At 58.4% G+C, this 57,558-nt stretch carries 34 protein-coding genes; 10 read left to right on the forward strand and 24 right to left on the reverse strand.

Annotated elements, in window-relative coordinates; translation table 11 throughout:
* Positions 1 to 1,662: FHA domain-containing protein (locus NZK35_RS21935; protein ID WP_259634665.1), on the forward strand; the 1,662-nt coding region annotated here is incomplete at its 5' end.
* Here the strand turns inward: NZK35_RS21935 and NZK35_RS21940 are convergent.
* From NZK35_RS21940 to NZK35_RS21960, 5 genes are all read right to left on the reverse strand, one after another.
* Positions 1,652 to 2,941, reverse strand: coding sequence for an ABC transporter permease (locus NZK35_RS21940; protein WP_259634666.1), 1,290 nt, complete (start codon positions 2,939 to 2,941; stop codon positions 1,652 to 1,654). The two genes, NZK35_RS21935 and NZK35_RS21940, sit on opposite strands and share 11 nt — an antisense overlap.
* 44 nt (positions 2,942 to 2,985) lie before the next feature.
* Positions 2,986 to 3,855, reverse strand: a complete 870-nt coding sequence (locus tag NZK35_RS21945; RefSeq protein WP_259634667.1) for a hypothetical protein — start codon at positions 3,853 to 3,855, stop codon at positions 2,986 to 2,988.
* A gap of 182 nt (positions 3,856 to 4,037) precedes the next feature.
* Positions 4,038 to 6,053, reverse strand: coding sequence for an arylsulfatase (locus NZK35_RS21950; protein WP_259634668.1), 2,016 nt, complete (start codon positions 6,051 to 6,053; stop codon positions 4,038 to 4,040).
* A gap of 358 nt (positions 6,054 to 6,411) precedes the next feature.
* The gene (locus tag NZK35_RS21955) at positions 6,412 to 7,884 is read right to left on the reverse strand and encodes a DUF1501 domain-containing protein (protein WP_259634669.1); all 1,473 of its coding nucleotides are present in this window, start codon (positions 7,882 to 7,884) and stop codon (positions 6,412 to 6,414) included.
* 2 nt (positions 7,885 to 7,886) lie between these two features.
* On the reverse strand, positions 7,887 to 10,331 hold the full coding sequence (locus NZK35_RS21960; RefSeq protein WP_323379652.1) for a DUF1553 domain-containing protein: 2,445 nt from the start codon (positions 10,329 to 10,331) through the stop codon (positions 7,887 to 7,889).
* A gap of 142 nt (positions 10,332 to 10,473) precedes the next feature.
* Here NZK35_RS21960 and NZK35_RS21965 point away from each other — a divergent pair, with 142 nt between their 5' ends.
* Positions 10,474 to 11,922 carry a sulfatase gene (locus NZK35_RS21965; protein ID WP_259634670.1) on the forward strand — a complete coding sequence of 483 codons (1,449 nt, stop codon included), beginning with the start codon at positions 10,474 to 10,476 and terminating at the stop codon, positions 11,920 to 11,922.
* A 15-nt stretch (positions 11,923 to 11,937) separates the two neighbouring features.
* Here NZK35_RS21965 and NZK35_RS21970 read toward each other — a convergent pair whose 3' ends face one another.
* The 5 genes from NZK35_RS21970 to NZK35_RS21990 form a co-directional block, all read right to left on the reverse strand.
* The gene (locus NZK35_RS21970) at positions 11,938 to 13,764 is read right to left on the reverse strand and encodes a hypothetical protein (protein WP_259634671.1); all 1,827 of its coding nucleotides are present in this window, start codon (positions 13,762 to 13,764) and stop codon (positions 11,938 to 11,940) included.
* 3 nt (positions 13,765 to 13,767) lie between these two features.
* Positions 13,768 to 14,427 (reverse strand): hypothetical protein, encoded by a 660-nt coding sequence (locus NZK35_RS21975; RefSeq protein WP_259634672.1) that lies wholly within the window; start codon positions 14,425 to 14,427, stop codon positions 13,768 to 13,770.
* 199 nt (positions 14,428 to 14,626) lie between these two features.
* The gene (locus NZK35_RS21980; protein ID WP_259634673.1) at positions 14,627 to 15,919 is read right to left on the reverse strand and encodes a PQQ-binding-like beta-propeller repeat protein; all 1,293 of its coding nucleotides are present in this window, start codon (positions 15,917 to 15,919) and stop codon (positions 14,627 to 14,629) included.
* 158 nt (positions 15,920 to 16,077) lie between these two features.
* Complete coding sequence (locus NZK35_RS21985) at positions 16,078 to 16,956, reverse strand: glycosyltransferase family 2 protein (protein WP_259634674.1); 879 nt, start codon at positions 16,954 to 16,956, stop codon at positions 16,078 to 16,080.
* 1,463 nt (positions 16,957 to 18,419) lie between these two features.
* Complete coding sequence (locus NZK35_RS21990; protein WP_259634675.1) at positions 18,420 to 21,230, reverse strand: M16 family metallopeptidase; 2,811 nt, start codon at positions 21,228 to 21,230, stop codon at positions 18,420 to 18,422.
* Positions 21,231 to 21,621: 391 nt separating this feature from the next.
* Between NZK35_RS21990 and NZK35_RS21995 the strand changes: the two genes are divergently transcribed.
* Positions 21,622 to 21,957, forward strand: coding sequence for a Rieske (2Fe-2S) protein (locus NZK35_RS21995; RefSeq protein WP_259634676.1), 336 nt, complete (start codon positions 21,622 to 21,624; stop codon positions 21,955 to 21,957).
* Between the two features lie 292 nt (positions 21,958 to 22,249).
* Complete coding sequence (locus NZK35_RS22000) at positions 22,250 to 24,643, forward strand: sulfatase-like hydrolase/transferase (protein ID WP_259634677.1); 2,394 nt, start codon at positions 22,250 to 22,252, stop codon at positions 24,641 to 24,643.
* A gap of 161 nt (positions 24,644 to 24,804) precedes the next feature.
* Here NZK35_RS22000 and NZK35_RS22005 read toward each other — a convergent pair whose 3' ends face one another.
* Positions 24,805 to 25,998: a GNAT family N-acetyltransferase gene (locus tag NZK35_RS22005; protein WP_259634678.1), complete on the reverse strand. Its 1,194-nt coding sequence runs from the start codon at positions 25,996 to 25,998 to the stop codon at positions 24,805 to 24,807.
* 379 nt (positions 25,999 to 26,377) lie between these two features.
* Between NZK35_RS22005 and NZK35_RS22010 the strand changes: the two genes are divergently transcribed.
* The 3 genes from NZK35_RS22010 to NZK35_RS22020 all read left to right on the forward strand — a co-directional run bounded on the left by NZK35_RS22010 (position 26,378) and on the right by NZK35_RS22020 (position 42,206).
* On the forward strand, positions 26,378 to 39,877 hold the full coding sequence (locus NZK35_RS22010) for a putative Ig domain-containing protein (protein ID WP_259634679.1): 13,500 nt from the start codon (positions 26,378 to 26,380) through the stop codon (positions 39,875 to 39,877).
* A gap of 18 nt (positions 39,878 to 39,895) precedes the next feature.
* Complete coding sequence (locus tag NZK35_RS22015; protein ID WP_259634680.1) at positions 39,896 to 40,168, forward strand: hypothetical protein; 273 nt, start codon at positions 39,896 to 39,898, stop codon at positions 40,166 to 40,168.
* A 397-nt stretch (positions 40,169 to 40,565) separates the two neighbouring features.
* Positions 40,566 to 42,206 (forward strand): hypothetical protein, encoded by a 1,641-nt coding sequence (locus NZK35_RS22020; protein ID WP_259634681.1) that lies wholly within the window; start codon positions 40,566 to 40,568, stop codon positions 42,204 to 42,206.
* Positions 42,207 to 42,346: 140 nt separating this feature from the next.
* Here NZK35_RS22020 and NZK35_RS22025 read toward each other — a convergent pair whose 3' ends face one another.
* The 4 genes from NZK35_RS22025 to NZK35_RS22040 form a co-directional block, all read right to left on the reverse strand.
* Positions 42,347 to 43,669 carry a Gfo/Idh/MocA family protein gene (locus NZK35_RS22025; protein WP_259634682.1) on the reverse strand — a complete coding sequence of 441 codons (1,323 nt, stop codon included), beginning with the start codon at positions 43,667 to 43,669 and terminating at the stop codon, positions 42,347 to 42,349.
* 75 nt (positions 43,670 to 43,744) lie between these two features.
* Positions 43,745 to 45,070 carry a PQQ-binding-like beta-propeller repeat protein gene (locus NZK35_RS22030; protein ID WP_259634683.1) on the reverse strand — a complete coding sequence of 442 codons (1,326 nt, stop codon included), beginning with the start codon at positions 45,068 to 45,070 and terminating at the stop codon, positions 43,745 to 43,747.
* A 230-nt stretch (positions 45,071 to 45,300) separates the two neighbouring features.
* On the reverse strand, positions 45,301 to 46,011 hold the full coding sequence (locus NZK35_RS22035; protein ID WP_259634684.1) for a ZIP family metal transporter: 711 nt from the start codon (positions 46,009 to 46,011) through the stop codon (positions 45,301 to 45,303).
* A 93-nt stretch (positions 46,012 to 46,104) separates the two neighbouring features.
* Entirely contained in the window at positions 46,105 to 47,112 is a 1,008-nt protein-coding gene (locus tag NZK35_RS22040) for a DUF3500 domain-containing protein (RefSeq protein WP_259634685.1), read from the reverse strand.
* A gap of 166 nt (positions 47,113 to 47,278) precedes the next feature.
* Between NZK35_RS22040 and NZK35_RS22045 the strand changes: the two genes are divergently transcribed.
* Positions 47,279 to 48,376 carry a DNA glycosylase AlkZ-like family protein gene (locus tag NZK35_RS22045; RefSeq protein WP_259634686.1) on the forward strand — a complete coding sequence of 366 codons (1,098 nt, stop codon included), beginning with the start codon at positions 47,279 to 47,281 and terminating at the stop codon, positions 48,374 to 48,376.
* An 18-nt stretch (positions 48,377 to 48,394) separates the two neighbouring features.
* Here the strand turns inward: NZK35_RS22045 and NZK35_RS22050 are convergent, their stop codons facing one another.
* From NZK35_RS22050 to NZK35_RS22075, 6 genes are all read right to left on the reverse strand, one after another.
* Positions 48,395 to 49,159 carry a class I SAM-dependent methyltransferase gene (locus NZK35_RS22050; RefSeq protein WP_259634687.1) on the reverse strand — a complete coding sequence of 255 codons (765 nt, stop codon included), beginning with the start codon at positions 49,157 to 49,159 and terminating at the stop codon, positions 48,395 to 48,397.
* Positions 49,156 to 49,632 (reverse strand): GNAT family N-acetyltransferase, encoded by a 477-nt coding sequence (locus NZK35_RS22055; protein ID WP_259634688.1) that lies wholly within the window; start codon positions 49,630 to 49,632, stop codon positions 49,156 to 49,158. Before NZK35_RS22055 ends, NZK35_RS22050 begins: the two co-directional genes overlap by 4 nt.
* A gap of 3 nt (positions 49,633 to 49,635) precedes the next feature.
* Positions 49,636 to 50,616, reverse strand: coding sequence for a glycoside hydrolase family protein (locus tag NZK35_RS22060; RefSeq protein ID WP_259634689.1), 981 nt, complete (start codon positions 50,614 to 50,616; stop codon positions 49,636 to 49,638).
* On the reverse strand, positions 50,613 to 51,587 hold the full coding sequence (locus NZK35_RS22065) for a glycoside hydrolase family protein (protein WP_259634690.1): 975 nt from the start codon (positions 51,585 to 51,587) through the stop codon (positions 50,613 to 50,615). Before NZK35_RS22065 ends, NZK35_RS22060 begins: the two co-directional genes overlap by 4 nt.
* Positions 51,584 to 52,387 (reverse strand): WbqC family protein, encoded by an 804-nt coding sequence (locus NZK35_RS22070; protein WP_259634691.1) that lies wholly within the window; start codon positions 52,385 to 52,387, stop codon positions 51,584 to 51,586. The genes NZK35_RS22065 and NZK35_RS22070 overlap by 4 nt, the downstream gene beginning before the upstream one ends.
* 140 nt (positions 52,388 to 52,527) lie before the next feature.
* Positions 52,528 to 52,731 (reverse strand): hypothetical protein, encoded by a 204-nt coding sequence (locus NZK35_RS22075; protein ID WP_259634692.1) that lies wholly within the window; start codon positions 52,729 to 52,731, stop codon positions 52,528 to 52,530.
* Between the two features lie 159 nt (positions 52,732 to 52,890).
* Here NZK35_RS22075 and NZK35_RS22080 point away from each other — a divergent pair, with 159 nt between their 5' ends.
* Positions 52,891 to 53,262, forward strand: a complete 372-nt coding sequence (locus NZK35_RS22080) for a DUF952 domain-containing protein (protein ID WP_259634693.1) — start codon at positions 52,891 to 52,893, stop codon at positions 53,260 to 53,262.
* Between the two features lie 129 nt (positions 53,263 to 53,391).
* Here NZK35_RS22080 and NZK35_RS22085 read toward each other — a convergent pair whose 3' ends face one another.
* The 3 genes from NZK35_RS22085 to ruvB form a co-directional block, all read right to left on the reverse strand.
* Positions 53,392 to 54,765, reverse strand: a complete 1,374-nt coding sequence (locus tag NZK35_RS22085) for a UTP--glucose-1-phosphate uridylyltransferase (protein WP_259634694.1) — start codon at positions 54,763 to 54,765, stop codon at positions 53,392 to 53,394.
* A gap of 104 nt (positions 54,766 to 54,869) precedes the next feature.
* The gene (gene nth / locus NZK35_RS22090) at positions 54,870 to 55,523 is read right to left on the reverse strand and encodes an endonuclease III (protein WP_259634695.1); all 654 of its coding nucleotides are present in this window, start codon (positions 55,521 to 55,523) and stop codon (positions 54,870 to 54,872) included.
* Positions 55,524 to 55,557: 34 nt separating this feature from the next.
* Positions 55,558 to 56,619, reverse strand: coding sequence for a Holliday junction branch migration DNA helicase RuvB (gene ruvB, locus NZK35_RS22095; protein ID WP_259634696.1), 1,062 nt, complete (start codon positions 56,617 to 56,619; stop codon positions 55,558 to 55,560).
* Between the two features lie 198 nt (positions 56,620 to 56,817).
* Between ruvB and NZK35_RS22100 the strand changes: the two genes are divergently transcribed.
* Positions 56,818 to 57,399 carry a sigma-70 family RNA polymerase sigma factor gene (locus tag NZK35_RS22100; protein ID WP_259634697.1) on the forward strand — a complete coding sequence of 194 codons (582 nt, stop codon included), beginning with the start codon at positions 56,818 to 56,820 and terminating at the stop codon, positions 57,397 to 57,399.
* Positions 57,400 to 57,558: the final 159 nt, after the last annotated feature.

The raw sequence follows: 57,558 nt of genomic DNA on the forward strand, positions 1-57,558 counted from the left end.
AACCTCAAGAAACACATGGAAAAAATGCTTCACAGCGTTGCCGCAATGGGTTTGGCGATGAAGATCGTGCTGGAAATCATCGCAGGTGCCTACGCCGGCCGCAAGAAAGCGTTACGCGCCCCGCTGGTTTTGGTGGTCGGCCGCGGCGAGTCGGCAGACTGGATTCTGCCCGATGACACCACGATGTCGTCACGGCACTTTGAAGTTTCCGTGAACCAGGATGGTTGTTTCGTCACCGATCTGAATAGCACCAATGGGACGACGGTCGACGGCGAACGGATTTTACAGCGACCGCTGGATGACGGGAATGAGATCCGCGCCGGATCGACCGTCTTTCGGGTTTCGATGACACGCCGCGCCTCACTGTCACCGCCGATCACCGGTCAACCATCGTCAGTCAACCGGCACCCACCCGAATCCACCACCGACTCTCCCGGGCAACCGCTACCACCGGCATCTGCACCAGTGCCAGCCGCACCACTGTCTCCACAACAGCCACTGCCTCCACCGCAACCACCGGCACCGCCCGTGTCGATGAGCGAAGTGCTGCGTCAAACCGAACGGATCGGCCGGACGGAGACGGACGGTGCTGCGATGCCCGCGAATTCGGGCGGTGTCGCCGAACGCACACCGGAGTTTCATGTCAGCAATCCTCCCCCGCGTCGCTTCACAGGGGCGGTCATCGAAGTCGTTTCCGATCACGCCCACGGTCGCAAATCGATGCTTCGATCCGGACACTCCATCACGGTCGGTCGATCGGAGCAATCGGATTTCGTGATTCCGGACCCCCAACTCTCTGCGATTCACTTTCAGCTTGCCGATGACCGATCCGGATGGCAACTGACCGATCTCGATAGCACCTCGGGCACGACGGTCAACGGCGTCAGGGTATCCACCACGTTGCTCCAAACCGGCGATCGGGTCATTGCCGGGCAAACCCACTTCGTAGTCACCATCGGCGAATCGGCTCCGCTTGCTGGAGGGCGCGAACAGACCAACATCCCCTTCCAAGTCGGCGTGCGAGATGAAGATCCGCAGGTCCGCCGAACTGCGATCCATGCGGCGGCCTGGTCCAGAGAGCCATGGCTATTGGACTTTTGCCGCGGATGTGCGAAGGCAGCGAGTCCTGAGCAGAGGGACACGCTGGAAATGTTGTCCGTGCTGGGGCTGCCGAGTGACCTGGAGTTGATACGCGGTTTAGGTCGCCGTGCTGAATTGGGCCCGAATCGTTTTGAATTGCTCGCTTCGTTCGCGCACCCTGCCGTCGTGCCGGACCTGATTCAAGTCATCAACGGCGATCAGCTTGAGGACGCCGTTGCAGCCTCGCTGGCGTTCTCGCGAATCCTGGGTGTCGACATCGCATCCGGTCAGCGGGCCACAGTGATGACGAACGAGAGCGGCGACGGCGACGATGAAGAGTTTGACGAGCAGGAGGTGATGGTCCCCGATGCGGCGAAAGCGGAGCGGCACTGGGCTGACCTGGCCGAGTCGTTTGCATCGGGCAACCGCTTTCATCAGGGGATCGAAACCAGCGGACCGCCGACGCCGGACTTGCTGCAACAACTTGACATGCGTTCGCGGTGGGAGATGTGCGTGCGGGGCAAGTACGAGGGCAAATGGAACGGTGACCCGTTTGATCTGGAGCGATTGATCAATCCATGAACTTTTTCAGGTCCAAGGTCGATCGCCCGATCGATTGGTAGAACGTCTTGAGCCCTTCGCGGTTGAACGACATCGCCTGGCCGTCTGGGAAGAAGCCGACGACCAGTTCATCGGCCGCCAGATTGTCCAGGCTGTCGAAGGCTTCTTGCGATCCGTGCAACACCCGATCCTGGTCGAGTTGTTTGTTGACGTCCGCGGCGACCTTTTTGATGTCGGTGTTGGTGAAGTCGTCGGTCAGAGTCCCGGCAGGTTTGCCCGCGCGGGCGTTGGCCGTGTTGTCGACGGCCAAGGCAATGTTTCGCCCTTTCGCGTTGGGATCGATCACGCCCATCAAGTCGTAATCGCCGACCAGCGGTTTCTGTGACAGCGGGTCGACGACCTGGCCCGGCTCGACCGGCCAATCCGCATTGCTGACGTCGATCGTTTCCCCTTTGCCGTTGGTCGCGGTGCGGCGGTTTCGGTCGACGACGAAATACTGCTTGTTGCTACCCGAGCGAACCGTTTTCTGAGCCTTGGCGACCTCCGAGATATCTTTGCAGGTCACGATGCCGGTTTGTTTGCTGGTCTTAAACTTGATCTCTTTCGGTTTCGCCGGGAACCCTTTTTGGATCCAGCGAACCGATTTCGGATTGGTCTGACGCACCAGAATGATCCGTGGCCGGCTCGGGTTGGCGGCCGCGCGCAGGAACGCGCGAAAATGATTCGGCGGCATCCCTGCGTCGGAGGCGGTCGCCGCTTTGATGATCCCTCGCATGTTCTTGATCTTCGGGCCATAGCGTTTGGCGCCCTTGGCGATCAGAGCCATAAAGGCCGCGACGCCGACCACCGCCAAAAAGTTCGCCAAATGCTTGGACGCCTTTTCCAGGTCCGCCTCGGTTCGCGCCGAATACGTCAGTTCCACGAAGGCCACGAAATCGTTGCCGACCGACCAAACCTGCCACCCCAAAAATCCTAGCCCGACGATCAACAACAATGCATCGGCGATGAATCCGATGCCGAAGTAATGCGACCCCGCCCAGACCACCAACACGCCGACGATGATTCCGATGCTCGCCGGCGACAGCATCGCCGCAAACTCTTCCTGAATTTCGGCGGGCAATTTGGGGACCGTCAAATGCAACACTTTCACGAAGCGATCGTCCAGCGACATCACTTCCACGCCTCCGTCACGCCCGACGGTTCCCGGCGTCGGCATCAGCCGGCACTGGTTGGTCCCCGAATCGTTCGGCAGCGTCGTATCACTCGTCCCCACAGGACCGGGAAGGCGCAAATCAGCCATCGTGAAAACGCTCGTTCGAGGAAGCAGGATTGAAACAGATTCGGTTACTTCGCATCGCTGCGGAGACGCTGGGCCAGTGAAGTCCTTTCAATATTGTATTTCACGTCATGCGGGGCGATCGCGTTCCCGCCACGGATGTCTTTCGGATTGTCGCCGAAATAAATTCGCCAAAATCCAGCCGATCTCGCGCCGATCCAATTCTTCGGGTCGCACCACGTGACCAAGTCGTCTTTCTGGCCATACACCTTGATGCGATGATTGATCCCCCGCGGCCAGGCCGGCGAGGGTGAACTGATCGATCGCACCTGCAAGTTGCTCATCCCTTTGGTGCCGTAGAGCGATTGAACGGCCCACAACGCGAAACTGGTCACCAGGTTGCCTTGCGAATGCGCGACAATAATTTTGGGACGATTCAGGTTGCGCGTGACTTCATCAAACAGCGACAATGCGGCAGCGTTGCGACGTAGTCCCTTGCGAACTTCGTCGACCGTTTTCTTGGCCGGTTTGACTTCACTGGGCGCAATCCAGGCCTCCCGCAAGGCATGCAGGTACGGCGCCGAAACGCGGCCCGCCACGCTCGTGCTGGCAATCTTGTTGATCGCCGATTCGCTCAAGCGATCGCTAAAAAAACCTTCCTCTCCGATTTGACTGCCGAAAATACGAACCCAGTCCCCGACGCATTGCTTCAGATCCCCCAACATCCCGTCGGTCGCGTTGTAGACGCCAGTGACCGGCGTGTTGGTGATCGATGAAATCAGGATCGCGATGTTTTGGTGGACGTCCGGCGGCGTGTTGATCCCGTTGACGTACAGAAATTGGGTGCGAATCCGCCTGACTTGCTTGCTGAAACGGTATTCTTGCACGCTCCCATCACCCTTGGGCAACGGGTTGTGAGGGATGGAGTGTTCGGACATAGATCCACTGGCAATAAGGGCACGACGAAACGCTTCGACCGGTATGTCTCCATCATCGCGGCCAGGAGACAGAAGTTGCCAAGTTTCTGGAAAAAGTTGTCGAGACTTCTGCCGGTTCACCTCCATTTTCGTGTCGTGGACCTAGTCACGCGTCCTTCAGCACGACGCATTCCAGGGAGGTGTTACAGCGTCTCGGCCGGCCAACGCAACAGGACTTGGCCGTCGTCATTTAGCAATCGCAACTCCTTGATGGTCGCCGTGCCGGATCCTTCCCCCACGTCCAGCCGCAGTTTGTGGATCCGCAGCTCGGTTTCAAGTCGGATCGTGTGGTCGTGCCATTGCCCCTCGCTACCCAACTCAAACGCAACGTGCATTCCGTTGGGCAAACCCGTCTTGGCGTCGGTGGTGTAAAAAACTTCACCACCGCCATCGGCACGACGTTGCAGCCGGAACGTCAATTTGTAAGGGCCTGCGGGCAGTGTCTCGGGCAACCGGTCAAAAGCCAATCCCGAATCTTCGCCGCTAAATTCCAGCCGAAGCTCGTCGCCAGCGATTTCCAGCTTGGTGTTCTTCCTCGCCCGGATCGTGTTTCCGGCGTTCGGCGACCGCGTGTTGGTTTTCGCTTGATTGCCGCGTCCAGATTCGCTCGGATCGGCATCGAAGTTGGTCCATTCGGGATGGCGATGGGGAAGTTTTGCAGGCCCCACGGGTGCGTAGGCTCTGTCGGGGGCGTGAAGCAGCTCGCGGGCCATTCGGGTCCACTGTTGGACCATCGACTCCACACGCTCCGGTTCCCGCTCGGCCAGGTCGATTCGTTCGGTCCGATCATCCGCAAGGTTGTACAGTTCCCACGCTTCACTTCGAAAACTGACGAGTTTCCAGTCGCCCAGGCGAAGCCCACGATCGGAGGCAAACAGGAAATGCAACGGTTGCTCGCGTCGGATTGTTTCGCCCTTCAGCAGCGGCCGCAATGATTGCCCCGACACCGGTCGTAAGGAGCGTCCCGGGTATTCGGCCGGAATCGTTGAATCGGTCACGTCGGCAAACGTTGGCATGATGTCGATCAAGTGGGCCGGCTGACGAACGATCGAACCGGCACTACGCTCGATGCCCGCCGGCCAATGCACGATCGCCGGCGTGCAAATCCCGCCTTCAAACTGGTTCTGCTTGTAATAGCGGAACGGACTGTTTCGTGCCCATGCCCAACCGGTCGAATCACTCCACGTGACGGTCCCATCGGTCGGCAACGCGTCGAGTTTGTTGCTGCGGCGATCATACGGACAAGCACCGTTGTCGGAAACAAACCAGATCAAGGTGTTGTTCAACTCGCCCGCGTCCTTCAGATCCGCGACCAGTCGACCAATCTCTTGATCCACGCGATCGATCATCGCCGCCAGGGTGGTCATCCGCTTCGCTTCGAAACGTTTCCGGGCTTCGGACAGGCTGCTCCAGGCGGGGATGTGCTCGGGACGAGGACTCGGTTGGCAGTCGGCCGGTAACAATCCCAATCCAACTTGTTTGGCGACTCTGGATTGGCGAATGCGATCCCAGCCGGCTTCATAACGCCCCTGGTACTTCGCATAATCCTGCGGCAATGCCTGCAGCGGGGCGTGGGGCGCGTTGAACGCGACGTAGAGATGCCAGGGTTTGCCGCTTTCCCGCGCGTCGTCCAAGAACTTTAAGGCAAAGTCGACGTTTGCGACCGTGGTGTAAAAATCTTGCGGAGGAACCTCCCATTTGTCGCCGTTGAAGCGAAACGTGTTGTCTCCGCGGAAATAATTGCAGGCTCCGCTGAGATGGCCGAAGTAGCGGTCAAACCCGAAATCGGTGGGTTGTTGTTTCAGATGCCATTTTCCGGTCATCGCGGTGAAGTAGCCGGAATCGCGAAGCACCTCCGCGCTCGTGACGGCATGGCTGAGCGCCGTGTCACCGGCCGCGATGCAGTACTGCCCGCTTAACAGAGACACCCGCGACGAGTGGCATTTTGCGGTGTTGTAGAACTGGGAGAATCGAAGTCCGCCGTCAGCAAGTGCATCCAAATTTGGCGTCTCGATTTCGCTGCCATAGCAACCGACGTCAGAAAACCCGAGATCATCGACCATGATCATCAGCACGTTGGGACGGTCTGCGGCGGAGCTGATCGCCAGCGGGAACAACAGCAGCGTCAATGAAGTGAGAAGCGTGGTTCCGATGCGCATTGAGCAGTCAGTGGTTTAGGGTGAGAGAACGGGGCAAGACGATGGGGTGGCAGAATGATGGGGTGGCAAAACGATGGGGGCAAAACGATGGGGGCAAGACGATGGGGGCAAGACGATGGGGGCAAGACGATGGGGGCAAGACGATGGGGGCAAGACGATGGGGGCAAGACGATGGGGGCAAGACGATGGGGGGCAGCGGGGGCTCGGTGCTCTAGTTCCGATCGCGCTCCATGTCTCCTTGTCTCCATCATTCTGCCCCGAATCATTCTGCCTTCACCCCTTCTCCATCATTCTGCCCCCATCGTCTTGCCACTCTCCTTCCCCGCTGCCAAATCCCGCTGCTGATTCCACAAACGCCCTACATCAAGATATCCTTGACCACGTGTGCTTCCTCGACGCCTGTCAGCCGTTGGTCCAGTCCACGAAATGGGAATGTCAGCCGTCTGTGGTCGATGCCCAATTGGTGCAGAATCGTGGCATTCAAATCACGGATGTGGACGGGATCTTCGACGATGTTGTAACTGAACTCATCGGTCTGTCCGTACGCCATTCCGCCCTTGATGCCTCCGCCGGCCATCCAAGCACTGAAGCAGCGTGGATGGTGGTCGCGGCCGTAATCGGTCGGCGTCAGTTTACCCTGGCAAAAGGTGGTGCGTCCGAATTCGCCGCCGAAGACGATCAAGGTATCGTCCAGCAAGCCGCGTTGTTTGAGATCCGCAATCAGTCCTGCGGACGCCTGGTCCACGTCGTATGCTTGGCCACGCAATTTCTTCGGCAATCCGACGTGGTGGTCCCAGCCGCGGTGAAACAATTGCACGAACCGCACCCCGCGTTCGACCATCCGTCGCGCCAGCAAACAGTTTCGCGCGAACGACCCGCTTTTGTGCACTTCGGGACCGTACTGGGCAAGCACATGTTCGGGTTCGTCACTCAAATCGGTCAATTCGGGGACCGACGTTTGCATCCGAAACGCCATCTCTTGTTGTGCGATCGTGGTCTTGATCTCCGGATCACCGACTTCGTCTAGGTGTTGTCGGTTCAACTCCGAGACCAGATCCAGCATGTGCTGTCGGCTCGGCGGGATCACACCGGGTGGGTTGGACAAGAACAACACAGGGTCGCCGGACGGTTGGAACGAAACGCCTTGATGTTTCGATGGCAGAAACCCGGATCCCCAGAGTCGGCTGTAAAGCGCTTGCACGTTGCCGGTGCCGCCGGTCCAGAATGCAGAATTCATCACCACAAAATCGGGCAGGTTTTCATTCATGCGTCCCAGCCCATAGCTGAGCCAGGATCCCAAACTCGCTTTGCCGGGAATCTGCGACCCGGTGCAGAAAAGCGTCTTGGCAGGGTCGTGATTGATCGCGTCAGTGTTCAACGACTTCACAATGCACAATTCGTCGGCGACCTTGGACAGGTGCGGCAAGAGCTCGCTCATCACAAGCCCGCTTTGTCCCTGCGGGGCGAACGAGAACATGGACGGCGCGACGAGTTGCTCTTTCCCCTTGGTCATCGCCGTCACACGCTGGCCATTGCTGACGCTGGGCGGCAACGGTTTGCCGAACTGATGGTGGAGTTCCGGCTTGTGGTCGAACAAATCAATCTGGCTGGGCGCACCGGCCATGAACAAAAAGATCACGCGTTTGGCGCGGGCGGGAAAATGGAGTCCGCCGGAGAGCTCTCCGGCGTCACTTGCGGCCGGATTGGCATTGGAGTGATTCTGTGAAAGCAACGACGCCAGCGCGGTCGCACCCAGTCCCATGCCGCAGTGATGCAACAGGCAATCCTTGAGAAACCCACGCCGATGATCGGTTGGTTGATTCGTGTCCATGCTTACTCTCTCGTCTTTGTGGCATCAAGGTTCAACAGCGAGTGGACCAGCATCGTCATCGCCGCCAAGTCGATGCTTGACGGTTCGGGACCGTCGGCTGGCAGAATGGCGGGACCATCTTGCGAGATCATCTTTTGCGCGGCATCCGGATTGTCGCGGTAGACCGCACGGAATTGCTGCAGTGCGTCGATCATTCGATTCAACGCGTCGTCACTCGGGATCTTCGACGTGATCGTTTCATAGGCAAATTCGATCCGCTGTCGGTCGCTCGTTTCGGTCTGCAGCAACCGCGAGGCGAGCGTCCTGGCCGCGACGAAGTATTGTTGTTCGTTCATCAAGACCAGCGCTTGCAGGGGTGTGTTGGTTCGTTCCCGCCGGGCCGAGCAACTCTCCCGCGTCGGCGCGTCAAAGATCGTCATTTGCGGCGGCGGCAGGCCGCGTTTCCAAAACGAATACACACTTCGCCGATAGATCTTTCCGCCTTCATCGGGTTCGAAGACGCGCGGATACGAGTACGGCATGGCCACGATCTTCCACAGCCCTTCGGGTTGCGGCGGCTTGACGCTTTTTCCATACAGCGTCGGGTTGAGCAAACCGCTGACCGCCAACACCTGATCGCGAATCACTTCGGCGTCATAGCGGTAACGCGAGCCACGCGCCAGCAGACGGTTTTGCGGATCGGCGATGAATCGTTCTTGCGGGGCGGCCGAACTCTGGCGATAGGTTTGTGAGAGGACAATCTTTCGCATCAACGCTTTGACGTCCCAGCCCGAATCGACGAATCGGTTTGTCAAGTAGTCCAGCAATTCCGGGTGGCTGGGTGGCTCACCCTGGGCACCGAAGTCTTCCGATGTTTTGACGATTCCAACGCCAAACAATTGTTGCCAGAATCGATTGACGGCCACCCGCGCCGTCAACGGGTTGTCCGGATCGACCAGCCATTTGGCCAAATCCATCCGCGTCTTGGTCGGCTGGTCTGATTCCAGCGGTGGCAGAAAACCGGGCGTGTCTCGGCTGACCACTTCACCGGGTTGGTCGTAATTGCCACGAACCAGAATGTGTGCCGGGCGGACCTCCTCACGCTCCTTCATGATCAGCGTCGCAGGAATCGACTCGATCAACTGCTCCCGGGACGCCTGCAGTTGCGCCAGTTGATCGCTCAGTTGCTTTCGTGTTTCTTCCGCCACGCGATCCTGCGCTCCGGACTCGGCAGCCTGCTCCGTCTGTTCATTTGACTTCTGCTTGCGTTCAAGCTTCTTGAGACTCGCTTGGACAGCGGCGATCTGCTGATTCAATCGCGTCAGTTCCTCGCGTTGACTTTCGCTGGGCAACTCCAAATACGGCGGTTGTAGACCCCGTTTAAAGTCCAGACCGCGACGTCCACCGGTTTCCGGTTCGCCGTCAAAGTTATTGAAGAACGCATAGAACTGATAGAAGTCACGTTGCGTGATCGGGTCATACTTGTGGTCATGACAGACAGCACATTCCAGCGTCAGCCCCAAGAACGCGGTCCCGACGGCGGACACGCGGTCCACCACATTCCGCATGAAACTTTCTTCGGGTAGGGCGGTACCGCGATCGATGATCAAGTGCAGTCGATTGAATCCGGACGCGATCAACTGGTCCGTCGTCGGTTGCTCGTAGAGGTCGCCCGCGATTTGTGCGATGGTGAATTTGTCGAAGGAAAGGTTTTGGTTGAAGGCGCGAATCACCCAGTCGCGATAGGGGGTCATTTCGCGATAGTGATCGTGATGCAACCCATTGGTGTCGGCAAAACGAACCAGGTCCAACCAGTAGCGCGCCATGTGTTCGCCATAGTGTGGTGATTCCAGCAATCGGTCCACCAGGGTCTCATAGGCTTGCGGAGACGGGTCATTGAGAAACGCGTGAATCTCCGAACGTGTGGGAGGCAATCCGGTCAAATCCATCGTGACCCGACGAATCAGCGTCCGTTTGTCCGCCGGATCGTTGAGCGTGAATCCGCGTTCCCGGAGTTTCGCGATCACAAACTGATCGATCTCGTCTTTGGAATCGTCCGCATCGGCAATCGTCGGCGGAGTGACGTCGGCGGGAGGAGCAAACGACCAGTGTTTCTCATAGCGGGCCCCAGACTTCACCCAGCGGGTCAGCAACGCGATTTGCTCTGGCGAAAGCGATTTATTTGAATCCGGCGGCGGCATCACCGTCTCCGGATCATCCGAGGTGATGCGCGAGACCAGTTCTGTCAAATCAACTTGCCCCGCGATATCCAAGCGAACATCCGCCTGCCGGTCCTCTTCGTCCGGTCCGTGACAGAAAAAACAGGTGTCCGACAGAATCGGTCGAATCTGGTGGTTGAACGAAACGGTCTGTTCCTCTGAACCAGCGGATTCGGCCACGTTGCACCACGCGAGCCCGGTCAGCATGGAGAGGAGAACACAACAACAAACTCGCATTAAAAAATCCATCGGATCAATATGGGTGGGGCCAGTTTCCCGCTCACGGATAGTATAGTGCCTAAGTGGCGTCAGCTTCCAGCTTGCGTTCCCCTGGTTTTCCACGCAAGCCGAAAGCTGACGACACCCACCACACCGTATTGGATCCGCCGTGATGTTCAACCGATTCTGCGTCACCAGTTTGCTGTGTCTTGTTGCACTCGGGGCGCCGCCCCGAGTGGAGTCCAAGTCCCCCAATATACTTCTGATTTGCGTCGACGATCTTAAACCGACGATCGGTTGCTATGGAGATCCGGTCGCCGTCACCCCGAATATCGACGCCCTGGCAGCCCGGGGTGTGCGTTTCGATCTGGCGTACTGTAATCAAGCCGTCTGCTCGCCGAGCCGTAATTCGCTGATGACCGGTTTGCGGCCGCAAACCATCGGCGTTTACGATTTGCCCACGCATTTTCGCGATGCCGCACCCAATGCCGTCACGGTCAGCCAACATTTTCAACGCAACGGCTATCTCGCCGAGGGACTCGGCAAGATTTATCACACCGGCCACGGCAATCGCGATGATGCCGAATCGTGGAGTGTCACGTCGTGGCGTCCCAAGGCACCCGCATACGTCCTGGAAAAGAATCTGGCGATGAGAAAGCGGGATGCAAAAGGACGCCTGCGCGGCCCGGCAACCGAATCCGCCGATGTCTCCGACGAGACCTACGCCGATGGCATGATCGCTGAAGAGGCAGTCCACCGGTTGGAAGTCTACAAACATCGAATCGATCAGCCGTTCTTTTTGGCGGTCGGATTCCTCAAGCCACACCTACCCTTCATCGCACCACAGCGTTACTGGGATCTGTACGACAAACGCAAATTGCCAATGCCGAAGGTCGAGACACCGCCGCGGGGCGCCCCCAGTTACGCATCGACAACGTTTGGTGAACTTCGCAACTACAGCGACATGCCGGCCCGGGGCGAGATCGACGATGCCACCACGCGACATTTGATTCATGGCTACTACGCCGCGACCAGCTACACCGATGCGCAAATCGGCAAGTTGCTCGAAGCCCTCGATCGGTTGAACCTCACCGATGAAACCATTGTCGCACTGTGGGGGGATCACGGTTGGCACCTGGGCGATCACGGCATGTGGTGCAAGCACACCAATTATGAGCAAGCCGCACGCATTCCGATCATCGTTGCGGCGCCGGGCGGTGTCCGCGGCGCGGCGACCCAGGCCATGATTGAAACCGTTGACCTGTATCCGACACTGACCGAGTTGGCGGGATTACCGACGCCGGCCGGGTTGGATGGACAGAGTTTTGCGGATGTCATCCGCAACGCCGACGCGACCGCACGGGACTTTGTGACGCACGTCTATCCGCGCGGCGGTCGACTCGGACGTGCGATTCGAAACAGCCGTTATCGAATGGTGGAGTGGAAGGTGGTCGCAGGGCCACGCGAAGAAGCCGAGATCGAACTGTATGACTACCAGGTCGATCCCTTGGAAACAGAGAACATCGCCGCGACATCGGCTGCGATCGTCGCGCAGCTGCGCGACAAATTGGACCAGCAGCCCGAAGCCAAGCCGCAATGGAAGCAGCGAAAGAAAAACTGAACTTTGGGCCCACGATCACTCTGCCGCCGGGTTCGGCGCGACGAACATTCGATGCGCGACCCAGTCCGGTTCTAAATCGACACGCCAGATCAGCTTGTCGATCGGCGTGCCCCGAGCGTCGATGCTGGGCAATCGGTTCAGCGGCACCAGCGCGGATGCCTGGTCCGGCATCGTCGCAAAACGCGAAACAAATGGCTCCAGCGTCAGCCGAGAGATCCGCCCACCGACGTTTCGAAACTCTTGAAGCTCCGCGGACGACTGGGCGTCTGCGGCGGACAAGTCCAACGGCCCATGAGAATCATCGAGTAGCAAACAATCATGCAGTTCCGCCACGTACGCGTCGATCGGAAATGAAGCCGGCACACTCGTGTAATGCCGAGGGTCCTGCGGAACGATCGTCACTTTGGCTGTCGGCGAAAGCCGCACGGTCGACTCGTCTTTCATCTTCATGCCCAACATCGACTTTGCATCGCCGACGATCCAGCTGGCAGGGGAAGAGAGGACTCCGGGGGTGAGCACCCGCGCGCGTGTCGATTGCGGCCCGTAGATCGCCGGTGCCACCGTCGTCTCCGGCGTCTCGTCGCGATTCAGGCGGTTCGACGCCAAGGGATAACCGCTTGAGGCGTGTTCGATCTGCTGTGACGCATAGCGTTGCATCCAACGCGTCGGTTCCGCCGTTGCGATGGAATACCGTTTGACGTGTTCGGCCAGCGGGGCATGCTTGGCGGCCAACTGCTCGACGGCCGACACGACGCTCGGGTCCAGCGAACCGAGCAGCCGTCGGTCAAGCTTGGACAAGGCGCGAAGCACGTTCGGATACAGCGCGGTGAGCTGATCCGCGGGACTCGACTGGGCGGCGGAGTTCAAGACGTTGACGATCGCCGCGTTGCCCGTCGCTTCGACTTGGTCCATGATTTGTTGAAACGGCTGGGCCGTCGTTTGGACATCCCCGTCGCTGAACGCCCACGCCGTTGCGACGCTGCGAGTGACGGCGGCCGACGCATTGCCCCACAGCCTCGTGATGTGCTCGATCGCCTCGGCCGCATCGCCGCGTTTGCCATCGGCCAGCGCGACCGTGGGCGATTGTTTCAGCTCCGATGCCAGACGAGCCGATTCGGACTTCAACAGGTCAACCGCGTCGACGTACGTTTGGATCGTTTCCGTCGCTCTCGCTTGATAGTCTTTGCGACGCTCGCGATTGAGCCGATTCAGAATGTCTTGGTAGGGAATGTTGACTTCATTCTGAAACGGTCTGCCCACGGAACCGTTGAGATAAAAAACACTCGAAAGCTGTTTCAAGAGCAACGGTTGGATTTGCCGCTCGGCTTCGGCGAGTTTTCCCTGGCCGGCCAGTTCAGCGGCTCGCGCCATCGTCTGCTGTCGGTTCGAGGTCTGGTTCTTCAGCACCGCGAGTTCTTTCGCCTGGAACTCGATCAGCCGTTGGGCGAAAACTTGCATCGCCTTGCGGAGCATTGCAAATTTCTGCTTCAGGTCCGCGCCGGCGGGTTCGCCCATCGCCATGAGGTGTTCGGCGTACCAAATGCCGCGATAGACTTCGGGGTAAATCCTGGAAAGCTGTTGATGCGGAAAGCGTCTTCCCGCGTTGGCCGCTTCGGTGCTGCGGATCACCAATTCCTCCCACTCGGCGAACTTGGCGTACATCGCCTGGATTTGTTTTTCAGCACCTTGAATCGTGTTGTGCGCCTTGAGGGGCTTTTCGGGGTCCTGGGTGCTCGGGTTGGCGTGAGCGGCCGCGTTGAACCCGCCTGCCAGGCAAACCGCGAGGATCAATGTTCCAACGCTTCGCTGCCAATGCGGGATGGGGGAGTGTTTCTGTTTCATCGCTCAGTTCCCCTCCACGACGGCCAGGATTTCACCACCGGCAATCTGCAACGGCTGATCGTCTGAACCGATCAACGTGCACGGCTCGATCGTCGCCGCCATCGTTTTTTCCTGCATGTTCATCGATCCAAAAGTGACCGAGACCGGGCGACCGATTTCATTCCGCGCGATCGCCGCCCCCGGCTCGGGTTCGATGAACAGATTACACGGCAACGACTTTCCCGCGAGCAAAGCCACCGTTTCAACGGTTGTGGTGCAGTGCAGAAAGACGGCCGGGGCAGAGGTGCGTTCGGCGCCGGGCGGATAGCTTGTGATTTGCAGCGAGTTTTTGCGACCGTCGCCGACCACATGCATGGTGACGACGGCTTGATCGATTTCGATCGGCTCGGCAGTTTGGATCACCATCCTGCCTGTTTCCGGCAATTCCTCCTTGGCCGTTTCAACCAACGCATCGGTCATTTTCTTGCTCTCCTTGACCAGGTTCTTGCCTTCCTTTTGAACCGAGTCGGCAAGATCCTTGAGCTTCTCTTTCGAGCACGCCGACAGAGCCGGTACGCAGAGCATCAGCAGCAGTAACGGGACGCGTCGAGCCGGTCCGCATGAAACGATGGGATTGGCAACCCGCGTCGATCCGCGACGGCGGTGGGCGGACTTGGCGTTCATAAAATGCACCGGGGAAATCAAGCAGCGTCTGAGCACAAGCCGGATGTCCTGTTTGCAATGCGGCAAAAGGAATTGACTCGAGAAAAACGCGCCAAAGACAAGTGTTCCTAACAGATTAGCAGAAACGGAGGCTGCTTGGATTCTTGAACGCATCTGTTGATGCCGCCGTCGCGTGGACGTGATTGCGCCGCGCTATTTTCTACAAGCAGCGGAGTTCGGTACCGACACGCAGCAACAAGCGTCCGTTGGCGTACGCAGGCGTCGCCCCGACCGGTCCGCCCAGATTGATTTCGCTCAGTTTTTCAAATTGTCGTGCCGCACGAAACACCGTCGCCTCGCCGTTTAAATTGATGACCAGGACCTTGTCCCCCAAGAGAATCGGCGACGCGCTGAAGGTCCCGCCGATACGACTGGTCCACTGGACGTCGCCGGTGGCCACATCAAAACAGGACGCGATGCCCTTGTCGTCGATGGAGAACAGCATGCCGTCGTGCACGATCGAGGTCGGGACGTAAGGGGCGGCCTTTTCAATCCGGTAAACCTCTTGTGGCGTGTCCGAATCGTTTGCGGGCATCCGCACGGCGACCAGATGGTTGCCGCCGCCGCCGCTGCCACTGGATCCGATCGCCAAGTCACCCGCGACGATCGGCGAACTGACGCAGCGCATCTTGAAGACCGGCAGTCGCCAAAGCATCTTGCCCGTTTCAAGCGACAGCGCATAAATGCCGTCTCCGGTGTTGGCACAGATCACTTTGCCGTCGCGGATCACCGGCGTGCCGTAACAAACACGCGTCGAGGTCACGGGCGTTTGCCAAATCGTTTCACCCGTCGAACGATTCACTGCAATGATGCGACTGGTGCCGGGCTGGCCGCTTTCGACCCGTTCGGCCTGTTGTGAAAAATTCAGCACCACGACGTCGCCATGAACGGTGGGTGAGACGCCGAACCCGTGCTGGCTTTGCGCCACGCCGAAGTCACGCTGCCAGATCTCGTTGCCTTGATGGTCCAAACATCTCAGCCACGTGTGCCGGCGGTCGCTGTGCGCGATGTAGACGTATTGGCTATCGGTCGCCGGCGTGCTCGAGGCCAGTGTGTTTCGGTTGTGCAGATGATTCTTCGCTTGCGGGAACTCACGCGACCAAATGGCTTTGCCGGATTGCAGATTAAACGACATCAATCGAATCGTCTGCTTGGCCGGAGACATCGAGAGCAGATAAACGCGTCCGTTTTGAATCGCCATCGAACCGACGTCGCGCGTCTGCAAATCGACGGTCCACCGATATGCTTGTTTCTCCCAGCCCTCGGGAAGCTTCGCCTCAGGAAGCACTCCGGCAATCCCCAGGCCGTGAAAGCCGGGCCAGTCGTCGGCGTGTACGGGCGCGACGCTGCAAACGAGGGTCAATCCGAAGAGGCAGGCGAGGACGTGTTTGGCGAGACGGCGGATCGGCTGATCGCCGTCAGATGCGACCAGGGAAAGCGGAAAGGCTGGCATGGAGGGACCGTTCGGTGGGACAGGGTGGCAGGGAGGCCGAGTGGATGGAACCTGATTTTAACCAGATTTTCAGCCCAGCGGGCAACCCTGGGACACATCTTCCGCGAAATCCTTGGCCGACGACCGCGGTCGCCCGTCGTCTTGTCAGTGCAACGGCGTTAACGCCGAAACAAGCCGTATTTGACGATGCACCACAACGCCCCGACCCCGTCACGCCAACCAATCTTCTTGCCCTCGTCGTACCAACGGTGCTGATAGCGGATCGGCCGCTCGGTGAAACGCAGTCCCAGTCGTGCCAGCCTTGCGGTCACTTCAATCTCGATCCCGAATCGACACTCCTGCAGATCGGGCATGATCTTCTGCAGGTGCTTCCGCGGGACCATCTTGTAACAGGTCTCCACGTCACTCAGACGAATGCCGATCGCGATGCTTGCCAACAGCGTGATCAACCCGTTGACCGTCTGGTGCCACCAGGGGGAAAGCTGGCGATCGTAGTGACCGTAACGGGTCCCGTACGCCACGTCGGCCTCCCCGGCAATCAACGGTTGCAACAGGTAGCGAAAATCAGACGGATCGTATTCACGGTCCGCGTCTTGAATCACCACGATGTCTCCGGTGGCTTGTGCAAAGCCGCTGCGAATCGCCGCGCCCTTGCCACGGTTCTTTTCGTGTGCGATCACGATGACGTCAGGGTCGTGCTCGAGTGTCGACATCGCTTCGAGCGTTCCGTCCTTGCTGCCGTCATCGATCAAAATGATTTGCATCGGCAAGCCGGTCGCGCGAAGACGGTCCACCACCGAAGTGACCGTCCCGCTTTCATTGAACACCGGAACGACGACCGACAACAAGAATCCTTCGGGTAGCTCAAAGATGGCGAGTTTACGACAGGCGTCCTTCCCAAGTTCGGCGTGCATCCGGCGAACATAGTCGGTCCCCCAGAACGAGCCGGCATCGGTTTGGCGATCGGTATCATCCGAAGCAACCATGCCGAACCGGTTGGGTGGATGGATCGGCGATTCATCGGCGGGATCGTGCATGAAGTTGACTGAGAAACGCGAAGCAAACCGGACACCTTGAGCAATGTTAGTCGATCCAACGTAGCTTCGCACTGACTTCTTGAGCAAGCCATTGAACTGGAAGTGGTCGCTAGGATTTCAATCGGTGTCGCGCACAACACGAATCAACACGAACGCAATTCGGTTGCATCCGCTTCGAAAAAAAAATCGATGTGTTTCGTCTCGTAATTCGCGAGACTTTCAACGACTCTGCTTCACTACACTGCACAGACGTCAAACTTTGTTGTTGACATTCCAATCGAAGGTCGCCACATTTCTCTGACGCTCGCGTTGTGGAAAAGTTGTTCGCGACGTGGCGTTTGCTTTTTGACTTTTCACCACTTGCACGGGAGACGTTTTGTCGTGACTCGACAAACACGTTTGCGAAATCTGATTTCGCTTTGTGCTACCAACCTTAGCCATTGGTGCTTAGCCACTGTCGCTTCGCCATGGTGCGGTCGCTACGGCCTGCCGACAGCGAAGTTCCGGCGCCTCCAACGGGACGCCCCCTTCACGTTTCATTACCCACCGCGAGCGATGGCGCATAAGACGATCATCTGAAGTTGACGAAGGACGCGTTGGCTTCGGAGCAGCCTCACCGGATGTGGAGGCTGTTGATTCCTGGAAGACGGCACCGAGAGGGACAGCCGGCAAGTCAGACCCCGGATTTGCGACAGGGAAAGTAACTTCCAATTTTGTCATTGATAATCTGTCGTCCGGATTTCGGCTCAGGATGTGCCGTCCCGGAAGGCAAAATGACAAAAACTGGGCCGACCCTCATGGAAGAGGGAAGGCCTTTTTTTTCGCGCCGACGCCGATGGTCATCGGCACACCCGCGTGAATCACGCTCGCCCGGAAAGTTCGTGCAGTTCTTGAAAGTCACCCTCCTGACAGGAGGGTCGAGCGCAGCGAGGGGAGGTCGAGCGGTGAATCACCACTTTCACTTCAGTGTGATCCGATCCCGTCAACGCACAAAGGCAAGCTGTCGCTTCGCTGCGTTTGGCTCTCCCAGGAAACATTGGTTTCGATACATCTCTTACGCGTCAGATCTGACCTGAGTGGATGGTTTCGGCCAACGCCCGTTTCCAGCCATCGCCTGGGTTGCACAAAATCGCCGTCTCGTGCCACCCCTAAATTTCTGCCGAATCGATTCTGCGATGGGCCATCGATGAGCATGGAGCGGTTGGGCATCAAAAACACGCTTGACATCAGCCGATTCGCGCAAGCGTTCGGGCCTCGGCAACCGCGAAGAGCCCGTAGCACGAAGGGCCCGTAGGCTGGCGCCAAACGGCTGATCCCAAGAAGCCCCCCAGGGAATTGAAACCGCCAAAATCCTTCGAATGAATGCATGTTTCAACGGAGAGATTTTGCGCAGCCCATCCATCTCCTAAGGTCCGCTTCGAAAATGGCACGATGCCCAGGGATGCGAGCCAGCCGACCGGCGTTTACTCCAGTTCTTCTTTCGCCTTCGCTTCGAAATCGCCTGCGACCGCCTTGACCAGTTTGTCCCAGTCGATGTAGTTGCGAATCGCGTCATTGACGCTTTCAACGCTGGCCGATTCGATGCGTTCGTCGTGTTCGGCGGCCGCTTCCATGGTTCGATCCAGGAACATCGTCTGGATCAATTCACTCGCCAGCGATCCGTCATTGGCTCGGCGGACCCGCTCGGCTTGCAAGTAGGCCGACTTCGCCTTGGCCAATTCGTCTTCCGTCACGCCGTCTGTTCGTAACCGTTCGATCTCTTCACGCATCACTTCCATCAATCGGTCTTTGTTTTCCGGATTCGTGATCGCGTAGATCGTCAAATCAACCCGGTCGTCTTTTGCGCGTGCGCTCAAACCGCTTCGCACCGTGTACGACAGGCCTTCTTGTTGCCGGACGCGATCGGCCAAGCGACTGCTGAGCCCACCGCCGCCGAGGATGAAGTTGCCGAGCACGAGCGGTGCGTAGGCCGAATCGGTATCGGCCAATTCCATCTGCAGCGACGAATAGAAGAACGCATTGGCTTTGTCCGGCGTGTTGAGCGTCGCAAGCGAACCTTCTGCATCCGCGTTGGCCGGGCGATCGACGCGGACGTAGGGAACATCGGATTCCCAGCCGGCAAGCATTTCTTCGACTTGAGACTTCACGTCGTCGGCATCGAAATCGCCGACGACGGACAGTTCGCCGACGTTTCCGCCGACCAACTCGTTGAACAGCGACTGGACCTGTTCGACTGTCACGGACTGGTACATTTCGATTTCTTCGTCCAGCGTTTGGACGTAGCGAATGTCATCTTTGCCGTAGGGTGAAATCGCCCGTTTGACCGCTCGGGCCGCCACCGCGGTCGGCTCGCTGGCGCTTTGTTGTAAACCCGTGACGACTTGGCGTTTGATCACTTCCAATTCTTCGCCACTGAGCCGCGGATGTCGAAGGACATCGCCGATCAGCGCGATCACGTCGGTCAGGTATTCACGTTTCGTCTTCAGCGATAGTTGCAGCAGTCCGGGGGTGCTGTAGAGCTGCATGTCGGCTCGCAGTCGTGTCAGTTCATCTTGCAGGGCCTGGTAATCGAGCGACTCGGTACCGCGGGCCATCAAGATGCCCAGCAGTTCGACGGCGCCCAAGCGATCGATCATCGTTTCGGCGGTCCCGAAACGTAGTGTCAGGTACAGGGAAACCGATCCCCCACGTGTCTGCTTGGGCAGCAGGGCATATTCGATTCCATTGTCGAGCGTTCCACGCAGCGTCCGCGCTTCGATCTTCATGGGATCGGGATCGAATTGCTCGCCGGCCTGAATCACTTCGCGTCCCTTGTAGTCCTTCAGCTTGGCCAACAGATCCGGCGACTCAGGGATTTGAACGCGTTGGGCATCATCGCTGGGGATGAACAGTCCGACGGTGCGGTTGTTCCGGACCAGGTACTTCTGGGCGGCCGCTTGGACCTGTTCCGCATTGAGTTCTTCGACGATGTCGCGGAACAAGAAGTAGAGTCGCCAGTCACCTTGGGCGGCCCATTCGCTCAGCGAGACGGCCAGTTTGTCGGTGTTGGCCGCTTCGAGTTCACGTTGCTTCAGGATTTGCTGCTTGGCACGCTCGACTTCTTGTTCGGTGATCGGATTCTCCGCGAATGAATCCTCCAAGATCGAGATCAATTTGACGCGAGCGTCTTCGATCGAGTGGTCTTCCGGGACTTCGGCGATCGCCATCAACAATCCCGGTTCGGCAAACGCGTAGGCGAGCGAGTACACGTTGCTGGCGATCTTGGTTTCGACAAGGTTCTTGTAAAGTCTGCCGCTCGGCTCGTCTCCCAGCACGATCGAAAGGGCTTTGACGGCGGCGAAGTCGGGGTGGCTGCCCGATGGGATGTGATAGGCCGCTCCGACCAGTTGCACGTCGCCGACGCGTCTTAACACCACGGTTCGTTCGCCATCCTGGGGCGGCTCGGTGGTGTAGGTCGGATCGATCGGGATGTCCGGCGCGATGAGCCCGCCGAAGGAATCGCCGATCATTTCGATCGCTTTGGCTTCGTCAAACTTGCCCGCAACGATCAATAGAATGTTGTCGGGACGATAGTACTTGCGATAAAAACGTCGCAAATTCACCACCGGCACCCGTTCGATGTCGCTGCGGTTGCCGATCGTCGATTGCCCATAGTTGTGCCAATCGTAGGCCGCCGACTGGATTCGCTGCATCAAGACCCGGAACGGCGAATTTTCACCCCGCTCGAACTCATTGCGAACCACGGTCATTTCGCTTTCCAAGTCTTCGCCCTTGATGAAGCTATTCATCAATCGATCGGCTTCCAGCGACAAGGCGAATTGCAGATTTTCCTCGCTGGCCGGCAAGGTCTCGTAGTAATTCGTGCGGTCGACCCACGTGGTGCCGTTGAAATTGGCCCCCCGCTCGGTCAGGTCCTTGGGGATCGAAGGGTGCGCCGGGGTCCCCTTGAAGAGCATGTGCTCGAGCAAGTGCGCCATGCCGGCTTCACCGTAACCCTCGTGGCGGGAGCCGACAAAGACTGTCATATTGACCGTCACGACCTCCTTGCTGTCGTCGGGGAACAGCAGCACGCGGACGCCGTTTTCGAGCTTGTATTCTGAGATGCCTTCGATTTCGGTGACTTTCATCAGTTCCTGGGGTGATTGATCACCGTCATTTTCGTTGGTTTGGGTCGACGTTTCGGCGGTCACACTTTCTTGCCCGGCCGCCGGAACGGACAGCAGGGACAGTGCGACGACACAGGACGCGGCCATGGGGCAGATGATTCGCTTCACTTTCAGACTCCGTCTTTTCCAGTTTTCGTGGGACCGGCATGTCGCGATCGCATTGAAGTGTTAGTGACAGTATTGTATCGAAGGCACCGCCCGGACATAGCTGGGGCAGCGTTGGGTCGCCACAGCAACGAAAGACCGGAGGGCTCGCGCCCTACCGCTAACAAAAACACACCCTAAAGGTGTGAGCGGAACGGCGCGAGCCGTCCGGTCGCGTTTCAAAAACACCGTGAAAGACCGGAGGGCTCGCGATCTACCGCTAACAAAAACACACCCTCAAGCTGTGAGCGGAACGGCGCGAGCCGTCCGGTCGCGCCCCAAGAACACCTCGCTTGGCGTCAGAGTCGCTGCCGGGCGCCCGTCGACGGGGGCAGCACTCCCAAGGAAAAAAACAATGCAATCAGAATCTCAGAACGATTGGATCGATGTGGCGAGTGCCGCTGATCTTTCCGCCGGCCAGGCGTTGGAGGTCGTGGTGGGGGAGCACGTCATCGCCATCTTCCGCGACGCGGATTCGCTCTACGCGCTCGACGGCCTGTGCGCCCATCAAGGCGGCCCGGTTGCCAAAGGTGAACTCTCCAAAACTGATGCCGGCAAGACTTGCGTGACCTGTCCGTGGCACGGCTGGCAATACGAACTGGCCACCGGAATCCAGACCGTCAACCGCCAGCCGCTGCAACGCACCTTCCCGGTACGCGAGCGAGACGGCCGCGTGGAAGTCCAGATCTAAGCCCACCAATGGCAGCGCGAACCCACGGATTCTTTTGCACCCTGTCATCCGTGGGTTCGCGCTGCCATCCGTGGGTTTTCTTATTAGTGGTTCGCTCGCTTATCTTGCTGGAGTGTTTCGTCAAGATTGATTCGATTGCACGGTGATCTCGCAGGAATGACTTGAGAATTGGGTGGGGACGCGTCAGACTGATTGGCGGTCTGATGTGATCCTTTCGTTTTCTGACTCCATTTATCACGGTTGCAGCCGAATGTATTCGCGTCTCTTGCGACATCCACTCGCTCCTCTCGCAGTGCTCGCGACTGCATTCCTGTTCTTGGGGGGGCTGTCTCCGAAGCATCTCAGGGCGGAGTCAGCCGATCGACCCAATATCGTTCTCATCCTGGCCGACGATTTGGGGTTCTCCGACTTGGGCTGTTACGGCGGTGAAATCCAGACGCCGAACCTGGATGCGTTGGCTGAAGATGGATTGCGGTTCACCCAGTTCTACAACACCGGGCGCTGCTGGCCGACACGCGGATCGATGATGACGGGATATTACGCCCAGCAAATCCGTCGCGACTTTTTGCCAGGCGTTCCGAGCGGCGGTGGCAACCGTGGCCTGCGACCCGATTGGGCCGTGCTGCTGCCGGAGATGTTGTCTGAGGTTGGCTACCGATCCTATCACACCGGTAAATGGCACATCGACGACACGCCCACCAACTGCGGATTCGAAAAGACATCGCTGAACCAGACGGGGCGCTATTTCAAGCCCAACAACGGCCCCAACGGAAAACCCATCCGGCCGCTGCGGTTCGACGACGAATTTTACTTGACCAGCGCGATGGCTGATGATGCGATCGAGAACTTGAAGGAACACGCCGAACAACATCCCGATCAACCGTTCTTTCAATACCTGGCGTTCACGGCGCCGCATTTCCCGCTGCACGCGCTGCCGGAAGACATCGCGCTGTATACCGATACCTACAAGAGTGGCTGGGAAGCGATCCGCCGCCAACGTTGGCAACGCATGCAAGCCATGGGGCTGTTGGATCCCCAATCGGCCGATCACCTTTCGGCAGTCGAACGAGACTTGGGGCCACCGTACCATTTCCCCGAGGCGTTTGAAATCCTTGGCGAGGGTGAAACCAACCGTCCCGTGGCCTGGAATCAGTTGACGGAGAAGCAGAAACAGTTCCAAGCGACCAAGATGGCGATTCATGCAGCGATGGTCCACCGTATGGACATTGCGATCGGACGTGTCCTTGATCAGGTCCGCGCGATGGATCGCTGGGACGACACGATCATCATGTTTCTGTCCGACAATGGCGCGAGCGCCGAGATCATGGTCCGAGGCGACGGGCATGATCCGGCCGAACCGCCGGGGTCGGCACTGACCTATCTGTGCCTCGGCCCTGGTTGGTCCACCACCTCCAACACTCCGTTTCGCCGCCACAAAACATGGACCCACGAGGGCGGCATCGCGACTCCGTTCATCGTCTCCTGGCCGAATCGAATCAAAGATCACGGTCAGTTTCGGCGTGACCCCCAACACGTGATCGATGTCGCCGCAACGCTGCTGGACTTGACCGGCGCGACGCACCCCGACGATGCCCCGCCGCCGCCGGGGACAAGTTTTCTCGCTGACTTGGATGACGCGTCTTCCGCGGACGAGCGGACGCTTTGGTGGTACCATGACGGCCACCGGGCGATCCGACGGGGACGCTGGAAAGCTGTGTCTCCGATCGGTGAACCGTGGGAGTTGTACGATCTGTCCAACGATCGGATCGAGTCGGTCGATCTTGCCTTGCCGCATGCCGAGAAGCTGGCCGAGTTGGTCGCGGCATGGGAACAGCAACTCCAGGATTCGATCGAACTCGCCACAAAAAATCTTGCTGACGAAGCCCGCGGGAAGGAAGCTCGGTGGAATCGCCAATCCGACGTGATGTCCAAGGCCCAGCAAGACGGACGCATCAAACGCACCCAAGTGCTACCCAACGGGGAAACGTTCTTCGTCGCGGATCGGCATGCGTTTTTGATGAAACCCGAAGCGCCGGCAAAGTCGAAACTCGGCAAGCCATGGATCTTTTACGCGCCCGCCTTGTCGCGCTATCCCGACGCGCATGAGTCGTGGATGCACCAGCAGTTCCTCGATGCCGGGATCGCCGTCGCGGGAATCGATGTCGGCGAAGCTTACGGAAGCCCCCACAGCCAACCGTTCTTTGATGCCTTCTACGACGAAATGGTCGCGCGGGGCTACAGCACCAAGCCGGCCTTGCTGGGGCGCAGTCGAGGCGGGTTGTACGTCAGCCGGTTTGCGATCGAGCGTCCGAAACGCGTTGCGGCAATCGGCGGCATCTATCCGGTCCTTGACTACACCAGCTATCCCGGTGTGGAACGCGCCGCCGCGGTCTATGGCGTTTCGGCGGATGAACTTCAACAGCGACAGGATGAGCTAAACCCTGCTAAAAATCTGAACGTGATCGCTGAAGCCGGCATCCCCGTTTATCTGATTCACGGAAACGACGACCGCGTGGTCCCGATCGATCGAAACTCTGCCGTGCTGGAATCCGCTTACCGGTCGGCCGGGAATGCGGATGCGATCACATTGGAACGTGTCGATGGCCAAGGGCATAATTTCTGGGAAGGCTTTTTTCGCAGCCAGAAGTTGATCGATTTCTTGATCACGAAGGCCAAGGGCGACTGAGCGGATCGGCTTGCATCATCATTCCTTTTGTTTCGCGAGATGTTTTGCCAATTCGATCAATCAAACGCGTTTGTCGTTGTCTTGGTCGGCTTGCTTCAAAATGGTTTTGGCAAGTTGGCCGCTGACCGGTGACTCGAAAAACTCTGCTTCATCGTCACGTCTCACACGTTGGCGAGTTGACCGGTCCGTCCTGAGTAGCATCCTTTGGCGAATCTCACGCACTTTTGCATGAGCGGGAGCAGCGTGGTGACCGCCCCGTTCATCTTCGTTTCCAAGCCGATCACGATACTTTGGAACGCAAGTCGCTCAGCGTAGAGGCTGTTGATGAGAGCATTATTCGGGTCGGTGCAGGAATCGCAGACGGCGCATCCCGATTGGTGAAGCCAGTGAACGTTTTGCAGTTCCAATAAAAAGCCGGGTGAAAACTCAGCGAATCGTTCATCGTAGGCGGTCTTGTATCCACTGACGTGTCCGCCGCTGTGGAGGTCGACGAGCATGGCGATGGGGGTCCCATCGAGCGTGAGTCGGCCGAATCGGATCGAGTCCTGTTGTCCGAAGCGATCGACCATTTCCAGAAAAAAGGCAAGTGATTGACTTCGGCAGGCCAACGCGGTGCCCTCGCGCCCCTTCCAGCCACTGGCTTCCAAGTCAACGAATTGGTGTGCCCATTGGTGAAGATCCTCTGTGCCCCCTGAGTGTTGGAAGGCGACTTCGCCTTCCCCCTGCAACCTGGTGAGAAGTTTCCTGGCTTTTTTTCGACGGTTCTTTGACATGCATTGGCGGAGGTACACTTCGGCGTCTCCGCCAGGCTCCACCGCCGCCCGCGAAAAACGATCGCGGTTGAAGATCGAAAGTCGGTTTTGGACTGCGGTGCTGCGAAGGACCTGATCAAATTCCGGCGCGGCCGAGACGGTATCAAAGGCCATCAATCGGACGCCATTTTCCGAGAGCGAAGCAAAGATCGCGGCGAGTGCTTCACCGGCGCAGTCGGCATCCAACAACGGGGTGGAGTCGAACGCTTCATCCGGGCGCCACGCGTGAACGCAATGGATCGGCAAGCGATAAAACGCTTGTTTCACCAGGGGCATCACCCCGTATATTTCTGGCTTGTCGCCATTCGCACGCGTCCCTTCGACTACCAACAAACGCGCCGACGTTTCCGACCGGTGCTTCAAGAGCGGAATCAAAAACTCCGGCTCGTAACAGGGGTTTCGCCACGCACAGCGTTCGACCAGCCGTCGCCAGGCCGGGACCAACGACTCCAGTGCGCCGGGATCGTCGATGATGCGTCCGCGTAGCGCTGCTGTCTTCGTCTCACAACACGGGGATGGCGGAGAGGATAAAAGGGTGGCCATGGCAGACTCGATGGAATTCCAAACGGATGACTGCCAACCATACGTTGCAAACTTGCGACATCGCTGCACTGCGGCACTTCACCCACCCAAGGTCCAGTCTCACGGGTTCACATCGCTCATTTCGCCCGAAAAGATCCGCGACGAATCGCCGCGATGCATCGCATTCGGTCAGCCCGTTTCAAGGGGCTCGGGTGGTGTCGGTGATGACGGATGGGGAAATGTTGCGGGATTTTCTGGTCATGACGGTGGCACGGGCGTGGTGAGCCAACAAGAATACCGGGGTTCACCCGAGATTGACCCCCGTAAGGCAGGCTACATGAACTCGCCCAGTGCACGCAGGAAGCCGAGTCGCAAACGCAGACGCCACCGACACGCGCTGATGGAAAAGCTGGAACCGAGAATGCTGCTGGCGTCGGATTGGCAGAATCCAGCTCGGTCGTTGGACGTGAACAATGACGGCCAGATCAGTTCCATGGATGCGTTGCGGGTGATCAACAAGATCGCCACATCCGATGGGTCAGGCACGCTTGGTGCACGATCCAACCGACTGCAGAGTTTTTATGACACCAGCGGCGACGGTAGGTTGACCACCGTCGACGCGTTGCGGGTGATCAACGGACTGGAGCAGACCGGCGATGGATCAATCCGGGGCTCGAGTCCCGAAGCCGAAGGCGATCTTGCCCCGGCCGGATTCACCAGCGTGATGCTGATGACGCTGCCCGGTGATGACGATCAACTTGTCGATCTATCGGCCCATTTCGAGTTTGTACGCGAAGAGTTCAACGAACTGGGATTCTTCATCGCCGACGACGCATCGGGGTCGGTCGGCGGATTGTCGCCGGAACACCCCGATTATCCAGAGGCCGTGTTTGCGTCGGCGCATCGCGGAGTGGCCTATTCCAAGTTTCGCGCCGAACCGTTTACCCAGAGCAACACGTTTCCTGCCGGCCAACACCTCGGGGTCTATGTGTTGCAGCCGTCGGATGATCTGGGAGACTCGGACCAGCACTTGAGACTGTTGACCGAATCGATTGCGACCGAGGCCACATCACCACAGATCGGCTGGGAAATGCACGCCAGTCGTTGGCCGGGAATGATGATTGGCAATCGAGGGTTCGACGATGTCATCATCGACGTCCAAATGCAGGATCCGTATGACAGCTGCACACTGTTTGTCGATGACCTGACGGGATGGCGAACCTCGCAATCGGGAGGATCGGACGCCGGCCGAGGACGCGTGGTTGCCGACGGCTGCACCGCGGTGCTGACCGAGGGCGACTCGTTTGTCACGACCTTGGAGACGACGTTTGTGGTTCCCGCTGGTGCAAGCGAGCTGAGTTTTACCTACAGCGATCTTCAGTTTGACCGCGGGGACAGCCAGTTCATCAACGATGCGTTCGAAGTCGCACTGGTCGATCGCTTCGGCAACCCACTGATCGCGCCGTACACCGCCACGCGTGACGCGTTTTATAACGTGACGGAGGAACTGGGGGCGGTCGCCGGGTCAGGGGTTTTGACCGAACCGGTCGACGGTGGCACGAAGGTCCGGGTCGATCTGTCCGGCGTGATCGCTGGTGAAACGGCCAACCTGATCTTTCGTCTCGCGAACGACGACACCGACACGACGACGAAGGTGCGCATTGTCGACTATCTGATCCCCGGTTACACGGGAGAGAACGTGGATGTGCCGTCAGGCTCGGTGGCGGTGGGGGACTTTGTTTCGCAACGATCTCGCAGCACGCCCGCACCGCTCTCCATCCCCGACACCACGGTCTCGCCGGATTCCCAGAAGCCGCCGGTCGTCTCCACGCCGATCGATCACCCGAATTCGTTTGTCTACACCACTGCGGATGACTTTGCATCCGGTGCACTCTTCAACTTGCGGGCCAACCAGAATGCCGGTTCGATCCAGTTGAACGCGTCCGGTGGGATCGAGATCCTGCCGATCATCTGGATCTCCAATTCCGGCGATGGCACGGTTTCGAAATTCAATACCGAAACGGGTGAAGAATTGGGACGCTACCGGACCGGCGCCAACAGTGCAACCAATCCGTCGCGGATTGCGGTCACCGGGGATGGCGCGGCTTGGGTCGCCAATCGCGGTGACAACACCAGCATTCCGTACAACGCCGTCAAAATCCTGCACGACGGATTCATCGACCGCAATGGCAACGGCGTGGTGGACACCAGCTTCGATGCCAACGGCGACGGACGCATTTCCGGCAACGAAATGTTGCCCTGGGACGCCAACGGGGACGGCCAACCCGATGACGAACGCATCGCGATGACCATTCACGCGGGGAGAAATCGGAGCAATCCAGATCAGTGGAACTACGGCGGCGGGGCGCGTGGCATCGCGATCGATGGCAATGGAAAACTGTGGGTCGGATTGCTAAACCGAAATCAGTATGAAGTCTTCGACGAAGACAGCGGCGCGTTCGAAAAAATCGTTGCCGTCTCGGGGGCGCCGTACGGATCGGTGATCGATAGCAACGGAATCCTTTACAGCACGACGGCCAATTCCCGCCAACTGGATCGAATCGATACAAACACGCAATCGTACCTGGGCTCGGTCGACATCGGCCAAACCATGTACGGAATCACGCTGGACGAAAACGGCGTCGTTTGGACCTCCGGTTGGCAGGGGTCGTATCTGACACGTTACGATCCGGCCACGGGCGAAATCGATCACTACAACTCGGCAACGGGTGAATCGAGCGGTGGCGGTGTCGCGGTCGACCACAACGGAGACGTCTGGGCGGCGCACTACGACGGTACCTATTTGTTCAAGTGGGAGTTCGCAGACGACCGGCGAACGCTCCTTCAAGCCAAAACCGTCGAAACCGGGGCGCATGCCCTCAAGGGTGCCGCCGTCGATGCGGACGGATTCTTCTGGACCACTTCGTTGAGCAGTCATGCGGCGATCAAAGTCGACCCCGACACGGACCAAGTCGCGTTGTCCGTGCCGACCGGTAACTCGCCGTACAATTACAGCGATTCCACCGGCAGCGTCCGGGCCAACTTGCTCCGGGAAGGCACCTGGACCGAAACGATCGATTCGGGGCGAACCCGTACCGTCTGGACCACCGCGCGAGCGATCGCCGACACTCCCGACGGCAGCGATCTGACGATTCGCGTGAGGGCGTCCGACGATCCGGGTTCGATCGCGTCGTTGCCATGGACGATCACCGAATCGGCTGCGACGCTCCAGGACGTTCGCGGGCAATTCCTTGAAGTTCGACTCACGCTCCAGTCCTCCGATCCGGCCGTCGATCCCAGTGTCATCGAATTTGCCGTCGATGCCTTGCCGCCGCCGGACATCAGTATCGTGAGCCCGTCGACGGAAGCCGCGATCGAGCCATCGACGATCGTTTTGTCCGGCATCGCGACCGCCGCGACTCCGTTTTTGAATGTGGACCAGCAGTTCGCCAATTCGATTGCTTACGTCACGGTCAACGGAAAACCGGTCGATGCGCTGGACGCCGGCGGAACGTTTTACACGCACGTCGATGTCGCCGTCGGCTTGAATGCTTACCAAGTCGAAGCGTTCGATGCGTATGGGCAAAGCCGCTCGGTGACGGTCTCACTGACGGGCCGTGAACCGTCGGGAATTGAGTTGGATCGATACAGTGACATCACCGGCAGCTTTTCGGGGGTGTATGGCCGCACGTCGTTCAACGAGGATCAGCGGCAGTTGTATGTCGACCTGGCCACACGCAACGACGGCGTGTTCGAAAGCCAAGTGCCCCTGTTGGTCGGCGTCCGCAACATCAGCGATCCTTCGGTGTCGGTCGTCGATCCCGACGGCTATCTGGAAGACGGCACGCCGTACTTCGATTTCAGCGGTGCCGTCGACGACGGGACGCTGGAACCGAACGAAGTGACTGGATCGCCGACGATCGCGTTTCAAAATCCACTGAAGCATCAGTTTGACTATGAACTGATTTTCCTGGGTAAACTGAACGAACCGCCCGTGATCACGACGATCCCCGGAACCGGAGCCCCCTACGATCGAACGTATCGTTACAACGTCGACGCGACCGATGCCGATGGCGACACGCTGACGTATGGCTTGACGACCGCGCCGGGCGAGATGACGATCGATCCGTCGACCGGTTTGATCACCTGGATGCCCACCCAGGGTGACATCGGCCAGCACGATGTTGCCGTTCGCGTCAGCGACGGAAAGGGTGGCGTTGCCACACAACGCTACACCATCACGGTTTCCCAAGCACCACCCAACCGCCCACCGGTGATCACCAGCACGCCGGTCACGATTGCCGAGTTGGGTGATCATCCAGGGATCAACGTTGATCTTCAGCAGAACGACAAGTTCTTTCTGCTCGGCGGTGTGGCCGGACAAACGGTCCCGACACAATTTGACTGGACGATTCGACAGGCTGCCTTCAACAACGAATTCGGCGTCTATCGAATCGATGACCCACAGGGAACGGTCAATGGATTGTCGCCAGGCGATCCAGGGTATGGGGCCGCCGCACTCGCTGCCGACAACTCTGTCGTGGTTTTCCGCAGCGGGCTGGGGGCGGGAGCGGTTTCCACCATTGACCTCAGTACGGGACAACTCTACGCCGCTTACATCATTCAAAACGGAACAACGCAACAGTACCGAGACGGAAACAGAGCGGCTTTCTTCTCGTACGAACAAGCACACGGCGGTGTGGATCGGCTTCACGCGACGATTCTTCCCAACGGAAAGACGCAGTTCGCCTGGGAGGATTCGACCGACTTCGACTTTACCGATGTCGTGTACACGATCACGACCGACTCCCTTCAATTGGGATTAACGGATCCGTACCAATATGATGTTCAGGCGATCGATCCCGATCGAGACACATTGACCTACGCATTGGTCGAATCGCCCGTTGGCATGCGAATCGATTCGGCCACCGGCGCGATCGGATGGAATCCCTCGGCCGACCAAATCGGCAATCACGACGTGACGGTCGAGGTCAGCGACGGCAACGGCGGCGTGGCGATTCAAGAATTTGTCGTTTGCGTTCACCCGAACCCGGAGAACCATCCGCCGACGATCGTGTCAACGCCCAACACGTCGTATGGGATCGCCGGAGTCAACAATCCGGCCTCGGGCAATACCAATCCCACTCAGCTCTCCGTCCCCTTAGAAATTGGTGGAACGGTTCAATCGAACATCTCGCTGACGTTGTCCGATTCGGGCGGCAATCTAGGAACGGCCGACATCGTGTTCGTGGTCGACGAATCGGGGTCGATGGCTGGTGAACAGGCGTGGCTCGGTGACATCATTTCATCGCTGGATCAATCGCTGGTCGGGGCGGGACTGACCAACAACCGATACGGATTGGTCGGATTCGCCAATTCAGCCCGCGTGCGGCAGTCTGGCGCCGATCGATGGATGTCCGCGACCGACTTCGCCACCGCAACCGATTCGCTGAGCACCTCGCGTTCGGGAGCGGAGGACGGATACGACGGAATCGAGTACACGCTGAATAACTATTCGTTCCGGGACGAAGCGTCGCGGGTCGTGATCTTGGTCACCGACGAGGAACGAACGACGGTCAACGGATCAGTTTCGTTCACGTCCATCGCCGACCGCCTGGAGAACGAAAACATCCTGTTTTCGATCGTCGCCAACGCGCGAATGGAAGACTCCAACGACGCACTCGCCTTTGGTGTTGCTGCCGACGGGACCGCCTACGTCAGTGACGGCGGAACCGGCTTCACCGTCTCCGATGGCGGCGAGTATGTTCGAAGCGAGCCGGTCGGACGAGGCGACGTGGCCAACATTCGCACCGAATACGTCGATTTGGCCTGGGGAGTCGACGGCATCACTTGGGACTTGAACTTCTTGAGAGAAGATGCGGCGGCCGCTGAAGCCTTCACCAACGTGTTCTCCGACGTTTTGGGTGAAAGCATCATCCGCAACATCCCGATCAACGTCGTCGCCTCCGACACCGATGTCGGCTTTGTCAATCTGACCGGAGTCCAGACCGACATCGCTCCCGGCCAGATCGTGTCGTTTGACGTCCAATTCGCAACCGGTGCACCATCCCGGTTCGATCTGGCGTTCGTCAACGCGAACACCAACGAAGTCCTCGGGTCGATCCCCGTTAACCTGGGCGATGTCTACGAGTACCGGGTGGTCGCAGTCGATCCGGATAATGATGAACTGACCTATCGCCTTCCCGTTGCTCCCGCCGGCATGACCGTTGATTCGGCCGGCAGAATCACGTGGACACCCCCGGCCGACCAGAATGGAGCGGTCGATGTGACGGTCGCCGTTTCCGATGGCCGCGGTGGGGTAGACGACCAATCGTTTCAAATTCAGCTCGCCGCACCGGGGTCCGGATCCATTGCCGGAACGATTACATCGGAACCCTACGCGTTTACGGGAATCACCATCGGCGATGTTGACGGATTCGGCTTTGAAGATCCGTCAGCACTTCTGTCCGCACAAAACGCTCCGGTCGACACCGATGGAAATGGCCTACTACAAGACGGCGAGTTTTTGCCGGACTTGAACGGCAATCTTGACGTCGCAACCGGATCCGGAGACGAATTTGATAACCGCGACCTCGCAGAACTCGATGGAAAGTCGATCAACGGATTCGGGTTCGTCGATCGGGGGTCCAGCGGTTCTCAGTGGACCGACATCGCTCTGTCGACAACCTACCAGGGCAACAACTTTCCCGATCCCACCGGTGCCGGCATCCCGAACGAGCCGACGTTTGAGTTTCGTTTTGAGGTTCCCAAGGAAAGTGTCGCTGAAGGAACGGAGCTTTTCGTGAACGTCGTCTTTGGCGATTACGACGTCATCCCGGCGAGCATTGAGGTGATTGTGAACGATGGATCGGGCTCGGCTGGAGAAACCATCGCTGTTCCGCTTTCGGTTCAGCCGGCAAGCGAAAATGGGTTGATTCAGTCGGCCTCCGCGAGTCTCCAATTCGATCAGGTGTTCAACGACATTGGTACATCATGGAACGGCTACTTGGATGTGCGGTTTGTCGCCTCCCAGGAACCCTACACTGCGTTTGACTACGTTGAATTAGGCCTGGACTCGGTCACCCAGCAGCCGGATCCCTCTGAAGTGAGCTTGCCGGGTTGGACCGTTTTCATCGACTCCAACAACAACACCGTGTTCGATCCCGGCGAACGATTTACTCAGACGGATTCAGAAGGCCACTTTGAATTCCAGAACTTGGCCGCCGGAGACTACAACGTTCGGCAGGTCATCCAGCAGGGCTGGAGTCCCAGTTTTCCCGCTGACAGCGTCTATACGATTCGCTTGAATTCAGGCCAATCGGCGACAAACGTCAGTTTTGTCAATTCGGACGTGAGCGGCGGTCTGAATCAGCGGCCGGTCATCACCAGCTCCGCGCTGACGGAGGTAACGCTAGGCGATCTGTATCGCTATGACGCCGTCGCGATGGATCCGGAAAACGATGCCTTGGAATACCGTTTGCCGCTCGAGCCGGGCGGTATGACGATTCATCCGCAACTCGGTTCGATCGTTTGGCTGCCGACCGAGGAGCAACTCGGCAGCCACAACGTGCTGGTACAAGTCAGTGACGGTCGGGGCGGATTGACCGTCCAATCGTTCCAGGTGGTCGTCACCGCGCCGAACGTCGCCCCGGCGATCACGTCCGCTCCAGCTGTGATGGCAACTGCCGGAAAACCTTTCACCCATCGGCTGCGCGCCCAAGATGCCGACGGTGATCAGGTGACGTGGCGGCTGAGTGACACCGCTCCGGACGGGATCACCATCTCGCCAGTGGAATTGAGAAATACCGGCGACCAGTTGGTTGACGCGTATCAAGAACTCGTGTGGAACGTTCCCGACACCGCAGCGGGATCCGCAGTGACCTTCTCCATCATCGCCGAAGACGGTCGGGGCGGGGCGGACTCACAGGACTGGACGTTAAGCATCAACGACGCTTCGGCTATCAATCGGGATCCCGTGATCCATTCATCGCCCCGGCCGACCGCCCGGTTCGGACTCGACTGGACGTACGACTTGCAAGCCTCTGATCCTGACGGAGACACACTGACCTATCAATTGATCGATCCGCCCGATGGCATGCAGATCACCGCCGCCGGAATCGTCAGTTGGACACCACCGTCAAATGCCGCAACCAGCAACGCGATCGAAATCGAGGTTGGCGATGGGCGAGGCGGGGGGGCGACCCAGATGTTCGATCTGACCGTCGCATCGGTCGACATCAACCAGTCTCCGGAAATCACTTCCGTGCCGCCGACGCATTCGGTCAGCGGCCGGGGCTATCAATACGATGCCATCGCACGCGATCCCGACGGAGATCCGGTCACTTGGGAATTGGCCGTCGCGCCTCGTGGCATGTCGATCGATCCGTACACCGGTGTCGTCCGCTGGACTCCCGATGAGTCGCAGATCGGCAGCCATTTCGTTGAGATCACTGCCACCGATATCCTGGTCGGTCAGGCGACGCAACGATTCAGCATCGACGTCGGATGCAACAACGTCGCTCCGGCGATCGTTTTGATTCCGCCGACGGTTGGTTACAGCGACCGAGTCTACATCTACGCGGTCGGCGGCCAGGATTTGGGTAACGACCCGCTGACCTGGAAACTGCTCGAAGCCCCCGATGGAATGGAGATCAATGAATCGACCGGCGTGATTCGTTGGATGCCGACCGCTGCTCAAACCGACTCGCACGACGTCGTGGTCGAAGTCAGCGATGGATTCAATACGGGAACGCAAGCGTACACTGTCGTCATCAAGTCGTCCGACGAGCTGGTCGTCCCCGGCGATCCGAGCAAGGGGACCGTTGGAAATCGCGCCCCGATCATCACCTCGACGCCGGGCTTTGCCGCCGAAGCAGGAACGCTGTACACGTACCAGGTCCGCGGCGTGGATCCCGACGGTGACGCGGTGACGTACTCGATCGCCGGCGATCTGCCGGCGACGATGACGATCGACGATGGGGGATTGATCCGTTGGACGCCCAGCGAACAAGACCCGAGCCCGACGATTGTGGTGACCGCGACCGACGTCCATGGTGCGACTTCTTCGCAAACCTACTTCCTGTCCGTCGCGGTCAACAGCGCCCCCCAGATCAACTCGACGCCGATCGACACCGTCGTGCGCGGTGCGACGTACCGTTACACCGTCCGTGCCAGCGATCCCGATGGCGATCCGCTGACCTACCGCTTGAACGAAGATGCCCCCGATGGCATGACGATCGATCGGTTTGGACGCATCATCTGGCAGACCGCCGACTTTGCCGAAGACACTTCCAATGTGACGGTGTCCGTTTCCGACGATCGAGGGAAATCGGCGAGCGAGGCTTGGCAGATTACGTTGCTTGACGACACCATCCCGCCTCAGGTTTCATTCACCATCATTGCCGGAGATCGGACCTTCCAAGGCGACGGTCAGGTGGATCAGGGCTCCAGTTATACCGTCCGCGTGTTGGCGACCGACAACGTCGGTGTGGTGGACGTCGGCTTGATCGTTGACGGCGCGATGGTGACTCTCGATGACACCGGCGCGATCGTCCTGACCGGCCAGACCGCCGGCACGGTTGCGTTGGAAGCGTTCGCAATCGACACGGCGGGATTGCGCGGCCAAAGCGATGGGACGGTCACGATCGTCGATCCGTCTCGGCCAAATCAGCCCGTCGATCCGACCAATCCGGCAACCGTCATTCCTCCGGACCTGCCGCCGCATCCGGGATTTGACCCCACCGACAATCAGCCGCCGCAGGTGGTGATCACGTCACCGGAGGTCGGTGAGAACGTGATGGGGCTGGTGACGATCGAAGGCACCGTCGACGATCCCGAAGATAATCTGTGGTATTACCGCGTGTTTTATGCGCGTGCCGACAAGGTTTCACTGAGCGGGATCAACCTGTCCGATCCCGATTGGGTGATGATCAATGAAGGGACCGAAGAAGTCCACGACGGCGTGTTGGCGGAGTTCGACAGTTCGGCAGTGTCCAAAGACGGCTACGCGATCGTCGTTGCGGCTTATGACGTCAACGGTCGGGGCCACGTGCAACCGACGACGGTCAACGTCGAAGGCAACCTGCAGCTCGGCAATTTCCGCTTGGAGTTCACGGATGTGTCGATCCCATTGGTGGGAATCCCGATCGCCGTCACGCGCGTTTACGACACCCTCAACGCGGGCGATGAAGGCGACTTCGGCTACGGCTGGAGCCTGGGTGTGCAAGACGCGAGGATCTTCGAAGCCGGTGCCGTTGGGAAAGGAGGAGCACTCAGTTTTAGCGATGACAAGTTTGTCGAAGATAAGACGAAGGTCTATTTGACCAATCCCTCCGGCCAGCGGGTCGGATTCACCTACAACGTGACCGATCTACGGGGCAGTTTCTTCGGATCAACCGGTCGACCGGTCTTCACCCCTGATCCGGGCGTTTATGACACCCTCACCATCGATCAAACGACCGTCGCGGTCGGCGGGCTTGTCGGCGCGCTGGCCGGCGGCATCAATCCAGACAACTACACGCTCACGACCAAGGACGGACTAAAGTACCGCTACAACCAATTCCAAGGCCTGCAATCGATCACCGATCTCAACGGAAACGTCGTCACGTTTACCGACGACGGCATTTCGCACTCCAGCGGCGCGTCGCTGGACTTTGTTCGCGATCCGAAAGGTCGCATCACCGAAGTCGTTGAACCGTCCGGTGACAAAATCATCTACCAATACGATGTCATCGGTGATCTCCGCAGCGTCACCGATCTGACCGGACTGACCACTTCCTACACCTATCGCGACAATCCGGCCCATTACCTCGACCAGGCTTTCGATCCCCAAGGTGACGCCGTTCTGACGGCGGTCTACGAGCAACATCCCGACAGCCGACAGTATGAGTTTAAAGGTGTGGTTGATGCCACCGGGAACCGAATCGATGATCGTGATTTTGACGTCGAGTCGAACTCTGCGGTGGTTCGCGATGCCAACGGAAATCCCACGGAGCTGACGTACGATGATCGAGGCAACGTGCTGGAGGAACAGGATCCACTTGGACGTGTGACCTATCGCGAGTACGGCGATCCGAACAACCCCGATCTCGAGACTCGGATCATTGACCGGTTGGGATTTGTTTCCGAGCGTGAATATGACAACGACGGAAACATCATTCGTCTCACGGAGCGGGGAACCGAATCCGATCCCTTTGCGGAGCCGATCGTGACGACGTTCACGTATGACAACGGCAATCGAGTCAACTCCGTCCAAAATGCGGCCGGTGCCACGACCGCCTTCGACTACGACCCGCGCGGGAATCTGACACGAATCACGAACGCCGAGGGAAACATGTCGGCGTTCACCTACGATGGCCGGGGACGCAGAACGACGTTTACCGATTTCAACGGCAACACGACGACATTTGATTACACCAATGCCTGTCCCTGTGGTTCGCCGTCACAGATCACGTACGCGGATGGAAGTTACGAGACCTTCCAGTACAACCGATTCGGTCAAGTCACTCGCGAGGCCTCGTATGATGCCGACGGGACACTCGTTGAACAGATGGAAACCAAATACGATTCGTCAACCCGAGTGATTGAGGAGACGACGGGACTGGCAGGGGATCCGAATCATCCGCCCACCATCGTACGCAAATTTTACGACGATCAACTGCTCGATTGGGAGATCATCGTCAGTCCCGAGTCGATTGACGCAAACGGCAACCTGACCGAATCGCCGGCGACACCCATCGACGAACGATTCAGCCGGATCACCGACTACGAATACGACCCAAACGATCGGTTGATCCGCCAGACCGATGCCGAAGGCGGCGTCGTCCAGTACCGCTACGACGCCCACGGCAATCGTGTGCTGCTGCAGGATCCCGTTGGCAACATCACGACATGGGTGTATGACGAACTGAACCGTGTGGTGGAAGAACGTGATCCGTTTTACTGGGTCGAGCTGGTCGGCGCGGACTTGAGTCTGCAAACGCTTTCCAACGACGAACTGCTCGAACGCATCGCCCCGATCGATCCCGTCTCGCCCGCCAATCCCTCCGACCCGCGAGATCCACTTTACGACGACCCGAGTGGTGCAGACTGTGCAACCGACACGGCGGCCGAACACGTTCGATTGACGTGTTATGACGCCGAAGGCAACCAGAGCATGACGATCGATCGCAATGCTCGACGCCGAGAGTTTGAATACGACCACGCCGGCAGTCTTGTCGAAGAACGCTGGTACAACGCACCCGATGATGCGACTGATCCGAATGCCTTGGTGGAAACCATTCAATTCAGCTACGACGCGCTCGGCAACATGCTGACGGCGAGCGATTCGAACAGCCGCTACTCGTATACCTATGACGAGTTGAACCGGCTGACGTCGGTCGACAACAACCCACTGGGCGATCGCGACGTCCCGCGGGTGATTTTGAATTACCAGTATGACGCACAAGGCAACCTCACGAAGACGTACGACGATACCGGAGTCACCGTCGAATCGGAATACGATTCGCGCAACCGTCTCTGGATCAGAAAATGGTACGACGCCGATGTGCCCGCGGGTGATACCCCTGACGTCGATCCGGCGCGAGTCGATTTCTTGTACACCGCCGCCGGCCGCGAGAAAGAAGTCCGCCGCTATTCAGATCTGGACGCAAACACGCTCGTCGGCCGAACCGAACGGACCTACGACACCGCCAGCCGATCCGACGAGCTGATTCATCGCAACGCCGCCGACGAACTGCTCGCCGGATACGATTACGACTACGATTTCAGTGGGCTTTTGACCGCCGAAGAACGCACGCACCAAAATCCGCAGTCCGCTCAAAGTATCACGTACGGCAATGACTTGACCGGTCAAGTGACCGACGCCATCTTCAGCGGGCAAGCGGACGAGCACTACACCTACGACGCCAACGGCAACCGCCTCGCATCAATGGTCGGTGGCGACGAACAATCCTACACAACCGGTTCCGCCAATCAACTTGTAAGCGATGGCATCTACCGCTACGAGTATGACGGTGAAGGCAACCAGATCAAACGCGTCCACCTGGAAACGGGCGTCACCCGAACGTTCCGCTACGATCACCACAACCGCCTTGTTCGCGTCGACGACTGGAGCAGCGATCCAGGAAGCGTCGCGAATCCGGCCGCCGGATCGATCCTGACGCAAACCGTCCAATACACCTACGATTCCCACGGCCGCAGAGTCGCTCAACGTATTGATTCAGATGGAGAAGGCCCAGATCTTGATGAACGTACTTTCTTTGTGCTTCATGAAAGCAATGTATGGGCTGACTTGCGGCAAACGGGTGAGCGGACCAGCATTTACCTGTTCCGAGATGAGTTGGACCAAAATGTTGCGCGTTTTCAACCCGCGCTAGGAACGTCTTGGTACCTAGCCGATCATCTGCGTTCGATCCGAGACATCCAAGGATTGGGACCGAACGTACAGAATCATAGTGAATTCGGCGTTTTCGGATCGCTCCTCTCGCGTACGAATTCAACCGTGGCGGACCGCTACAACTTTACGGGGCGAGAATTGGATTTCTCAACCAACGATTACTTCTTCAGAGCCCGATTCATGTCTCCGTTGACGGGAAGATTCCTACAGCAAGACCCACTGGGGATCGAATCGGAAGATGTGAACTTCTATCGCTACGCGCTCAACGCCCCTTCGATTGCGACTGACGCCACTGGCTTGACGACGATCATCGAATACAAACTTACAATCGGTAATCGCACGTTTGGAATCGCACTACACGGCGGGCACCACTACTGGACGATCCTCGGACGTCAGCTCTGGTGTATCCACCTGCAGCTTCTTTTTCACACTCACGGCGTCGGAGCGGGCCGGATTCAGATTCCACTCCCGTGGTGCCGGGGATCACGATTCCCTAGGTTCTAGCAATCAGGCGAGCGACCGATGGATGCACTCGAGCACGTCAAACGCAGATACATTGGAAAGTCATATTCGTTTTGGATCAAACGAATCGGCCAGGATCCGATTATTGAGCAAGTACCTTGCGGTACCAACCTTGAGATCGACGTTTCAGCAGTCTGGGAGCAAGAACCAGGGGGATCGATACTGGTGCTGATTTCGGAATCCAGTCACAAGCTGTGGAAAATAAACATGCCCACCGTCTCCTTCGTTGTGCATCCACCGCCAAGCAGCGATGCGAACAACACGCAGCAGTAGGGAGATCGCCGATACGATGCTCAATCAATGAAAAAGGGGAAAGGGGTTTTAAATGAAAAGGGGAAGGGGGTTTTATTGCGGTTAGGGTCTGTTGATCTTGTGGCCGATCGGTCAGAGCATCGTGTCCCCCATTTTCTTGTCACCCATTTTACTGTCTGCCCCTCCACTCCTGGCAAACTTTACCGGTTGGGAGAACCGTCGCGGACGTAGCGATTCTTTTGCTCGATCCAATCGTGTCGCCCGCGAATTCGGATGATCTGTTGCCTCTGACATAATCCGACCGCCGATACCAGTCTGTGGGGTGGTTGTGCAGCCTTCGATTCGCCATCGGATTCGGAGCGTGTTGGCTGGAGGTAGTCGAGCGGCATTTTTGATGTCGGGGAAGGAGATTCGGGTGATGATTCGACGCACTGTTCTTCGTTTCGCCGCAACGGCGGCTCTGTTTGCTGCTGGCGATTGCTGTTTGCATGCACAGGACGAGTTTCTTGACGGCTGCTGTGACGCACCGGTGTGTGATAGCGTCGAATGCGACACCCTGGACGAATGCTGCGATGCAATGTTCTCGCGTGAGAATATCGCTTGCACAACCTTGCAGGATCGACTCCCCTCGATGATCGGCGATTTCTTTGCCGGTCCGGGGGCGCGGGCGGTGGGTGACTATCGGCTCGATCGTGTGTTCGTGTTTGCCAATGACTTGGATGCTCCCGCGACGTTGCCGCCGGGGACAAGCACACTGATGATTTCGGAATCCGGACCGGTCGGCATCTACGCGAGCAGTTTGGCGTCCGTTCAAGAAGCACAAGCGATCTTGCGCGCCGGCGGGACATTTCCCGCGGCCAGCTTGGCCGGCACGATCGCCGGCAACGCCACGTTGACGACCGTCGATACGATCTCGCAGATCCAAGCCCAGCTCGCTTCGACCGCACAGGCCTACGACATCATCTTGCTGCAACCTCCGCCGGGCACTTACGACACGGGCGTCCAGGCGGCTTTCCAGAGTCGCAATGCGCTAACGGGGACGACCGTCTTTAACGCGAATGCGTCGGGAGCGATGCTGCAAGGCGGGACGGATTCGATGAACGGCGGCGAGGACTTCGACGCGTATTATTTCTACGATTATCTGATTCGCTTCGACACGGCGTTGCCGAGCGTGGCAAACGGTGGCGTCGGATCGATGAAGATCGCCGAGGGCGGAAGCGTGTTGCCGCAGGACCGTGTGTTCTTCAATTACAGCTTTTTCGATGATGTGGTTGCCAGCAATGCGTCCAGCAGCCTGAATCGGTTCACGCCCGGATTTGAAAAGACGTTTCTCGACGGCCAGGTGTCGGCGGAGTTGCGGATCCCGTTCGCGACCGATGCCGTCAGCGATTTCAACGCAACCGGCACCGCGGTCTCCAACGGATCCAGTGCCGAACTGGGCAACATCATGCTGTACGTCAAAGCCCTCTTATACGGCACCGAGACGTACGCCCTGACCGGTGGCGTCGGTTTCGGGTTTTCGACGGCGGACGACATCGCCGTTGACTTGGCCGATGGAACGCCGCTGTTGCGTGTCGAAAACGACGCCGTGCAAATCCAACCGTTCTTGGGATGGTTGTACATGCCGTCGGAGAAATGGTTCGCACAAGGTTTCACCCAATTCAGTTTTTCGACCGACGAAAACGACGTGTGGACGAATTTCGGTCAAGGACTGCAGGCGGCGGGTTCGTTCGATGATCCCGACTACTACTTTTTCGATGTCGCTTTAGGTTGTTGGGCCTACCGAAACGATGACGCGGCGTGTTTGACGGGGATCATTCCCACCGTGGAGGTCCACCACAGCAATTCGCTCGACAACGACGCGTCGATCGTGACGGCCGGGAACATCCAGGTGGGAAACTGGGGCGGAACGACGAGTCTGACGAGCGCGGTCGTGGGAACGACGTTTGAATTCAAACAGCAGGCCCAATTGACAGCCGGCTATGCCGTTCCACTGACGTCCAGCGATCGACAATACGACGGGGCGTTTCGCATGCAGTACACACGGCTGCTGCGGTAGTTGGGAGGGGAATGACAGAAAAAGAGGGGGCAGAAAAATGAGGAGCTCAGTTGGATGCTGCCCTTGTCCTGCTCAACCCCATGCTGATTTTCTTGTCACCGATTTTCCTGTCTACCTGTACCTGTCCCTGTCCGAAGCGACTAACCGATTTCGGGATACGTCCAGGGCTGGCGGTACTTTCGTTTCAGCATGCCGTTGGCCTCTTCGTCACCGATGATGGTTTCGGTGGCGGAGTCCCAGCGGACGCTGCGGCCGAGTTTCATCGAGAGCATGCCCAGCAGGGCGAGCGTCGTGGCTTGGTGTCCGACTTCGATGTCCGCGACGGGGCGGCTTCCCGATTCGATTCCGCGAAGAAAATCGGCGTAGAGCAATTTCAGGTTGTGACCGTCGGGTTCTTGCAACTGGGCGTCTTGGTGGATCACTTGTTTCTTGCCGTCGGCCGGATAGAACGTCCAACCATCGCGCCATCCGAGATGGAAGGTTCCCTGGGTGCCGAAAAAGTAGCAGCCGATGCTGGTTTGCTCGGGGCCTTGCCCGGCAAACTTGCGATGTTCCCAGGTTGCGGTGAAGGAATCAAATTCGTAGGTTGCGGTCTGATGATCGGGGGCGTCGGTGGTTTGTTCGTCGGCATTCAAGATGGCGGCCCCGGCAATCGGTCGTCCGCCGGTTGAATGCACACTACGGGGTGATTGCTGGTCGCTCCACCAAAGCATCTGGTCCAGCCAGTGGACGCCCCAATCGCCGAGGGTTCCGTTGGCAAAATCCAGGAAGTGACGAAAGCCGCCGGGGTGAATCCGCCGACAATAGGGACGCAGTGGCGCGGGGCCGCAATACATCTCCCAATCGAGGTTCTCCGGTGGTTCGCTGTTGCGTGTCGGCTTCTCCGCGCCGCCCTTGCTGTGCACGAACATGCGAACGAGCCCGATCTCGCCGGCACCTCCGTCCTTCAAGAATTTCATGCCGGAGACATGGTGGGGGCCGATGCGTCGGTGCAGACCGACTTGGACCAGCCGATCCGACGCTCGGGACGCTGCCAAGATGGCTTTGCTTTCGCCGATCGTGTGGCCGGTCGGTTTTTCGATAAAGACGTGGGCGCCGGCTTCAATCGCCGCCAACGCATTGAGGGCGTGCCAGTGGTCCGGCGTGGCGAGGATCGCCACCTCGACGTCTTCCTTTTCGAACAGCTCGCGATAGTCGGAGTAGGTTCGTGGGGTATCGCCCGACAAGTCCGTTACTTCCTCGGCGTTGATCTCCAGTCGATCAGAATCGACATCGCACAGCGCGACCACTTTGGTTTGGCCGCCGGCCATCGCTTCACGCAGGATATTCATGCCCCACCATCCGGCCCCGATCAACGCCGTGCGGTATTGTTTGTCTTTGGAGGCCGCGTGAATCTTGGGGGCGGAGGCGAGTGTCGCGGCGGCGGCAGTTCCCGCGAGAAAGGATCGACGTTGAATGGGCATCGTTGGATGAGGTGGGTGTTGCGAAGCCGGGGAGGTCAGGGGATCGACAGGCGGGAGGACTCTCCCACGGGTATTCTAGTCACGGCAGTCGACGCAGACGAGTTGACCTTGGACGCTGCGACAGAAGATGCGGCCGCCGGAGAGGACGGGGGCGGTCCAGGATTTTCCGTCCAAGACTTTCCCTTGAGCGATGGGGTCCCAGCCGTCGGGCGTCGCCGGTGCGATCATCAATTTTCCTGGTTCGGTCAGCAACAGCAACTTACCGCCGGCCAACGCCAAGCCTCCCGGTTGCAGGTCATCGACCGACCAGCGGATCTCACCGGTCGACCACTCCATGCAACGCAACCGTGCGCCGGTTTCCATGTCGCCGTCGATGCCGTAGAGGTGGCCCTGATAAAGAATCGAACCGTGGATCTGGTTTTTCATCTCCTTTGATTTCCAAATCAGACTCGGCGTCGCGTCATTCAGATCGAACAGTGCCGCGCCGCGATTGTATCCCGAACAGAGAAACATCTTGCCGTCATGGATGATCGGATCGGCGGCGTTGCAATTGAAACTGGTCAACCAACGCTCGGCCCAAAGTTGTTTGCCCGACTCGACATCAATCCCGATGTAGGCGCGTCCCGACGCGATCACGGCCGCGGTCGGATTGGAGTCGGGGATCAACACGGGCGACGCGTAACCGCATTCCCGGTCATCGGAGTTCCACAACCGTTCGCCGCTATGCTTGTCGACCGCGACTCCGGACTCGCCGATGTTCAACAACAGTTTGTCACCGATCACCAGCGGAGCGGCTGAACATCCCCAGCCGGGCAATCGCACATCCGTCTCCTCGGCGACATTCTTGCCCCACACTTTGGTTCCATCGGACGTCTGCAGACAAAACAGTTCACCGGCACGCCCCATCACGTAGATCCGATCCCCATCGACGGTCGGTGTCGAAATCGGACCACCTTCGAAGTCGCGGTCGTCCAATTCCGCGGGATAGCCGAACGTCCAAACCACGTTTCCGTCGGCGACGTTCAGGCAAAAGACGACGTCTTGGTCACCGACGTGTCCGAGCGTGAAGGCACGTCCGTCTTTGACCACGACGGACGAAAACCCGGTGCCGACCGAATGGGACCACGCGATTGTCGGCTGCCCATTTTTCCAATTGCAGTTCCACTCCGTTTCGGTTGAAATTCCATTTCCATTGGGTCCCCGCCAGCGGTACCAATCTTCGGCTGCGCAGGACGAAACGCCGATGGGAAGGACAAGCACCAGCAACGAGCGGAACAAGACTGACGTCGCGACGCGGGCAGGGGGGTGAACGGTCCGTCGTTGTCCGGCGACGACAGTAACGCAAAGGCAGACAACAAATCTCAGTGCGTGGCGAAGCAATAAGAAGCGGGGCAAGGGCATCGTCGTAGTCGGTCGAATCGGGGGCAGGCGTCAAAGGCGGGCCGTCAATTTACCATTGCAACGCAAACGCGTACACGCGTTCTTGTTTGCCATGCGACGAAACCTCCCTCGCACACGAAGAACCTCCCTCGCACACGAAGGTCGTGCATTTTTCGCGATTCGTTCTTCTGGCAGGAGGGGCGAGCGAAGTCGGGAGGTCGAACGTTGAAAGGCGGTGTCAACCAGGCCAATCACCCCTCCAAGAGTTTTCCGAACAGCCCGAGCAGGAACCCGAACACAGCACCAAGCGGCGGAAAGCTGCTGTTTTTCAGTGTCGCTTGGGGTGCGATGTCTTCGAAAACCAAGTAGAGAATGCCTGCTGCGGCGAAGACTTGCATCCAACCGAGAGCCGCCTCGTGATCGGGTAACACCAGGTATCCCACAAAGCCCAACAGTGGACCGAGCAAGGCCGCGATCATGAACCACCACAAGATTTTGCGGCTTGCCATGCCGGTGCTGCGAAGCTCGCGATAGGCATTGAAGCCTTCGGGCAGATTTTGCAGGGTGATGATCCCCGCCAGCAGCAGCGCGCCGCCCTTGCCGGCGGAGATCAATGCACCTAACGCCATCACTTCTGGAATGAAGTCCGACAGCATGGCGACAAGTTGAGACGCGGAGGATTGACTTCGATTGAGCAACGCCTGCAATCCCCAAAAGCACAGCCCGCCGGCGGTAAAGGCGAGCACTGCTTCCCAGGTCGCGATTCGTTCGGTGCCGTGGGGGATCAGCACCAATGCAACCGCGGAGAACAGGGCGCCACCGCCGAACGCAATCACGGTGTGACGGAATTCCTCTTCGAGCCATCCGGGGCGAATCTTCTCGAACGACGCAACCACACCGCCCAGTGGGATCGCCCCGCCGGCAACGGCGGTAAGGACGATCAATTGAATGATGGGCTCCATCAGAATGCGATCTCCTGGTCAACCGGCAATTGCGTCTGCAGCTGTGTCTGGCGACGTCGCGATCCGGACGGAATTCCGCGTCGAGCATCAATGTCAATGCGCTTGGCTGATGTGTTCGCCGAGCAGATCGCGGCCGAAGTCGCCGTTGAACTTGCGCCAGGTCGCGTGGGCGTGGTTGGCGTCGTTTTGCGTGTTGGCATATTCGACCAGGAACGCTTGCGGCATGACGATGCGGAAGTAGTGCGCCTCGCCCAGTTTCGTGCTACCGGCCCAGGCGAATCGAAGGTTCTCGGCGGCATCGCGAATCTGTTGCATCGCTTCCTCGCTGATCTCGTGCCGAGCATTGCTGGCGAATTCAGACAAGACACCCAACAGCAGTTCCCGCTGTTGCGAATTCATGTCGCTTCCTTTCACGCCTTGCATTTCCGGCGGGGTGGCCGTGCGATCTTGACCCGACAAGATCTCCTTGGGCGGCTTGTCACTAAACACGGCGGCGTTGCCGAGCGATTGGACCAGCTTGCGGGCGCTGTCTTCCAATGCGCCAAGGGGACGAATTCCGCGTCGCGGTCCTTCGCGAACCTCGGCGGGGTTGGTACCAAAAAATGCCGGTGTTACCGCCACCTTTCCGTCCACAATGGTGTAGTTGAGCGACAGGTGGTGGCCCTCGAACCGCCAACCCCAAGCACCTTGCTTGCCGGGGTTTCCAAAGATGGTCACGTAGTATTTTTCGGGGTCCCGTACGTCGGGACGTTTTTCTTTCTCACGAAGGATCTGTTCCAGACTCATGATCGTCGTCGCCGTCATGAACCCTTTTTGGCTCAGCCCCGTGTTCAGCAACGCGTAGGCGTAATGGTCTTGTGCCGGGCTCAGTTCACTCAGTTTGATGCCCTGGCGGTCAAAGGGGACGTAGTGCCAGTTCTCCCGTTCGTCGACTTTGAAGTCCAGCACGGCCTTGGCCTTTTGCTCCGGCGTGAGCCATTTGATAAACGCGTTGGCCGCGGCGGCCATTTCGTCGGCCGGGCTGGATTCGTGACCCGGGTGCGCCGATGCGACAGATACGAGCAGGAGTGGGATGAGCAGTGATGCGATGCGTGTGTTCATGATGGAATGTGGAAGGGACGGAGGGCGGAGATGGAGTGCGAAAGTGTAACCCAATTGAGAGGCTGTCGTGCAATCCCACTGAGCCACAGATTTCACCACCGGTCGCCGGATGGTATTTTGTTGATCGGGGAGAAGGTGCTTTTTTTTGTTGTAAACTGGGCTGGCAATGGCGACGATTGAGCGATTGGCACTGACTGATTTCAGGCGACGTGTGGTTGCCGGTTCCTTTCCCGATTTTCAGCGATTGTCTGATGCGCTGCGTTGGCTTCAATTCGTACAGGCCGACCCGATTCGATCGCCGGCACGGGCTCAGGATTTGATGCTCCGACAGCGTGTCGTTGGGTATGTCGCAGGTCACTTGGAAGCGACGTTTCCCGATCTGGATGCGGAGGAAGGCTATCTTTTTGCGTATGGGTTCATGACACCCGAAGTCTGGCGGGAACTCCGTTGGCGTCCGATTCGGAAACTGAAAAAGCTGGAACGCGACGTGCTCGACGCGGTGGCGGAATTGGGCGAAGTTCATCCGCGCGGATTGGACGAGCGGTTCGGACGCAAGAGTGTGAAGAACTACTGGGGCGGCAAGTCTCAACAGACCAAGCGTATTTTGGACCATCTTCACCATCAGGGGTACTTGCGAGTCGTTCGCCGAGAGAAAGGGATCCGTGTCTATCAGGTACCCGAGCAGGCGGATCGACAGGATGCAGATCCGCACTCGCGCTATCGTCAACTTGTCATGACAACGGTTCATGTCTTCGGCGCGTCGACGAAACAAATGGTGGTTTCCGAATTACGCAGTCACAACCATCTGCTGCCGTCGCGGCGGGAGCGATTGGAGGTCGTCGAGTCGTTGATTGAGGACGGACACTTCAAAGAAGTGCACATCTCGGGCGTCACTTACCTGTGGAGACGAGAGAATTGGCTGAGCGACGAGGTTCCCGACCGGGTTCGAATGCTGGCTCCGTTCGATCCCTTGGTGCGAGATCGGACGAGATTCCGGCAGTTGTGGGGATGGGACTATCGTTTCGAGGCGTATGTCCCGGCGGCGAAACGGATCCGTGGGTACTATGCGATGCCGATTCTGTGGCGCGATCAGGTGATCGGCTGGGCAAACGCCAGCGTGATCGACGACCGCTTGAACGTGCAATTGGGGTACGCGGGCAAACGACCGCGGGAGAAAGCGTTTCGAACGCAGGCGGAAGCAGAAGTGGAGGCGGTGGCGAAGTTCTTGGATTTGGAAAGCGGTGCGTGGGAACTCGCGTTGTGACGCAACCTGCACCGTGAATCAATTGGCGTGAACATCACCCCGACGGCAAACCAAAAAGATGCTCGCGCAGAGATCGGGATAGACATGCCCGAGCTGATAACAGCCTTCCAGGTAGGCGTCGGAAATGATGTCGGTTTGCAACAATCGGTCCCACTGGAAATTCGCCAAGGCCTTGAAAAAAATGCCTGTTCGATAGACGACATCTAGCCCCGCCGCTCGAGCGTCCCGTTCCAGCGTGTCTAAGGAGTAGGTGATCCGGTGACCGTGCTCGCGTTCGGCATCGGTCACCGCGCTGTGATGCGAAATCAACCCCATCTTCACCGCGATTTGCCGTGACGGTGCATTGGCATTGGGGCACACCAACAACAATCTGCCCTGCTCGCTAAGCCATTCCTGGTTGATTCGTTTGAGAACCAAGACGGGGTCATCGAGGTGTTCGAGAACATGGGTCAAGACGACGTTGTCGTATCGAGTCGGCAGCTTCACCTCCTCGAACGTCCCGTGGATGCATCGGACTTTGCCCGCGAGCGTCTCATTCATCTTTGCGATCGCCGCATCGGACGCTTCGACGCAGGTTAGGTCGTCAAAGTGGTCGAGCAGACGCTTGGTAAAGCTGCCCTGAAAGCTGCCCAATTCCAGGCAGTTCCCCGATCGAAAAAACGGCTCAAACGACCGGATCATGAAGCGATGCATCACGTCCAGATCAAAGTTGTAGGCGTATTTGTGCTCGGGGGTGTCTCGTAGTTCGGCGTTGTAGTCTCGCGATTCCTTCGAGCCAGTCATTCATCCGTCCCCAAAATAAGTTGCATCAACACGTCTTGACCCTTGCTGGCCGATCGACGGTATCCAAGTTTTGAATACAGCTCGATGGCGGGTACGTTCTCCGCCGAAACTTCCAACGCGATCTCTTGGACGCCACGCTGCATCACCTCACGGTGGCAGTCAGCCATCAGCTGGCGCGCAATCCCTTGTGAACGATAGGCCTGCAACACGCTGACGTTGGAAACGAACGCCTTCACGGGCTGGGTTTCTTGATTCAAGTAGCAGGCGACCAATCCGACAAGTTTTGCCTGGTGCCAGGCTTCCCACGTGACGGACCGTCGGAACAATTTCTCGGCGTAGCTGGGCAGATCCACACGATCGGCAAGCGGCGGCCGGAACTGTCCCGAGCAGGTTTCGAAATGCTCCAGGATTTCAACACGCGTGGCTCGCGAGATCGTGTACTGAACTGATTGCGCTGTCCGAGTTGATTCCATCGATCAAGCCTCCGCCACCGCAATTCCGAAACCGCGTCGTCCGAACTCGTTTCCGTTGTACAGCAGGTAGGTGTTCTGGTTGTGGTGAAACACGTGGGGATAGCACATCATGTGACTGTCCCACGCATCCGTTGACTCTGAACGCTCGATGCCGACCTGGTCATCATCGCGTGTCCAGTGTTGAAGATCGTCCGAAAACGCATAGCCGATCCGGTAGCCTCGCTCGGGGTTGGTGCGGAAATCGTTGGCGTAACGGTAGCAGAAATACATGTGAAACCGTCCGTCCAATTCAATGACCGTCGGCAATGCCTGACATTCATCTTCGCCGATCGAGTCTGCGATCAGTGGTGCGCCGCCGGTTTTTTTCCAATGGACGCCGTCGGGTGACGTCCCGTGTGCGATCTTGTAAATCCGATCGGGTTCGGATTGACCGGGATATTGTCGCCAGGGCAGACCGAAGATGTACCACATGTGGAAGCTGTCACCGAAACGCCGTACAAAACCGTCGCCGACCAGACAGGGTTCGTGAAGTGTCGCCGAAAGGACTGGACCGTCGCCATGACGCTCGAACGTGGTTCCCCCGTCGTCACTGATCGCCAGCCCGATTCCCGTTTCGACAGAAACCTCCACCCGTCGACTCCAACCACAGGTGTATGCAAACACCTGATCACCAACCCGAACCGGGCTCAGTGGAAAGATTCCGTGCTCATCAAAGCAGCCCAGTCCTCCAAGACGGATCACGGGTTTTTCTGCGACCCGAAGGACTTGTTGCATTTCCCAGTCATAGTCGACGAACAAGACGTGACTGAGAAACTTGCCGGTGTCGGCGTTGCGGTGTCGCGAGGAAAAATAGATGCGCACGAAACCGTCGCAGACCAAAGCTTGTGGAGACTGAGCGAACTCGGTGCAGTCGGCGGGCAAGTCGTAGTCGGTCGGATCAAATATGCGTCCCCGTTTTCGCCATCGCGGTGCTTGGTTCGTCACAGCTGTCCCTCCAGTACCGCGACACCGAAACCGTGCTTGCCGACGTGATTGCCGAGATAAAACAGGTAGGTGCGTCCATCGTCGATGAAGACGTGCGGGTAGCTGACCATTTCGCTATCCCAGCCACTGTCGGAAACCGTGATGCCTGCCCGGTCGTCGTCACGTGTCCAATGGAATAGGTCCTCGGAGGAGGCATAGCCGATCCGATAGCCGCCGCTTTTGCCGCGATAGTTTCGGCTTCGGCGATAACAGAAGAACATGTGGTATTTGCCGCCGGAGTAGATCACATCGGGGCTGGCTTGGGCTTCGTCGGGTTCGATGCGGCTGTCCAGCAGATCGTTGCCGTGTTTTTGCCAGTGGAGACCGTCATCGGAAGTCGCCATGCGAATTTTGTAGATCGGCTCGGCGCGGCCGTTGTCGTCGATCCACTTTCTGCCTGCGATGTAAAACAGATACCATCGATCATCGAATCGGCGGACCTTGGGGCCGCTGATCACGAAGGGTTCGTCGGGCGTGTACGGAATCACCGGGCCGGGACCGAGCTTCGTGAACGTCTGGCCGCCGTCATGACTCTCCGCAACACCGATCGCCGTGTTGAACGGAACGGATTCACATCGCGTCCATCCCGCGTAGTACGCACGAAACCCATCGCTGTGGCGGATCACGGAAATGGGATAGATGCCGAATTGGTCAAACATCCCCATCTCGCCCAGCGGCAGCACGGGGCGATCGTTGACGCGGAGCACGGTTTGCAGGTCGGATCGATCGAGGTCCAGATACGTCGAGTAGCTGGTGTATTGCCCGTCCGAATCGGGCGCCGGACGACAGGAAAAATACACACGCAAAAAATCGTCGTGTGGCGCGACGCAAGGCGCCTGAGCGAACTCCTGAATCCAGCTTGCCCCGGGACAGGTCGATCCCGTCGGGTCAAACACCTTGCCCAGCTTTGTCCAGCGATAAGGCTGTGTCATGACACCGGCGCGGGATTGGCAACCAACGTGTATCCGTTTTCCACCCACTGACGAACCCTTTCTGTCGGATTGAACATCAGCACATCCAGGATCGAAAGCCACGCGACGAAGGGATGATCAAACTGTTGATAAGACCAGTTTTCTGATTGGATGAACCGCAAATCGAGACCCGCCGCACCGAACTCCGCTTGGTCGTACAACTCCACGCCGCCAATCGCGTTGACATAAGTCGTCGCGTCCAGGACGCGACAGATCGCCAAGACCTTGTCTTGCCCACGCGCCGAGTGGTCGATCCGAACGCTGGACGAGTCAATGATCGGTGTTCTGATCTGCAGGTGCTCGCAAAGCAGGACGAGGGAGTGTTTGATGAAACGAAACAAATTGGGTTCGGAGTATTCGATCGCCGTCGCAAACAAACCCATCGCTTCGGCGAAGTGTGGCGCCTTTTGGTAGGCGGCGCGGACTCGATTGAGTAGTTTGCGACGATCGAAGGCTTCTGAGACTTCTCGCTGTTCGATGGTGCTGTAGTCGGATGCCTTGCGCAGCGGAATCGAAAACAACACATCGCTGCCGTTGACCAGCATCCGGTTGCGGTTGATCCAGCCTTTCTTGGTGTACTGCAGATTGTCGTAGAGCACCAAGGCGTCGGCTGCGTGGAGCAGATGAAAGTAGCCGATGTAGGGAAAGAAATACGGCTGCATGATGGCGATCCGCTTCTCCCCCATTGCTTTGCCCCGTGATGGAAGTGGTCGGAATTCGAGCGTCGATTGGTGAGCCGCTTGCGGCATCACCCACGTCATTTGGATATCGTCATTGCATGAACGAACCTTGAATGGGCCGACGCCGACATCAATTCATTGCTAGCAATGAGATTCGCAAGTCCGAGGTCACGATGCGTGCAGACGTGAAGCCAGACGGAGTGACCAGCTTCAAAACGAATTCAGCCGCCGGACGTAGCGCGAGAGTTGGTCCAAAGCCATGCGCCGAGGATGAAGACCGCGACGCCGAACCAGCCGAATCCGTCCAATTCAGCGCGTGTCGCCGTCCCGAACGCCCATCCGAAACAGAATACCGACACAACTCCCCACAAAAGCCCCGGCTGTTGGTTGTCGTGCGTGGCGATCGGAGCGCGATAGGGATTCATGGCTTGCGAGCATGTCGAGACAATTGCTGGATGCTAGCAACCAGTATAGTCAACACATCCCCGTCGATGCGGTCCGCCCGCGTCAAAACTCCTTGACGCGCAGGATCCTGAATTCGACGCGACTTCCGTGACCGAGCAGCCCGATAAGGAAATCCTATTTTGAACACTCAAACCCTCTACAAGATCCTCGCGAAAGCCGATTGGGATGACGCGCAGGCCGCGGGCGTTTTCTCAGGCTGCGGCATCGATTTGACCGACGGCTTTATCCACCTGTCCGACCACAACCAAGTCGAGGCGACGGCGAAGCTGTACTTTGCCGGGCGAGAGGATTTGCTGTTGCTGACAATCGAAGCGAGCAAACTGGGCGAGACGCTGCGGTGGGAAGCGTCGCGCGACGGAGCTCTGTTCCCGCATGTCTATGGTGACATTCCACTCAACGCGGTGATTTCCGGCGATCCGTTGCCAATCAATGACGACGGCAGCCATCGGTTTCCGGATTCGTTTGAACGGCTCGACCAAGAGACGGGGTGATTGGGAAATCTGGTTGACAGCCTATTCGGTAGGGCATGCTGTGCATGCCATTCGTCTATTCGGTAGGGCATGCTGTGCATGCCATTCGTCATGCACAGCATGAACCGCTCGATTGTGCGACGGACGCCATCAGCCGAACGTCTGTTCGCCTTCGTAGGTTCCCGCCGGGACCGTCGCGGGAGTTTCTCCTCCGACCAGACTCGCGGTGCCTTGGATGGTGATGCCGGAGGACAGTTTCAGGTTCCCGCTGACGTTCAACGTCTCGCAGCTTCGCAGCGACGGCGTGTCATCAAACCGCTGGTCGAGGTCGCTGATCTTTTTGAAGTAGCGATCATTCAGGGCGACGTGTGGCGGGACGCCATTTCGCTGAGCGATCAGCCCCACTGAATAATCTTCGCGGACTTCATAGGCGTCGGAACGCACGGCGATCAGGTCACCGGTCGTTTTGACCGGAGCGAATCGTGACCGGGGAACGCGAATGGCATCGGTGTTGGGCAGCACTTCGATCGCGGCGCCCATCGCGGTTTCAAGCTGGTAGACCGGCGTCGACGAAGGATCTTTCGGGTCGACCGTTTTTCGGTTGGTGATCGTCGGCAGCGAGACGACGCCATCGTTTGATTGCAGGAACTCGGACAGGGCGACCAAGTCGATCCACAGGTTGTTGGTGTTGAAGTAGCGATGCTTGGTGATGTCTTGAAACTGTCCTTCTTCTTCGTCGTGGCACTGGGCTTTTTCACGCAGCAACAGTTGTCCGTCGCCGCGACGGGCCAAGTGGCCGCCCTTGCGGTCCGCCGCCGTGCGATCGGCGACTTCCATCAAGAACGATTTCCCGCTTTCGATGAAGTGCCCCAAAATGCTCAGATCCAAGGTCGCACCCAGGTTGTCCGCGTTGGAGACGAACAAGTAGCGCCGGCCTTCTTTGAGCAATCGTTCGAGCGTACCACTGGTCACCAAAGCCGCGTAAATGTCGCCGTGACCGGGAGGGCACCATTGCATCGATGGATCGGCCGGCCAGACGGCAGGTTCGAGCGTCTTGGCATCGATTTTTGGGACTTGGTGCTGCAGGAACGAGATCACCTCCACATCGAGGTCGCCCAGCGCCGCAATCGCTTCGTCGGTTTGCGTTGCCGTCGAAAAGCTGTTCATCAGCACCAGCGGCACCGACAGCTGTTCGGCTTGGCGAAGGATGAAACTGAGGAACGAATCTTCACCACGCACAGGCAACAGAGACTTGGGGCCTTCCAAGCCCATCGATGTCCCCAGTCCGCCGTTGAGTTTCAACACGGCAACGGAATCGAGTCCAGCTCGACCGGCGTCTTGCATGGACGGCGGCAGTGTTTCGGCATCGACCACATCCGAGACCGGCTGGATCTCTGATTCGCGGATGTAGCTTTCCGTGCCTGAGCAGAGTTTTTCGTAGTGTTGCCGAAACAAGCCCTTCACAATGTCGGGGACGTCGGCGTTTTCGAGAACGGCTTGCACGGCGGGCCAATTAGAAGACATGTTTGGATGCGTCGACAGAGGAAATTTCTATTTGATCGGTTGAGTTTATAGGTGTAAGGCGAGTCGCAGATCAGATCAAGTCCGTCAGGGTGAGGAGTCCGCCCTCACGGCTTTTTCAACGCGACCGGCTTTTTTCGATTCGGGTACAGCTCGCGGCAAAGGTCGCATTTGGTTCCGTCACAACCCCGCGCGGTACAGAACTCTCTCCCATAGAAGATGATCTGCAGATGCAACTTGTTCCACGATTCACGCGGAAACAATTTCTTCAGATCCGTTTCGGTTTGGACCACACTCTTTCCGCTGGAGAGTCCCCATCGCTGGGCGAGTCGGTGAATGTGCGTGTCGACGGGAAACGCCGGAATCCCGAACGCCTGGGCCATGACCACACTGGCCGTCTTGTGACCGACGCCGGGCAAGGCCTCCAGCTCCTCGAACGTTTGCGGAACCTGGCCCTCGTGTTTCTCGATCAGGATCTTGGATAAACCGTCAAGACTTTTGGCTTTTTGCTTGGACAGGCCCAGCGGACGAATGATCTCAAGGATCGTCTCTTGCCCCAGCGCGGCCATTTTCTGCGGCGTTCCGGCGACACGAAACAGCTCCGGAGTGACCTCGTTGACTTTCTTGTCGGTGCATTGCGCGCTCAACAAGACGGCAACGAGCAACGTGAACGCATCGGTGTGATCGAGCGGGATCGGCGTTTCGGGGTAGAGTTCGTCTAATCGCCGCTGCACCAGCGCGGCACGTTCATGCTTCAGCATCGTTGGCAGATCGCAAGCGGGAAGCTTACGCCACTTAGAGGGTCGGCGGGGGCATTTTCATGTGCTCGAATGCCTTGCTGGTGGCCATTCGTCCGCGACGCGTTCGGACGATCAGTTCACTGCGTAACAGGAACGGTTCGACTTCGTCTTCCAACGTATCGCTGCTGACGTTCATCGTGTGGGCGATCGCTTCGAGCCCGCTGGGGCCACCGCCGAACACGCGGATCAACGTTTCCAGGTAGTTGCGATCCTGTTTATCCAATCCCAGTTTGTCGATCCCGATCATGTCCAACGAATCACGGGCGACACCGATCGTGACGGACCCTTTCGCTTTGATTTGGGCGTAATCGCGAACCCAGTGCAGTCGATTGTTGGCCAAACGCGGCGTCCGACGACTTCGGCGCGCGATCTCTCCGGCGGCCGGTTGATCGATCTCGACGGACAGCTTTTTGGCGTTTCGAATCACCAGTTCGCAAAGCTGGTCGTCGCTGTACCATCCCAGGTGCTCGCGGATCTGGAATCGGTCACGCAGCGGCGCGCTCAGCATGCCGGCACGTGTGGTCGCGCCGATCAGGGTGAAGGGTTGCAGTTCAAAGTTCAATGTTCGAGCGTTGACCCCTTCGCCGAGCACGATGTCGATCCGGAAATCCTCCATTGCCGTGTACAGGTACTCTTCGACCGCCTTGGGCACCCGGTGGATTTCGTCGATGAACAACACCGACTTTTCCGAGACATTGGTCAGATAGGGGAGCAAATCCTTGGGGGCACTCAGCCCGGCCCCGTTGGCCATTTGCACCGTTGTGCCCATTTCGGCCGGGATGACCGTCGCGAACGTCGTTTTGCCCAGCCCCGGAGGCCCGTCAAACAGGATGTGCCCGAGAGGTTCGCCGCGTCCGGTGGCCGCATCGATCGCAATCTTCAGCCGCTCGATCACATCACGCTGGCCGACCATTTCGTCCAGCCGACGCGGGCGCAGCTTTCTCTCCTGGTCGTCGGGACCCTCGGCACTGGCCGACGCAACGACCGGCGGATCTCCCGGCGGAAGATCACCCGGGACCGCGGGATCGGATTGTTGGTAGACTGCTTCTCGCGCCATTGGGTACTCATCCGTGTGGAAACGCATTTGCGACGAATTTTTTGCAACCGTTGTTTTAACCGAATTTGCCTTTCAAGTCGGCGCGAGATTTGATCGGTGCCCGACGATTCTCGGCCGGGGCAGGCCAATCCCCGCTTTGGAGACAGGCCAACGCCCCTGCAGATACCCCATCGGCACCGCCCACGCAAGGATTTTCCAATGACTGACTCCCTCTCTTCCTCTCGTTCAATTGACGTCTCCGACCCCGCGATCGTCGCCCAATACGAGCCCTACCTGCGGATGCTGGCGCGGACGCGGATGCGGCGGGCCTATCAGGCAAAAATCGGGGCCTCCGACATGGTGCAGCAGGCGATGATGCAGGCCGTGCAGGGATTCGAGGGGTTTCGCGGGTCCACCGAAGGCGAATTGTTGGCCTGGCTGAGGCAGATCCTGGCGCACCATCTGTGCCACCTCGATCGGGACCTTCACCGCGACAAACGCGACATCCGCCGAGAACAATCGATGGAGCAGAAGCTCGCCGCCTCGTCGATGCGCCTGGAGGGACTCCTCGCCGGCGACGCTCCGACGCCCAGTCAGAACGTCGCGTTCGGCGAAAGCGTGATTCAGATCAGTCGGGCGATTGCCCAGCTTCCCGAAGCCCAGGCCGATGCCGTTCGGTTGCATTACTTGGAAGGCATGAAGTTAAGTGAAGTGGCCGCGGAGCTGGGGAAGTCGACCGGCGCCGTCGCGGGGCTGTTGCATCGCGGGATGAAGGCGTTGCGGAAGCAACTTGGGGAATGATGGTGTGCCCCTGCTCGCTGCGGAGCAGCGACACGGGGCGGCTGAAGCCCAATACCGCTAAGTTAACATGAATGAGGGGGCCCGGACGCTGGCGCGAACCGGCTGATGTCAAACGAATATCAGCCGTTTGGCGCGAGCCTACGGGCCCTCATCTGAAGA

Origin of the sequence: Stieleria sedimenti (assembly GCF_025060895.1) — a bacterium.
In the GTDB taxonomy this organism is placed as follows: domain Bacteria; phylum Planctomycetota; class Planctomycetia; order Pirellulales; family Pirellulaceae; genus Stieleria; species Stieleria sedimenti.

Coding starts and splice junctions, on each gene's coding strand:
- NZK35_RS21940 (WP_259634666.1), bottom strand. CDS start 2,941: ATGGCTGATTTGCGCCTTCCCGGTCCTGTGGGGACGAGTGATACGACG.
- NZK35_RS22070 (WP_259634691.1), bottom strand. CDS start 52,387: ATGACGTGGGTGATGCCGCAAGCGGCTCACCAATCGACGCTCGAATTC.
- NZK35_RS21975 (WP_259634672.1), bottom strand. CDS start 14,427: ATGAACGCCAAGTCCGCCCACCGCCGTCGCGGATCGACGCGGGTTGCC.
- NZK35_RS22100 (WP_259634697.1), top strand. CDS start 56,818: ATGACTGACTCCCTCTCTTCCTCTCGTTCAATTGACGTCTCCGACCCC.
- NZK35_RS22040 (WP_259634685.1), bottom strand. CDS start 47,112: ATGAACACACGCATCGCATCACTGCTCATCCCACTCCTGCTCGTATCT.
- NZK35_RS22005 (WP_259634678.1), bottom strand. CDS start 25,998: ATGGCCACCCTTTTATCCTCTCCGCCATCCCCGTGTTGTGAGACGAAG.
- ruvB (WP_259634696.1), bottom strand. CDS start 56,619: ATGGCGCGAGAAGCAGTCTACCAACAATCCGATCCCGCGGTCCCGGGT.
- NZK35_RS22085 (WP_259634694.1), bottom strand. CDS start 54,765: ATGTCTTCTAATTGGCCCGCCGTGCAAGCCGTTCTCGAAAACGCCGAC.
- NZK35_RS21970 (WP_259634671.1), bottom strand. CDS start 13,764: ATGAAACAGAAACACTCCCCCATCCCGCATTGGCAGCGAAGCGTTGGA.
- NZK35_RS22030 (WP_259634683.1), bottom strand. CDS start 45,070: ATGCCCTTGCCCCGCTTCTTATTGCTTCGCCACGCACTGAGATTTGTT.
- NZK35_RS21950 (WP_259634668.1), bottom strand. CDS start 6,053: ATGCGCATCGGAACCACGCTTCTCACTTCATTGACGCTGCTGTTGTTC.
- NZK35_RS22055 (WP_259634688.1), bottom strand. CDS start 49,632: ATGGAATCAACTCGGACAGCGCAATCAGTTCAGTACACGATCTCGCGA.
- NZK35_RS22025 (WP_259634682.1), bottom strand. CDS start 43,669: ATGCCCATTCAACGTCGATCCTTTCTCGCGGGAACTGCCGCCGCCGCG.
- NZK35_RS22010 (WP_259634679.1), top strand. CDS start 26,378: ATGGAAAAGCTGGAACCGAGAATGCTGCTGGCGTCGGATTGGCAGAAT.
- NZK35_RS22035 (WP_259634684.1), bottom strand. CDS start 46,011: ATGGAGCCCATCATTCAATTGATCGTCCTTACCGCCGTTGCCGGCGGG.
- NZK35_RS22075 (WP_259634692.1), bottom strand. CDS start 52,731: ATGAATCCCTATCGCGCTCCGATCGCCACGCACGACAACCAACAGCCG.
- NZK35_RS21995 (WP_259634676.1), top strand. CDS start 21,622: ATGCAATCAGAATCTCAGAACGATTGGATCGATGTGGCGAGTGCCGCT.
- NZK35_RS22015 (WP_259634680.1), top strand. CDS start 39,896: ATGGATGCACTCGAGCACGTCAAACGCAGATACATTGGAAAGTCATAT.
- NZK35_RS22065 (WP_259634690.1), bottom strand. CDS start 51,587: ATGACACAGCCTTATCGCTGGACAAAGCTGGGCAAGGTGTTTGACCCG.
- NZK35_RS22050 (WP_259634687.1), bottom strand. CDS start 49,159: ATGACTGGCTCGAAGGAATCGCGAGACTACAACGCCGAACTACGAGAC.
- NZK35_RS21980 (WP_259634673.1), bottom strand. CDS start 15,919: ATGCCAGCCTTTCCGCTTTCCCTGGTCGCATCTGACGGCGATCAGCCG.
- NZK35_RS21960 (WP_323379652.1), bottom strand. CDS start 10,331: ATGGATTTTTTAATGCGAGTTTGTTGTTGTGTTCTCCTCTCCATGCTG.
- nth (WP_259634695.1), bottom strand. CDS start 55,523: ATGCTGAAGCATGAACGTGCCGCGCTGGTGCAGCGGCGATTAGACGAA.
- NZK35_RS21985 (WP_259634674.1), bottom strand. CDS start 16,956: ATGCACGATCCCGCCGATGAATCGCCGATCCATCCACCCAACCGGTTC.
- NZK35_RS21955 (WP_259634669.1), bottom strand. CDS start 7,884: ATGGACACGAATCAACCAACCGATCATCGGCGTGGGTTTCTCAAGGAT.
- NZK35_RS22045 (WP_259634686.1), top strand. CDS start 47,279: ATGGCGACGATTGAGCGATTGGCACTGACTGATTTCAGGCGACGTGTG.
- NZK35_RS21945 (WP_259634667.1), bottom strand. CDS start 3,855: ATGTCCGAACACTCCATCCCTCACAACCCGTTGCCCAAGGGTGATGGG.
- NZK35_RS21965 (WP_259634670.1), top strand. CDS start 10,474: ATGTTCAACCGATTCTGCGTCACCAGTTTGCTGTGTCTTGTTGCACTC.
- NZK35_RS22020 (WP_259634681.1), top strand. CDS start 40,566: ATGATTCGACGCACTGTTCTTCGTTTCGCCGCAACGGCGGCTCTGTTT.